This is a genomic window from Streptomyces sp. NPDC048192 (genome assembly GCF_043202415.1).
Taxonomy (GTDB): Bacteria; Actinomycetota; Actinomycetes; order Streptomycetales; family Streptomycetaceae; genus Streptomyces.
Genome location: NZ_JBIDAL010000005.1, coordinates 56,471 through 112,593 on the forward strand (window position 1 = coordinate 56,471; position 56,123 = coordinate 112,593).

Annotated in this window: 53 protein-coding genes, 1 tRNA gene, 1 pseudogene and 1 riboswitch (2 of these 56 running past the window's edge); of the genes and pseudogenes, 23 read left to right on the forward strand and 32 right to left on the reverse strand. The window is 72.5% G+C overall.

All coding sequences use genetic code 11. The features are described 5' to 3' along the window. Positions 1–1,045 carry the 3' portion of an RICIN domain-containing protein gene (locus tag ACGFZN_RS11050; protein WP_393858162.1) on the forward strand. It extends 521 nt beyond the left edge of the window, so the window shows 1,045 of its 1,566 coding nt (coding positions 522–1,566); the start codon falls outside the window, past its left edge; the stop codon is at positions 1,043–1,045. Positions 1,046–1,094: 49 nt separating this feature from the next. Here ACGFZN_RS11050 and hutI read toward each other — a convergent pair whose 3' ends face one another. The 4 genes from hutI to hutU are packed head-to-tail and all read right to left on the reverse strand — an operon-like array spanning position 1,095 to position 6,608. Further along, positions 1,095–2,306, reverse strand: a complete 1,212-nt coding sequence (gene hutI, locus ACGFZN_RS11055) for an imidazolonepropionase (protein WP_393858163.1) — start codon at positions 2,304–2,306, stop codon at positions 1,095–1,097. A gap of 20 nt (positions 2,307–2,326) precedes the next feature. Continuing rightward, positions 2,327–3,664: a formimidoylglutamate deiminase gene (locus ACGFZN_RS11060; protein WP_393858164.1), complete on the reverse strand. Its 1,338-nt coding sequence runs from the start codon at positions 3,662–3,664 to the stop codon at positions 2,327–2,329. Further along, on the reverse strand, positions 3,661–4,908 hold the full coding sequence (locus ACGFZN_RS11065; protein ID WP_393858565.1) for an allantoate amidohydrolase: 1,248 nt from the start codon (positions 4,906–4,908) through the stop codon (positions 3,661–3,663). Before ACGFZN_RS11065 ends, ACGFZN_RS11060 begins: the two co-directional genes overlap by 4 nt. Before the next feature lie 35 nt (positions 4,909–4,943). Continuing rightward, complete coding sequence (gene hutU, locus ACGFZN_RS11070; protein ID WP_393858165.1) at positions 4,944–6,608, reverse strand: urocanate hydratase; 1,665 nt, start codon at positions 6,606–6,608, stop codon at positions 4,944–4,946. Between the two features lie 159 nt (positions 6,609–6,767). Between hutU and ACGFZN_RS11075 the strand changes: the two genes are divergently transcribed. The 5 genes from ACGFZN_RS11075 to ACGFZN_RS11095 all read left to right on the forward strand — a co-directional run bounded on the left by ACGFZN_RS11075 (position 6,768) and on the right by ACGFZN_RS11095 (position 10,399). Beyond that, positions 6,768–8,141 (forward strand): diaminopimelate decarboxylase, encoded by a 1,374-nt coding sequence (locus ACGFZN_RS11075; RefSeq protein ID WP_393858166.1) that lies wholly within the window; start codon positions 6,768–6,770, stop codon positions 8,139–8,141. Between the two features lie 178 nt (positions 8,142–8,319). Then, a complete protein-coding gene (locus ACGFZN_RS11080; protein WP_330339569.1) occupies positions 8,320–8,703 on the forward strand; it encodes a hypothetical protein in 384 nt (127 codons plus the stop codon). Further along, complete coding sequence (locus ACGFZN_RS11085) at positions 8,700–9,491, forward strand: transcriptional regulator (RefSeq protein WP_393858167.1); 792 nt, start codon at positions 8,700–8,702, stop codon at positions 9,489–9,491. Before ACGFZN_RS11080 ends, ACGFZN_RS11085 begins: the two co-directional genes overlap by 4 nt. Positions 9,492–9,522: 31 nt before the next feature. Next, the gene (locus ACGFZN_RS11090) at positions 9,523–10,014 is read left to right on the forward strand and encodes a roadblock/LC7 domain-containing protein (protein WP_393858168.1); all 492 of its coding nucleotides are present in this window, start codon (positions 9,523–9,525) and stop codon (positions 10,012–10,014) included. Between the two features lie 10 nt (positions 10,015–10,024). Beyond that, complete coding sequence (locus tag ACGFZN_RS11095) at positions 10,025–10,399, forward strand: hypothetical protein (RefSeq protein ID WP_393858169.1); 375 nt, start codon at positions 10,025–10,027, stop codon at positions 10,397–10,399. Here ACGFZN_RS11095 and ACGFZN_RS11100 read toward each other — a convergent pair whose 3' ends face one another. The 3 genes from ACGFZN_RS11100 to ACGFZN_RS11110 all read right to left on the reverse strand — a co-directional run bounded on the left by ACGFZN_RS11100 (position 10,400) and on the right by ACGFZN_RS11110 (position 13,455). Continuing rightward, entirely contained in the window at positions 10,400–10,984 is a 585-nt protein-coding gene (locus tag ACGFZN_RS11100; protein WP_393858170.1) for a hypothetical protein, read from the reverse strand. A 96-nt stretch (positions 10,985–11,080) separates the two neighbouring features. Then, complete coding sequence (locus ACGFZN_RS11105) at positions 11,081–11,950, reverse strand: MurR/RpiR family transcriptional regulator (protein ID WP_393858171.1); 870 nt, start codon at positions 11,948–11,950, stop codon at positions 11,081–11,083. Beyond that, entirely contained in the window at positions 11,947–13,455 is a 1,509-nt protein-coding gene (locus ACGFZN_RS11110) for an aromatic amino acid ammonia-lyase (protein WP_393858172.1), read from the reverse strand. The genes ACGFZN_RS11105 and ACGFZN_RS11110 overlap by 4 nt, the downstream gene beginning before the upstream one ends. A 141-nt stretch (positions 13,456–13,596) precedes the next feature. On the opposite strand from ACGFZN_RS11110, the gene ACGFZN_RS11115 reads away from it, so the two are divergent. Genes ACGFZN_RS11115 through ACGFZN_RS11140 form a run of 6 tightly spaced genes read left to right on the forward strand, consistent with a single transcriptional unit; the run spans position 13,597 to position 18,774 of the window. Next, complete coding sequence (locus ACGFZN_RS11115; protein ID WP_393858173.1) at positions 13,597–14,631, forward strand: ABC transporter ATP-binding protein; 1,035 nt, start codon at positions 13,597–13,599, stop codon at positions 14,629–14,631. Further along, positions 14,628–15,269, forward strand: coding sequence for an ABC transporter permease (locus ACGFZN_RS11120; protein ID WP_393858174.1), 642 nt, complete (start codon positions 14,628–14,630; stop codon positions 15,267–15,269). Before ACGFZN_RS11115 ends, ACGFZN_RS11120 begins: the two co-directional genes overlap by 4 nt. A 1-nt stretch (position 15,270) precedes the next feature. Further along, complete coding sequence (locus ACGFZN_RS11125; protein WP_393858175.1) at positions 15,271–15,969, forward strand: ABC transporter permease; 699 nt, start codon at positions 15,271–15,273, stop codon at positions 15,967–15,969. Between the two features lie 15 nt (positions 15,970–15,984). After that, positions 15,985–16,917, forward strand: coding sequence for an ABC transporter substrate-binding protein (locus ACGFZN_RS11130; RefSeq protein WP_393858176.1), 933 nt, complete (start codon positions 15,985–15,987; stop codon positions 16,915–16,917). Further along, entirely contained in the window at positions 16,918–18,339 is a 1,422-nt protein-coding gene (locus tag ACGFZN_RS11135; protein WP_393858177.1) for a purine-cytosine permease family protein, read from the forward strand. It abuts the gene before it with no gap. A 9-nt stretch (positions 18,340–18,348) separates the two neighbouring features. Beyond that, complete coding sequence (locus tag ACGFZN_RS11140; RefSeq protein WP_393858178.1) at positions 18,349–18,774, forward strand: hypothetical protein; 426 nt, start codon at positions 18,349–18,351, stop codon at positions 18,772–18,774. A gap of 331 nt (positions 18,775–19,105) precedes the next feature. Here the strand turns inward: ACGFZN_RS11140 and ACGFZN_RS11145 are convergent, their stop codons facing one another. After that, on the reverse strand, positions 19,106–20,497 hold the full coding sequence (locus ACGFZN_RS11145; protein WP_393858179.1) for a cystathionine beta-synthase: 1,392 nt from the start codon (positions 20,495–20,497) through the stop codon (positions 19,106–19,108). Positions 20,498–20,659: 162 nt separating this feature from the next. Here ACGFZN_RS11145 and ACGFZN_RS11150 point away from each other — a divergent pair, with 162 nt between their 5' ends. The 3 genes from ACGFZN_RS11150 to ACGFZN_RS11160 all read left to right on the forward strand — a co-directional run bounded on the left by ACGFZN_RS11150 (position 20,660) and on the right by ACGFZN_RS11160 (position 24,169). Continuing rightward, positions 20,660–21,712 (forward strand): SGNH/GDSL hydrolase family protein, encoded by a 1,053-nt coding sequence (locus ACGFZN_RS11150; protein WP_393858180.1) that lies wholly within the window; start codon positions 20,660–20,662, stop codon positions 21,710–21,712. Between the two features lie 169 nt (positions 21,713–21,881). After that, a complete protein-coding gene (locus tag ACGFZN_RS11155; protein ID WP_393858181.1) occupies positions 21,882–23,102 on the forward strand; it encodes an acetyl-CoA C-acetyltransferase in 1,221 nt (406 codons plus the stop codon). Between the two features lie 284 nt (positions 23,103–23,386). Beyond that, positions 23,387–24,169, forward strand: coding sequence for a hypothetical protein (locus ACGFZN_RS11160; protein ID WP_393858182.1), 783 nt, complete (start codon positions 23,387–23,389; stop codon positions 24,167–24,169). A 24-nt stretch (positions 24,170–24,193) separates the two neighbouring features. On the opposite strand, the gene ACGFZN_RS11165 is transcribed toward ACGFZN_RS11160, so the two are convergent. Further along, a complete protein-coding gene (locus tag ACGFZN_RS11165; RefSeq protein ID WP_393858183.1) occupies positions 24,194–24,475 on the reverse strand; it encodes a hypothetical protein in 282 nt (93 codons plus the stop codon). A gap of 129 nt (positions 24,476–24,604) precedes the next feature. On the opposite strand from ACGFZN_RS11165, the gene ACGFZN_RS11170 reads away from it, so the two are divergent. Further along, positions 24,605–24,835, forward strand: a complete 231-nt coding sequence (locus ACGFZN_RS11170; RefSeq protein WP_020940491.1) for a DUF4287 domain-containing protein — start codon at positions 24,605–24,607, stop codon at positions 24,833–24,835. An 83-nt stretch (positions 24,836–24,918) separates the two neighbouring features. Here the strand turns inward: ACGFZN_RS11170 and ACGFZN_RS11175 are convergent, their stop codons facing one another. The 6 genes from ACGFZN_RS11175 to ACGFZN_RS11200 form a co-directional block, all read right to left on the reverse strand. Next, positions 24,919–25,779, reverse strand: a complete 861-nt coding sequence (locus tag ACGFZN_RS11175; protein WP_393858184.1) for a Bax inhibitor-1/YccA family protein — start codon at positions 25,777–25,779, stop codon at positions 24,919–24,921. Positions 25,780–25,948: 169 nt separating this feature from the next. After that, the gene (locus ACGFZN_RS11180) at positions 25,949–27,127 is read right to left on the reverse strand and encodes a 4-hydroxybenzoate 3-monooxygenase (RefSeq protein ID WP_393858185.1); all 1,179 of its coding nucleotides are present in this window, start codon (positions 27,125–27,127) and stop codon (positions 25,949–25,951) included. Positions 27,128–27,355: 228 nt separating this feature from the next. Further along, positions 27,356–28,039, reverse strand: a complete 684-nt coding sequence (locus ACGFZN_RS11185) for a hypothetical protein (protein WP_393858186.1) — start codon at positions 28,037–28,039, stop codon at positions 27,356–27,358. Between the two features lie 61 nt (positions 28,040–28,100). Further along, a complete protein-coding gene (locus ACGFZN_RS11190; RefSeq protein WP_393858187.1) occupies positions 28,101–30,026 on the reverse strand; it encodes a hypothetical protein in 1,926 nt (641 codons plus the stop codon). Between the two features lie 136 nt (positions 30,027–30,162). Next, positions 30,163–30,381 (reverse strand): hypothetical protein, encoded by a 219-nt coding sequence (locus tag ACGFZN_RS11195; protein ID WP_393858188.1) that lies wholly within the window; start codon positions 30,379–30,381, stop codon positions 30,163–30,165. 42 nt (positions 30,382–30,423) lie between these two features. After that, positions 30,424–30,639: a hypothetical protein gene (locus tag ACGFZN_RS11200; protein WP_330339548.1), complete on the reverse strand. Its 216-nt coding sequence runs from the start codon at positions 30,637–30,639 to the stop codon at positions 30,424–30,426. Between the two features lie 232 nt (positions 30,640–30,871). Between ACGFZN_RS11200 and ACGFZN_RS11205 the strand changes: the two genes are divergently transcribed. The 3 genes from ACGFZN_RS11205 to ACGFZN_RS11215 all read left to right on the forward strand — a co-directional run bounded on the left by ACGFZN_RS11205 (position 30,872) and on the right by ACGFZN_RS11215 (position 32,680). Further along, on the forward strand, positions 30,872–31,279 hold the full coding sequence (locus ACGFZN_RS11205; RefSeq protein ID WP_361983164.1) for a helix-turn-helix transcriptional regulator: 408 nt from the start codon (positions 30,872–30,874) through the stop codon (positions 31,277–31,279). 142 nt (positions 31,280–31,421) lie between these two features. After that, positions 31,422–31,673, forward strand: a complete 252-nt coding sequence (locus tag ACGFZN_RS11210; protein ID WP_360157895.1) for a hypothetical protein — start codon at positions 31,422–31,424, stop codon at positions 31,671–31,673. A 188-nt stretch (positions 31,674–31,861) separates the two neighbouring features. Next, positions 31,862–32,680 (forward strand): hypothetical protein, encoded by an 819-nt coding sequence (locus tag ACGFZN_RS11215; protein ID WP_393858189.1) that lies wholly within the window; start codon positions 31,862–31,864, stop codon positions 32,678–32,680. 102 nt (positions 32,681–32,782) lie between these two features. On the opposite strand, the gene ACGFZN_RS11220 is transcribed toward ACGFZN_RS11215, so the two are convergent. Further along, on the reverse strand, positions 32,783–33,478 hold the full coding sequence (locus tag ACGFZN_RS11220) for a hypothetical protein (RefSeq protein WP_393858190.1): 696 nt from the start codon (positions 33,476–33,478) through the stop codon (positions 32,783–32,785). Between the two features lie 190 nt (positions 33,479–33,668). After that, positions 33,669–33,752, reverse strand: a tRNA-Leu gene (locus ACGFZN_RS11225). 379 nt (positions 33,753–34,131) lie between these two features. Between ACGFZN_RS11225 and ACGFZN_RS11230 the strand changes: the two genes are divergently transcribed. Then, positions 34,132–34,932, forward strand: a complete 801-nt coding sequence (locus ACGFZN_RS11230) for an ABC transporter ATP-binding protein (protein ID WP_393858191.1) — start codon at positions 34,132–34,134, stop codon at positions 34,930–34,932. Further along, on the forward strand, positions 34,932–37,460 hold the full coding sequence (locus tag ACGFZN_RS11235; protein WP_393858192.1) for an ABC transporter permease: 2,529 nt from the start codon (positions 34,932–34,934) through the stop codon (positions 37,458–37,460). Before ACGFZN_RS11230 ends, ACGFZN_RS11235 begins: the two co-directional genes overlap by 1 nt. A gap of 52 nt (positions 37,461–37,512) precedes the next feature. On the opposite strand, the gene ACGFZN_RS11240 is transcribed toward ACGFZN_RS11235, so the two are convergent. The 15 genes and pseudogenes from ACGFZN_RS11240 to ACGFZN_RS11310 form a co-directional block, all read right to left on the reverse strand. Next, the gene (locus ACGFZN_RS11240) at positions 37,513–38,805 is read right to left on the reverse strand and encodes a class I SAM-dependent methyltransferase (protein ID WP_393858193.1); all 1,293 of its coding nucleotides are present in this window, start codon (positions 38,803–38,805) and stop codon (positions 37,513–37,515) included. A gap of 200 nt (positions 38,806–39,005) precedes the next feature. Beyond that, positions 39,006–40,385, reverse strand: coding sequence for an NAD(P)/FAD-dependent oxidoreductase (locus ACGFZN_RS11245; protein ID WP_393858194.1), 1,380 nt, complete (start codon positions 40,383–40,385; stop codon positions 39,006–39,008). Between the two features lie 444 nt (positions 40,386–40,829). Continuing rightward, complete coding sequence (locus tag ACGFZN_RS11250) at positions 40,830–41,732, reverse strand: exopolyphosphatase (RefSeq protein WP_393858566.1); 903 nt, start codon at positions 41,730–41,732, stop codon at positions 40,830–40,832. A gap of 255 nt (positions 41,733–41,987) precedes the next feature. Further along, positions 41,988–42,392, reverse strand: a pseudogene (locus ACGFZN_RS11255) (DUF501 domain-containing protein); the annotation flags it as partial. Positions 42,393–42,421: 29 nt separating this feature from the next. Next, positions 42,422–42,898 (reverse strand): septum formation initiator family protein, encoded by a 477-nt coding sequence (locus ACGFZN_RS11260; RefSeq protein WP_393858195.1) that lies wholly within the window; start codon positions 42,896–42,898, stop codon positions 42,422–42,424. 146 nt (positions 42,899–43,044) lie between these two features. Beyond that, positions 43,045–44,334 carry a phosphopyruvate hydratase gene (gene eno / locus ACGFZN_RS11265; RefSeq protein ID WP_393858196.1) on the reverse strand — a complete coding sequence of 430 codons (1,290 nt, stop codon included), beginning with the start codon at positions 44,332–44,334 and terminating at the stop codon, positions 43,045–43,047. Between the two features lie 355 nt (positions 44,335–44,689). Continuing rightward, a complete protein-coding gene (locus ACGFZN_RS11270) occupies positions 44,690–45,379 on the reverse strand; it encodes a transglycosylase family protein (protein ID WP_393858197.1) in 690 nt (229 codons plus the stop codon). Between the two features lie 4 nt (positions 45,380–45,383). Beyond that, a riboswitch (cyclic di-AMP (ydaO/yuaA leader) is annotated at positions 45,384–45,556 on the reverse strand. Between the two features lie 198 nt (positions 45,557–45,754). Beyond that, on the reverse strand, positions 45,755–46,807 hold the full coding sequence (locus tag ACGFZN_RS11275) for a transglycosylase family protein (RefSeq protein ID WP_393858198.1): 1,053 nt from the start codon (positions 46,805–46,807) through the stop codon (positions 45,755–45,757). 167 nt (positions 46,808–46,974) lie between these two features. Next, positions 46,975–48,267 carry a cytochrome P450 gene (locus ACGFZN_RS11280; RefSeq protein WP_393858199.1) on the reverse strand — a complete coding sequence of 431 codons (1,293 nt, stop codon included), beginning with the start codon at positions 48,265–48,267 and terminating at the stop codon, positions 46,975–46,977. Further along, positions 48,264–49,325 carry a nucleoside triphosphate pyrophosphohydrolase gene (locus ACGFZN_RS11285; RefSeq protein WP_393858200.1) on the reverse strand — a complete coding sequence of 354 codons (1,062 nt, stop codon included), beginning with the start codon at positions 49,323–49,325 and terminating at the stop codon, positions 48,264–48,266. The genes ACGFZN_RS11280 and ACGFZN_RS11285 overlap by 4 nt, the downstream gene beginning before the upstream one ends. 85 nt (positions 49,326–49,410) lie before the next feature. Next, positions 49,411–50,064 (reverse strand): SurA N-terminal domain-containing protein, encoded by a 654-nt coding sequence (locus tag ACGFZN_RS11290; RefSeq protein WP_393858201.1) that lies wholly within the window; start codon positions 50,062–50,064, stop codon positions 49,411–49,413. A gap of 146 nt (positions 50,065–50,210) precedes the next feature. Then, positions 50,211–51,038 (reverse strand): glycoside hydrolase domain-containing protein, encoded by an 828-nt coding sequence (locus tag ACGFZN_RS11295; RefSeq protein WP_393858202.1) that lies wholly within the window; start codon positions 51,036–51,038, stop codon positions 50,211–50,213. A gap of 72 nt (positions 51,039–51,110) precedes the next feature. Next, positions 51,111–52,604, reverse strand: a complete 1,494-nt coding sequence (locus ACGFZN_RS11300; protein WP_393858567.1) for a protein kinase — start codon at positions 52,602–52,604, stop codon at positions 51,111–51,113. Positions 52,605–52,642: 38 nt separating this feature from the next. Continuing rightward, entirely contained in the window at positions 52,643–53,287 is a 645-nt protein-coding gene (locus tag ACGFZN_RS11305) for a hypothetical protein (RefSeq protein ID WP_393858203.1), read from the reverse strand. Positions 53,288–53,452: 165 nt separating this feature from the next. Next, a complete protein-coding gene (locus ACGFZN_RS11310) occupies positions 53,453–55,564 on the reverse strand; it encodes an N-6 DNA methylase (protein ID WP_393858204.1) in 2,112 nt (703 codons plus the stop codon). 186 nt (positions 55,565–55,750) lie between these two features. On the opposite strand from ACGFZN_RS11310, the gene ACGFZN_RS11315 reads away from it, so the two are divergent. Both ACGFZN_RS11315 and ACGFZN_RS11320 read left to right on the forward strand, forming a co-directional pair. Beyond that, positions 55,751–55,894 carry a hypothetical protein gene (locus ACGFZN_RS11315; protein WP_393858205.1) on the forward strand — a complete coding sequence of 48 codons (144 nt, stop codon included), beginning with the start codon at positions 55,751–55,753 and terminating at the stop codon, positions 55,892–55,894. 177 nt (positions 55,895–56,071) lie between these two features. Continuing rightward, positions 56,072–56,123: the start of a hypothetical protein gene (locus ACGFZN_RS11320; protein ID WP_393858206.1), read on the forward strand. 668 nt of this gene lie beyond the right edge of the window; only the first 52 of its 720 coding nucleotides appear in the window; its start codon is at positions 56,072–56,074; the stop codon falls past the right edge of the window.

Below are 56,123 nucleotides of genomic sequence, written 5' to 3' on the forward strand. Positions count from 1 at the left end.
CCTGAGCCGCACCGATGTGTCCTTCGGCGTCCCGCAGGCCCTCAAGGCGCTGGCGCAGGCCTGCCTCCGCGCGCGCCTCGCCGCCTCCGACGACGCGCGCTGCGCCGACTTCCGCCGGCTGATCGAGGAGGCGGTACGGCCGGACGGCCCGCGGCGCAGCGCCGACCTGGACGCGCACATGGCCCGCTGTCCGCACTGCACGGCCGCGTCCGAGGATCTGCGGGCCCTGCGGGACGCGCCCCGCCAGACCCTGGCGGAGGGCCTGCTGCCGTGGCGCGGAACGGCGTACATCGACGCCGAGGAACCCCCGCCCGCCGCGCCCGAACCGCCGGCGGTACGGCAGGTCCGGCCGCCCGGACGCCGCGTCCTGCTGGCCTCGGCGGCCCTCGGGGTGGCCCTGGCCCCGCTGCTGGTGTTCGTGCTCGTCCCGGCGCGGTCCCACGACCAGCAGCCGGCGGCGGCGACGCCCACGCCGCCCTCGGTGACGGTGACGGCGACGATCTCCGTGACCCCCTCCCCGTCCCCCACGAAATCCCCGTCCCCCGCGCCCACTTCACCGTCCCCGTCCCCGTCGCCCAGCACGCGGTCGCCGCGGCCCACCCCGAAACCGACGCCGCCGCCGTCGCCCTCCTTCACCCCGCCCGGAGCCTCCTTCGCCGAGGTGGTGAACGTCGCCACGGGCCGCTGCCTGGACATCCGCTACGGCGATCTGGAGCAGGGCAACGACGTGGTCACGGCGCGCTGCGACGGCTCCTCGACCCAGCGCTGGCGCGTGGACAGCGGCCTGGGCGTGCTCCGGTCGGCGGCCGACGAGGACTTCTGCCTGGACAGCCGGGGCTCGACCGACCGGGGCGTGGGCATCTGGACCTGCGGTTCGGTCTACGGCGACAACGGCGACAACCTCCGCTTCACCGTCGACCCGGACGGCACCATCCGCCCGGCCATCGACACCGGGACGGCGGTGACCCCGGACGGCAGGTACGGCGTGTCCCTGCAGCCCCTGGACGACAGCGCCGACCAGCGGTGGCGGGCGGGGGCGCGGTGAGCCGGGTGTACAGCCGGCTCACGCGCCGCGCGGGTCGCCCGCGGTGCGCTCAGACCACCCGCACGCCCCTGCGCCACACCCCGCTCACCAGGGGCACGCCCGGGCGGTAGGCCAGGTGGACGTGGCTGGGGGCGTCCAGGAGGGTGAGGTCGGCGCAGGCGCCGGGGGTCAGGCGGCCGATGTCGGTGCGGCGCAGGGCCGCGGCGCCGCCCGCGGTGGCCGACCAGACCGCCTCGTCCGGGGTCATCCGCATGTCGCGGACGGCCAGGGCGATGCAGAACGGGACGGACGAGGTGAAGGACGAGCCGGGGTTGCAGTCGGTGGACAGGGCCACCGTGACGCCCGCGTCCAGCAGGCGGCGGGCGTCCGGCCACTCGGCGCGCGTGGAGAACTCCGCGCCGGGCAGCAGCGTGGCCACCGTACGGCTGTGGGCGAGGGCGTCGACGTCGGCGTCCGTGAGGTGGGTGCAGTGGTCGGCGCTGGCCGCGTCCAGTTCGACCGCGAGCTGGACGCCGGGGCCGTAGGAGAGCTGGTTGGCGTGGACGCGGGGGTGCAGTCCCCTCGCCTTGCCGGCGGTGAGGATCGCGCGGGCCTGGTCGCCGTCGAAGGCGCCCTTCTCGCAGAACACGTCGATCCAGCGGGCGTGCGGCGCGCAGGCGTCCAGCATCTCGCCGGTGACCAGGGCGACATAGGCGGCCGGGTCGTCCGCGTAGTCGGGGGAGACGATGTGCGCGCCGAGGTACGTCACCTCGTCGGTGTGCCGGGCGGCGATGCGCAGGGCGCGGGACTCGTCCTCGACGGTCAGGCCGTAGCCCGACTTCGTCTCGAAGGTGGTGGTGCCCTGGCGGAGGGCCTCCGCCAGGTAGCGGGTGAGGTTGGCCTCCAGCTCCGCGTCGCTCGCGGCGCGGGTGGCGGCGACCGTGGTGCGGATGCCGCCCGCCGTGTAGGAGCGGCCGGACATGCGGGCGTTGAACTCCTGCGTGCGGTCGCCGGCGAAGACCAGGTGCGAGTGGGAGTCCACGAACCCGGGCAGCACCGCCCGGCCGCCCGCGTCGACCCGGTTGTCAGTGGCGGGTGCTTTCCTGGATTCACCGGTCCACGCGATGCGGTCGCCGTCGATGACGACGGCCGCGTCCTGGATCAGACCGAGGGGGGAGTTTCCCCCACTCTCGAATTTGCTCGAGCGGGGGGACCCCCATCCGAGGGAGGGGTCGTTGGTGACGAGCGTGGCGATGTTGGTGATGACGGTGCTGCTGCTCATGGTGTCCTCGTGGGTGGTCGTCAGGAGCGGAGGGCTTCGACGGCCCGCGCGAGGGCCTCGGGCACGTCGGGCACGAGCGTGTGCGCCCCGTCGCGTACGACGTGCCGGCCGCCCACGACCGTGTGCCGTACGTCCGCTGCCGTCGCGGCGAATACGGCGGTCTCGGCGCCCAGTCGCGGCACCGGCCCCGCTGTTCTGACCGAGTCGAGCGCGATCGTGGTGAGGTCGGCGAGCGCGCCGGTCTCGATGGCGCCCGCGTCCTGCCAGCCGAGCGCGGCGTGACCGTCGGCGGTGGCCGCCCGCAGCAGGGCGGCGGCCGTCCAGTGGCCCCGGGTGCGGGTGCGCAGCCGCTCGTTCAGCTCCATCGCGCGCGCCTCTTCGAGCAGGTCGATGACGGCGTGGCTGTCGGAGCCGAGGGACAGCGGGGAGCCCGCGCGCTGCAGGGCCACGGCGGGGCCGATGCCGTCGGCCAGGTCCCGCTCGGTCGTCGGGCACATGCAGGTGCCGGTGCGCGAGCCGCCGAGCAGGGCGACGTCCTCGTCGGTGAGGTGGGTGTTGTGCACGCCGGTGGTGCGCGGGCCGAGGACGCCGTGGTCGGCGAGCAGCCGGGTGGGGGTGCGGCCGTGCGCGGCGAGACAGGCGTCGTTCTCGGCGGTCTGCTCCGACAGGTGCACGTGCAGCGGGGCCCGCCGCTCCTCGGCCCACCCGGCCACGGTCGCCAGCTGCCCGGCGGGCACGGCCCGTACGGAGTGGATCGCCGCTCCGATCCGTGCGTGATCCCGTTCCTTGAGAACTGCACAGCGTTCGGCCCAGGCCTCCGCGCTGCCGTCGGAGAAGCGCAGCTGGTGGGTGTTCGGGGCCTGGCCGAAGCCGGCGGAGAGGTAACAGGTGTCGAGGAGGGTGATCCGGATGCCGGCTTCGGCGGCGGCCGCGATCAGCGCCTCCCCCATCGCGTTGGGGTCGGCGTAGGGCGTGCCGCCGGGCGCGTGGTGCACGTAGTGGAACTCGCCGACGCAGGTGATGCCGGCGAGGGCCATCTCGGCGTACACCGCGCGCGCCAGGGCGTGGTAGCTGTCCGGGGTGAGCCGGTCGGCGACGGAGTACATCACCTCGCGCCAGGTCCAGAAGGTTCCGGAGCCGATCTGGACGGTGCCGCGCAGCGCCCGGTGGAAGGCGTGGCTGTGGGCGTTGGCGAGCCCGGGCAGGGTGAGCCCGCGCAGCACCTCGGCGCCGGGCGGCGGGGTGGGCGTCCCGGTGCGCACGGCGCCGATCCGCCCGCCCGCCGTCTCCACGACGACTCCGGGCTCGACACGGTCGCCGAGCCAGGCGTGCTCCAACCAGTAGGTCCGCTCGGTCACCTGCAGGCCAGCCCTTCCAGTACGTCGGCGAGCGCGCGCACCCCGGCCAGGCAGTCGTCCTCGGCGGCGAACTCGGCCGGGGAGTGCGAGACGCCGGTGGGGTTGCGCACGAACAGCATGGCGGTCGGAATGCTGCCGGAGAGGATTCCGGCGTCGTGTCCGGCTCCGGTGCCGAGGACGGGCACCGTCAGTCCGGTGTCCTTGCCGAGGATGCGGCCGAGTTCGTCGCGCAGGGCGTGGTCGAACTCGACGACCGGGGTGAAGGACTCCCGGACGACGTCCAGGTCGACGCCGTGGGCGTCGGCGTACTCCCGGGCGGCCTTCTCGATGCCCCCGACCACCGTGTCCAGGGTCTCCTGGTCGGCGGCGCGGGAGTCGAGCCAGCCGCGCACCAGCGAGGGGATCGCGTTGACCCCGTTGGGCTCCACCGCGATCTTCCCGAAGGTGGCCACGGCTCCGGCGAGTTCGGCCTCGCGGCGGGCGGCGAGCACGGTCTCGGCGTAGGACAGCATCGGATCGCGGCGGTCGACCAGCCGGGTGGTGCCGGCGTGGTTGGCCTCGCCCCGGAAGTCGAACCGCCAGCGTCCGTGCGGCCAGATGGCGCTTGCGACGCCCACCGGGTCGCCGGACAGGTCCAGGGCCCGCCCCTGCTCGACGTGCAGTTCGACGAACGCGCCGATCCGGGCGAGCCGTTCCGGGTCGGCCCCGATGCCCTCGGGGTCGTACCCGGCGGCCTCCATGGCCTGTGGCAGGGTGATCCCGTCGGCGTCGGTGAGCCGGTGCGCCTGCTCGACGGTCAGCTGCCCGGCGGTGAGCCGCGATCCGACGCAGGCGAGCCCGAAGCGGGCGCCTTCCTCGTCCCCGAAGTTGACGACCGCCAGCGGCCTGGTGAACCGCGCTCCCCTCCCGCGCAGTTCATCCAGGGCCGCGAAGGAGGACACGACCCCGAGGGGCCCGTCGAAGGCCCCTCCGTCGGGCACCGAGTCCAGGTGCGACCCGGTGACCACCGCGTCCCCGGCCTCCGGGTCCCCCGACCAGGCCCACTGATTCCCGTTCCGGTCGACCTCGTACGCCAGCCCCCGCGCCTCCGCCTGTTCCTTGAACCAGGCCCGGCAGTCGGCGTCGGCGCCGGTCCAGGCGAAACGCCGGTAGCCGCCGGAGTCGGGGTGGCGCCCGACGGGAAGCAGCTCGCGCCACATCTCGTGGAAGGAGGACGCGCTGTGAACGGTGGACTCGCCGGGCATCGAAGCGGTGCCGCCGTGCCCGGCCTGATGCTGCGTCACGCCCCGTCACCCTCGCGCATGGGAACCCGCACGCCCCGCTCCTGCGCGACCGACTCCGCGATGTCGTACCCCGCGTCCACATGCCGGATGACGCCCATGCCGGGGTCGTTGGTCAGCACGCGCCGGATCTTCTCCCCGCCCAGCTTCGTGCCGTCGGCCACGGTGACCTGCCCGGCGTGGATGGAGCGGCCCATGCCCACGCCGCCGCCGTGGTGGATGGACACCCACGAGGCGCCGGAGGCGACGTTGACCATGGCGTTCAGCAGCGGCCAGTCGGCGATCGCGTCGGATCCGTCGAGCATGGCCTCGGTCTCGCGGTACGGCGAGGCCACCGACCCGCAGTCGAGGTGGTCGCGGCCGATGGCGAGCGGCGCGGCCAGCTCGCCGGAGGCGACCATGTCGTTGAACCGCTCACCGGCCTTGTCGCGCTCGCCGTAGCCGAGCCAGCAGATGCGCGCGGGCAGCCCCTGGAAGTGGACGCGCTCGCCGGCCATCTTGATCCAGCGGGCCAGCGACTCGTTCTCCGGGAACAGCTCCAGGATCGCCTTGTCGGTCTTGGCGATGTCGGCGGGGTCGCCGGACAGCGCGGCCCAGCGGAAGGGGCCCTTGCCCTCGCAGAACAGCGGGCGGATGTAGGCGGGGACGAAGCCGGGGAAGGCGAACGCGCGGTCGTATCCGGCGAGCTGGGCCTCGCCGCGGATGGAGTTGCCGTAGTCGAAGACCTCGGCGCCGGCGTCCATGAAGCCGACCATGGCCTCGACGTGCCGGGCCATGGACTCGCGCGCCCGCGTGGTGAAGCCGGCCGGGTCCTTGGCGGCGGCGTCGGCCATGTCCTCGAAGGCGACGCCCACCGGCAGGTAGGACAGCGGGTCGTGGGCGGAGGTCTGGTCGGTGACGATGTCGACGGGGGCGTTCATCGCGAGAAGCTGCGGGACCAGTTCGGCCGCGTTGCCGAGGACGCCGATGGACAGCGGGCGGCGGGCGTCGCGGGCCTCGACGGCGAGCTGGAGCGCGTGGTCGAGGGAGTCGGCCTTGACGTCGAGGTACCGGTGCTCGATGCGGCGCTCGATGGCGCGCGGGTCGCAGTCGATGCAGATGGCGACGCCGTCGTTCATGGTCACGGCGAGCGGCTGGGCGCCGCCCATGCCGCCGAGGCCGGCGGTGAGGGTGATGGTCCCGGCGAGGGTGCCGCCGAACTTCTTCGCGGCGACGGCGGCGAAGGTCTCGTAGGTGCCCTGGAGAATGCCCTGGGTGCCGATGTAGATCCAGGAGCCGGCGGTCATCTGGCCGTACATGGTCAGGCCGAGGGCCTCCAGGCGGCGGAACTCCTCCCAGTTGGCCCAGTCGCCGACCAGGTTGGAGTTGGCGATGAGGACGCGCGGGGCCCACTCGTGGGTCTGCATGACGCCGACGGGGCGGCCGGACTGGACCAGCATGGTCTCGTCCTGCTTGAGGGTCCTCAGGGTGCGGACCATCGCGTCGAAGGAGCGCCAGTCGCGGGCGGCCTTGCCGGTGCCGCCGTAGACGACGAGCTTGTCGGGGTGTTCCGCGACCTCCGGGTCGAGGTTGTTCTGCAGCATGCGCAGGGCGGCTTCCTGCTGCCATCCCAGGGCGCTCAGTTCCGTGCCGCGCGGCGCTCGTACGGGGCGGGGTCCCGACATCGTCTGCCTCCTCTATGTTGCTCTGTCTATTCACATCCTGTCTTCCTGAATAGAACTAGTCAATACATCGGGGCGCCCCCGTCCGCGCGCCGCGGATGTTTGGCTGGATGTACGCGAGACGGAGACGACCGGGCACCAGGCGACACGAGGGGAGAGGCCGTGGAGCGGGACCTCGAGAGGGAAGCGCGGGAGCGCGCCGCGCGGCGGGACGAGGCGGTGCGGGCGGCCGTCGAGCAGGGGCTGCTGGGACCGGACGCGGCGGTGGCCGGGCTGCTGGACGTGACCGGGATCCGGGAGTCGGCGGCGGCGCTGCGGGCGGCGTTCGACGCGGTCGTGCCGCCGGGGACGCTGGTGCTGCACGCCTTCGCGGTGAAGGCGACCCCGCTGGTGCCGGTGCTGCGGCTGCTGCACGAGGCGGGCATCGGCGCCGAGGTGGCCAGTCCCGGCGAGCTGGCGCTGGCCCGCGCGGCGGGGGTGCCGGCCGGCCGGACCGTGCTGGACTCGCCCGCCAAGACCCCGGCCGAGCTGCGGGAGGCGCTGGCGCTGGGCATCGCGGTGAACGCCGACAACCCGCAGGAGCTGGACCGCCTGGACGCCCTGGTCCGCACGCGGGCCACTGCCTCCCCGCTCGGGATCCGGGTCAACCCGCAGGTCGGCGGCGGCTCGATCGGGTCCACCTCCACGGCGACGGAGACCTCGAAGTTCGGGGTGGCGCTGCGCGACGAGGGGGCGCGCGAGTGGGTCGTGCGGGCGTATCTGGACCGGCCCTGGCTGACCCGGCTGCACGCGCACACCGGCTCCCAGGGCATCCCGCTGTCCCTGCTGGCGCGCGGGGTGGCGGAGACGTACGCGCTCGCGGAGGAGATCAACGAGCGGGCGGGGCGGCGGCAGATCGACACGCTCGACATCGGCGGCGGGCTGCCGGTGAACTTCGCCGCCGAGGCGACGGAGCCCTCCTACGCGCGGTACGCCCGGCTGCTGGCGAAGGAGGTTCCGGGGCTGTTCGACGGGCGGTACGGGCTGGTGACCGAGTTCGGGCGGTCGCTGCTGGCCAAGCAGGGGACAGTGGTGGCCCGGGTGGAGTACGCCAAGAGCGCGGGCGGGCGGCGGATCGCGGTGACGCACGCGGGTGTGCAGGTCGCGACGCGGACCGTGTACGCGCCGGGGGCGTGGCCGCTCAGGATCGCCGCCTACGACGCCAAGGGACGGCCGAAGCCGGGGCCGGAGGTGGTGCAGGACGTGGCCGGGCCGGCCTGCTTCTCCGGCGACCTGCTGGCCGAGGGCCGCGCGCTGCCCCTGCTGGAGCAGGGCGACTACGCGGCGGCGCTGGACACGGGCGCGTACTACTTCGCGCACCACTACGCCTACAACTCGCTTGCCCGGCCGGGCATCTACGGCTTCGCGCCGGACGGCGCGGGAGGCGTCGCGTTCGCCGCCGTACGCGATCCGCAGACCGTCGCCGAGGTGGTGGCCGAGTCCGGCGGGGCGCACGCGGCCGCGCTCACCACCCTCGGGACGTCCGGAAGCCGTTGACGCGCCCCGGCATCCCTCGGACAAATGGATCAACTCAAGCGTCCCAGGGGGTAGTTGACCCACACTAGTACGCCGGACGCATGTTCCACCGGAAATTGCCAAAGGCCCCACATCCTCCGCGCACCGTGCGTAGTGTCGCTGTCACTCAGCCGGAGTCCCAGGCGGGAGGGGAGCCACGGTGCCCGGAATCGACGAGTGCCTGCTGGAAGCGATGCGCCTGCCCGGCGCCCGGGGGGCGGCGCTGGTGGACTGGACCAGCGGCCTTGCCCTCGGCACGGTCGGGGAGGCGCCCGGCGGCGATCACGAGACGACCGCCGCCGAGGCCGCCGAGCTGGCCCGGATGGCCGCCGAGCACGGCGCCTTCGCCGCCCACGGCGACGGGCATCCGCCCATCGAGGACGTGATCGTCAGCAACCGCGACAGCTATCACCTGCTGCGGTTCGTGGACACGTCCTTCGACAGCAGCGTCTTCCTGCATCTGTGGCTCGGCCGGGAGGAGGGCAATCTCGCGCTCGCCCGGATCCGGCTCGGCGAGATGGCGGACCGGCTGGTCCTGGGATGACCGTGGTGCAGACGCCTCCGCCGCCGCTTCCGGTGCGGGACACCGCGCAGCCCCGGGCGCTGTCGCCGATGCTGACCCGGCTCGCCGAGGAGCGGGCCACCGGCGTCCTGGTCCGCGAACACGGCACCCTGTACCTCGCCGAGGGCCGGGTGGTGCACGCCGACAGCCCGCTCGCACCCGGCCTCGACGTGCTCCTCACGGCTCACGGCACCCTCGCGGCCACCGCCTGGCAGCGGGCCGCCGCCGAGGCCTCCGGCCCGCTGCACGCCGCCGAACTGCTGCTGGAGTCCGGGCTGCTGCCCACCGGCGCGCTGGAGCTGTGCCATCTGGACGCGCTGTATGACGCCGGGTACTTCGCGCTGGCCCCGAGCAGCGCCCCGGGCCGGTTCCGCTACGACCGCGCGCCCCGGCTCGGCCCGTTGCCCTCGGTGCCGGTCGTAGCCCTGGAGCGCGAGACGCTGCGCCGCCGGCTGCTGCTGCACCGGCTGTGGCCCGACCCGGCCGCCGACACCGCCCCGCTGATCCGCGCCGACCCGGTGGCCGCCGCGCCGCCCACGCCCCGGCAGCGGGCGGTCCTGGACCGCGTGGACGGCGTCCGCACGGCCACCGCCATCGCCCGGAACCTGGGCCGGCAGGCCTTCCACACCCTGGTCGACGTGCGCCGGCTCGCGGCGGCCGGCCAGGTCGTCCCGCTGCCGACGGCACCCGCCCCGCCGCCCCCGTTCCCGGTCACCGACCCCGACATCGCGCTGCTGAAGAGGCTCAGGGATGCGCTGGAGGCGCTTTGAACGGCACCGCCCCGCCGAGAGGAGAGAGCTGATGGTGTCCGAGGAAGATCTCCAGGCCGTCCTGGACGAGCTGCACCGGCTGCGCAACCGGGTCCCGCAGCTCACCGGGGCGCTGGCGGCCGGCGTCGACGGACTCGTCGTCGCCCACGACACCCCGGGGGTCGACCCGGAGGGCCTCTCGGCACTCACCGCCGCCGCGCTCGGCGTCGCCGTCCGGATCACCGACGCCACCGGCAACGGCGGCTTCCGGGAACTGCTGGTGCGCGGCGAGCACGGCTACGTCGCGACCTACGCGGCCGGCCGCACCGCCGTGCTGACCCTGCTCGCCGAGGGCCGGGTCAACGTCGGCCGGCTGCACCTGGAGGGCCGCCGCTCCGGCGCCCGTATCGGGGAGCTGCTCGACGCCGCCGAGGCCGCCGCCCGCACCGCACGCCAGACCGCCCGCACCGCACCCGCACGCACCCGCACCACCCGCGCGCCTCGCACCACGGCCGCCGAGGCGCGCACCGCAACCGACAGTTGAGAGGACCACCATGGCCAACACCGAAACTGCGCTGAAGGAAGCCCTCACCTCCATCGAGGGCGCCACCGGCGTCGCACTCGTCGACTACACCAGCGGGATGGCGCTGGGCACGATGGGCGGCAGCAAGAGCTTCGACCTGAACGTGGCCGCCGCGGGCAACACCGACGTGATCCGCGCCAAGATGCGCACGATGGAGATGCTCGGCCTCAAGGGCGACATCGAGGACATCCTGATCACGCTGTCGGACCAGTACCACCTGATCCGCCTGCTCAAGAGCCGCGGCGGCAACGGCCTGTTCCTCTACCTGGTCCTGGACTCCTCGCGGGCCAACCTGGCGATGGCCCGGCACCAGCTGAAGCGGATCGAGGCGGAACTGGAGGTGTAGTCACACCAGTTGAGCGGTACGGCGGCGGGCCCCACCCGGGGCCGCGTCGCCGGCCGCGACGCCCGTGCCGCGCAGGCCCCTGACGGCCTTGCCCGCCGGGTTCCCGCCGCGCCTGTCGAGCCAGTCGACGCGCACCCACAGCAGCATCTCCGCGGCGCGCTCGCGCCGCCCGATCCAGGCGGCCTTCAGCCGCAGCCCGGTGCCGAGCCCGGCCAGCAGCATGCCGCCGGCCGCGGGCACCACGAAGGCGGAGCCGAGGGCCGCGGCGAAGGCGAGCAGCAGCCACCAGCGGTGGCCCCGGCGCCAGTTGCGCACGGTCACCGCCCGGTCCTGCAGCACGTCGTACTTGCCCGCGCGGGCCGCGCCGCGGGCCAGGGCGCCGTACCGGCTCCGCCGCGTCAGCGCCACCGCCGCCGCGCCCACGAGGAACAGGGCGGCACCGGCGAGCACCCCGATCCTGCGCCCGGTGACGCCGGACGGCACCGCGCCGATCCCTGCCGCGAACACTCCGAACCACCACAGCGGTGCGGCTCCCGCCCGTACGACGACGGCCACCCGGGCCAGCCCCTGTCCTCCGCGCGCCACGTCAGCCTCCCGTGTCACGTGTCCACCAAGCGCCTGTGTGCGACAGGCACGGTAGCGGCCGAAGGTGAGACGAATCTGAGAGCGGGCGCCGGAGCGTCACTCCACGAACAGGCCCCGCGCCGCCGCCTTGGCGTCGAACTCCTCCAGCCGGGCCTGGGCGTCGGGCAGGTCGTCGCAGACCGCCTCCAGCAGCACCCGCCCGAGCAGCATCGGCGCGCACGCGGTGTCGAAGGCGAGCCCGGTGCCGACGGCGGCGGGCAGCAGCAGATCGGAGTACTTGGCGACCGGCGCGAACGCGGAGTCGGCGACCGTGACGGTGGTCAGACCCAGGTCCTTGGCGTAGGCGAGGGTGTCGACGACCTCGCGCGGATGCCGGGGCAGGGCGAAGCACAGCAGCGCGGAGGCGCCGGCGCGGACGGCGCCGTCGATCCGGTCCTGGATCATGGTGCCGCCCTCGTTGAGCAGGCGGACGTCCGGGTGGACCTTGGCGGCGAAGTAGCAGAAGCCGTAGGCCTGGGAGGCGGCGGCGCGCAGGCCGAGCACCGGCAGCGGACGGGAGGCGGCCAGGATCCGGCCGGCCTTCTGCACCGGGCGCGGGTCGGCGAGGAGTTCGGCGAGGTGCCTGAGGTTCTCGATCTCGGCCTCGACGGCCTGCTGGTACTCGTTGAAGGCGCCCGCCTCGGCGGCCGGTTCGGCGGGCACGACCTCGCGCAGATGCCTGCGCAGCGCCGGGTAGCCGTCGAAGCCCAGCGCCACCGCGAACCGGGTCACGGACGGCTGGCTGACCCCGGCCAGCTCAGCCAGCTCCACGCTGGACAGGAACGGCACGTCGGCGGCCCGCCGCACCATGCTGTGCGCGATCCGGCGCTGGGTCGGGGTGAGCCGGTGTCCCTCGAAGAGGGCCTGCAGCCGGTTCGCGGGGCTGTCGGTCACGCCCGTCGCCTCGGTATCCCTGTCCACGCTCATGACGCGCTCCCCCTCCAGATCTCCGTGAACCGGTCGAGCAGTGCGGCCGCCTGTGTCACGTCGTCCGTGAGCGGCCGGTCGGCCGGGTCGGCGTCCAGGACCGACTCGGCGAGCGCGAACGCCCGGCCGGCCGGCAGCCCCGGGTCGGGCCGCAGGTCGCGCTGGCGCAGCGCGCGGACGGCGGCGACCAGTTCGCAGCCGACCACCAGACGATACGCACCGCACGCGCGCAGGGTCTGCCGCGCGGCGAGCGAGGCGAAGCTCGCCTGTTCCTCGACGCCCCGGGAGAGTACAGCGTGGCCCAGCGAGGCGGGCGCGGAGAAGGCGCGCAGTTCGCCGAGGGCGGCCCCGGCCGCGTACTCCAGGATCATCACACCGGAGGAGGCCGGCTGGTCGTCGGCGAGGAAGGGGCGCAGCCGGGTGTAGGCGGGCTCGTTGAGGGTGGACAGGCGGGAGGTGGACAGCCGGGCCACCTGGGTCAGGGCGAGCCGGAAGTGGTCGAGGGCGAGGGCGAGCTGGGCCTGGTAGAAGCCGCCGTGGTGGTAGGCGGCCAGGTCCTCGGGGGCGATCAGCGGGTTCTCGGCGGCCGCGTTGATCTCCACGGTGAGGACCTGCTCCAGGGCGTCGGCGGCGTCGTGCGCGGGGCCGTGGATCTGGGGCAGGCAGCGGAAGCCGTAGGTGTCCTGGATCCGGCCGAGGGGCGGGGTCGGCCGGTCGGCGGCGCCGATCAGCACCCGCATCCGCCGGGCCACCTCGGTGCTGCCCCGGTGCGGGCGGGCGGCGTGCACGGGCGCCGCGTACGCCTCGTGGGAGCCGTCGACCGCGAGCAGGGAGAGGGCGGCGACGACCTGGGTGGCGCCGATGAGCCCGCGCAGTTCGTGCAGGGCCAGCGCGGACTGGCCGAGGGTGAGGGCGTTGCTGCTGATCAGGGCGAGGGCGTCGTTGTTGTCGAGGGGCTGCGGTCCGGGCGCGCCCGCGCCGCGCCAGGGGTGTTCGCCGGCGAGCGCGAGGCCGACCTGGGCCAGGGCCGCGATGTCGCCGGTGCCGACGGAGCCGAACTCGTTGACCACCGGGTACGCGCCGCTCTTCAGGGCCTCGCACAGGGCGGTGACGACGCCGGGCCGCAGGCCCGCACCCCCCGCCAGCAGCTGGTTGGCGCGGACGGCGAGCATGGCGCGCACCTGGCGGGCCGGGAGCTGTTCGCCGATGGCACCGGCGTGGCTGCGCAGCAGGCGCAGGCCGTGGCCGGCGGCGGCCTCGGTGGGCACGTCCTCGTTCCGGTTGGCGCCCACGCCGGTGGAGCGACCGTAGACGCGTCCGGTGGCGGCGATCTGCCGGGCGGCGTTCCAGGAGTGCTCCACGCGCCGCATCGCGTCGGGCTCCGGCACCGGGAGCGCGCTGCCGTCGGCGAGCCGTACGACGTCGTCGACGCCGAGCCCGGTGCCGTCGAGGATCACCGCGGCCGACCGCACCGGCGACGGCGCGTCCACGATGCGAGACACCATCACGCTCAAACTCCCCTCAACTCGGACATCCCGTCTTGCCACCCGGTCATCCGTTACGACGGATTAACCCCAACCCGTTGACAAGCTATTCACACACCAAGAACTCTGCATGACGTTATACAGCCGGGCAAGGGACATCTCATGATCCAGTTCGATGCGGTCCACAAGCGTTTCCCCAACGGCACCACAGCAGTCCACGACCTCACCCTGGAGATGCCGGAGGGCGGTGTCACCGTCCTGGTCGGATCCTCCGGTTGCGGCAAGACGACCACCCTGCGGATGATCAACAGGATGGTCGAGCCGACCTCCGGCACGATCCGCGTCGGCGGCGCGGACGTCACCCGGCAGGACGCGGCCGAACTGCGCCGCTCCATCGGCTACGTCATCCAGCAGGCCGGCCTCTTCCCGCACCGCACGGTGCTCGACAACATCGCCACCGTCCCGCTCCTGCTCGGCTGGAACCGCAGGAAGGCACGGGCCCGCGCCGCGGAACTGCTGGAAACCGTGGGCCTGGCCCCCGAGGCCGGCAGGCGCTACCCGCACCAGCTGTCCGGCGGCCAGCAGCAGCGCGTCGGCGTCGCCCGCGCGCTCGCCGCCGACCCGCCGGTGCTGCTCATGGACGAGCCGTTCGGCGCGGTCGACCCTGTCGTCCGCACCCAGCTTCAGGACGAACTGCTCAGGCTCCAGAAGGAGTTGAGCAAGACCATCGTCTTCGTCACGCACGACATCGACGAGGCCGTGCGCCTCGGCGACCGGATCGCCGTGTTCCGCACCGGCGGCCACCTGGTCCAGTGCGCCGCACCCGCCGAACTCCTGGCCCGCCCCGCGGACGACTTCGTGGCCGGCTTCCTCGGCGCCGAGCGCGGTCTGAAGCTGCTCTCGCTGAAGACGCTCGGCGACGTCCCCCAGGGCCCGGCACCGCAAGGCGCCGCCTGGACCCTCGTCCTCGACGCGCGGAACAAGCCCCTCCACTGGGCCTCCGAGGACGCCGAGATCCCCGTACGCCCCCTGAAGGACACCGACTCCCTGCTCTCGGCGCTGAACGAGTCGGTCGCCTCCCCCACCGGGCTGGTCGCCCGCGTCGACGCCGACGGCGTCCTCACCGGCGTCTCCTCCCGCGACGACATCCACGAGCACGCCGGCCGCGCCCACGCCGAAGTGAGGGTGGCCGCATGACGATCGACTGGTCGTGGATATCGGCCCACACCGACGACCTCACCACCCTCACGCTCTCCCACCTCCAGGCCGCGCTCACGGCCGTCGCCCTCGGCCTGCTGATCTCGCTGCCGCTGGCCGTGGTCGCCCACCGGATCCCCCGCCTGCGCGGATTCCTGCTCGCCGCCTCGAACGTCCTGTTCACGATCCCGTCGATCGCGATCTTCGTCCTGCTGCTGCCGGTCAGCGGCCTGACCCGCACCACCACCGTCACCGGCCTGACGGTCTACACCCTGGTCGTCCTGCTGCGGAACACCGTCGAGGGCCTGGACTCGGTCCCCGTGAAGGTGAAGGAGGCGGCCAAGGCGATGGGCACGCGCCCCCTGCGCACGCTCCTCACCGTCGAGTTCCCCCTCGCCCTCCCGGTGATCATGGCGGGCGTCCGGATCGCCACCGTCATGTCGATCTCCCTGGTCTCCGTCGCGACCTACATCGGCGACGGCGGCCTCGGCCAGCTCTTCACCGACGGCTTCCAGCGCGACTTCCCCACCCCGGTGATCGCCGGAGTGGTCCTCACCCTGCTCCTCGCGGTCGTCGCGGACGCGGCCCTGGTCGCCGTCCAGTACGCCCTCACCCCCTGGACCAGGAGGCGAGCCTGAGATGTACGAACTGTTCAAGAACCTCGGCGCCTGGCTGACCAGCGGCTCGCAGTGGGCCGGCTCCGACGGCATCGCCCACCGCCTCGCCGAGCACCTCCAGTACTCCCTGCTGGCCACGCTCATCGCCGCCGCCATCGGACTGCCGCTCGGCCTGCTGATCGGCCACACCGGCAAGGGCGCCTTCCTCGCGATCAACCTCGCCTCCTTCGGCCGCGCCCTGCCGACCGTCGGCCTGGTCGTGCTGGTCTTCCTGGCCGGCGGCCTGTCGATGCTGCCGGTGTACGTCGCCCTGGTCGCCCTCGCCGTCCCGGCGATCGTCACCAACACCTACGCCGGCATGACCGCCGTCGACCCCGACGTGAAGGACGCCGCACGCGGCCAGGGCATGCGCGGCCACCAGGTCCTGTTCCGGGTCGAACTGCCGCTCGCGCTGCCGCTGATCATGACGGGACTGCGGCTGGCGCTGATCCAGGTGGTGGCCACGGCGACCATCGCCGCATACGTCTCCTTCGGCGGCCTGGGCCGCTACGTCTTCGACGGCCTCGCCCAGCGCGACCTGGTCCAGGTGCTCGGCGGTGCGGTGCTGGTCGCCGTGGTCGCCGTCGTCCTGGACGTGGCCCTCGCCGCCCTCCAGCGCTTCCTCTTCCTCCCCCACGCTCGACGACGCTCGCGCGGGGGCGCCCCCATCCGCACCGCCTAACCCCGGGAACCCCCGATGAACCGACGTACTGTCCTCGGCGGCCTGTTCGCGGTCGCCTCCGTCCCCGCCCTCTCCGCCTGCGCGAGCGGCATCACCTCCCTCAACGGCCCAGGCTCCGCCGCCGGCGGCGCCGGCTCCAGCAAGGGCGGAGTCACCATCGGCACCGCCAACTTCACCGAGAACCAGGTCCTCGGCTACCTCTACGCCGCCGCCCTCCAGGGCACCGGCGTGAAGACGACCGTCCGCCCCAACCTCGGCACCCGCGAGATCGTCATCCCGGCGCTCAGGGGCGGCGACATCGACCTGCTGCCCGAGTACCAGGGCGCCCTGCTCAACTACCTGGCCCCCAAGGTCACGGCCACCGAGTCGGGCGAGATGCAGAACGCCCTCACCCAGGCCCTCCCGGCCGGCCTCCAGGTGCTGCCGTACGGCATGGCGGAGGACTCCGACGCGTTCGTCGTCACCCGCGAGACGGCGAAGAAGTACGGCCTGGCCTCCCTCGCCGACCTGAGGAAGCAGAACGGGAAGCTGGTCATCGGCGCCGCGCCCGAGGTGAAGAAACGCCAGGTCGGCGCGGTCGGCCTGAAGGACGTCTACGGCGTGGAGTTCAAGGAGTTCAAGTCGCTCGACTCCGACGGGCCGCTGGTCAAGGGCGCCCTCAAGAAGGGCGACGTGGACGTGGCGAACCTGTTCACCACCGACACCGACATCAGGGCCAACGACTGGGTGGTGCTCACCGACCCCCAGCACCTCATCCCCAGCCAGCACATCGTGCCGCTCATCGCCGACCGCAAGGCCGACGACACCGTCCGCAAGGCCCTCGCCCGGCTCGGCAACCTGCTCACCACCGCCCAGCTCACCGAGCTGAACCGGCAGGTGGACAAGGACAAGAAGGACCCCGAGGACGTCGCGAACGCCTACGCCAGGCAGCACGGGCTGGTGAAGTAGATGAGCGGCCTGGTGGAACTGCGCTCCATCGACGTCGTCCCCGACGAGGAGCGGCACGGCACCGCGTTCAGCCAGTTCACCCTGTGGCTGGGCGCCAACCTGCAGATCACGGCGGTCGTCACCGGCGCCCTCGCGGTCGTCTTCGGCGGCGACGTCGTCTGGTCGCTCGCCGGTCTGCTGCTCGGCAACCTCCTCGGCGGCGCGGTGATGGCCCTGCACTCGGCGCAGGGCCCGAGGCTCGGCCTGCCGCAGATGATCCAGTCCCGGGCGCAGTTCGGGGTGCGCGGGGCGGTCGTACCGCTGCTGCTGGTGATCGTGATGTACGTCGGCTTCTTCGCGTCCGGCAGCGTGCTCGCCGGGCAGGCGGTGGGCGAGCTGACGCACACGAACGACACGACGGGGATCGTGGTCTTCGCGGCCGTCACGGCGGTCGTGGCGGCGGTCGGCTACCGGGTCGTCCACGCCCTCGGCCGGCTCGCCGGCGCGGTCTGCGCGGTCGCCTTCGTCTACCTGGGCGTCCGCCTCGCCGACCGCGCCGACCTGACCGCCCTGCTGCACGACGCCCACTTCTCGCCGCCGATGTTCCTGCTGGCGATGTCCCTGTCGGCGTCCTGGCAGCTGGCGTTCGGTCCGTACGTGGCGGACTACTCGCGCTACCTGCCGCGCACGACGTCCACGAGGGCGACCTTCTGGTGGACCCTGTCCGGCTCGGCGCTGGGCAGCCAGTGGTCGATGACCTTCGGTGTGCTGGTCGCGGCGACGGCGGGCGCGAAGTTCCTGGACAGCCAGGTCGGTTACGTCGTCGCCCTCGGCGGCACCGGACTCGTCGCCTCCTTCTTCTACTTCGTCATCGCGCTCGGCAAGCTCACCGTCAACGTCCTGAACACCTACGGCGGTTTCATGTCGATGGTCACGGGGGTCAGCGGCTTCCGGGGGCAGCGGCAGCTGTCGCGGGCCGGCCGGGTGGCGTACATCGCGCTGGTCATGGTGGCCGGCACGGCGGTGGCCCTGCTGGGCAAGGACAGCTTCCTGCCCTCCTTCAAGGACTTCCTGCTGTTCCTGCTGACCTTCTTCACGCCCTGGTCGGCAATCAACCTGGTCGACTACTACCTGATCTCCAAGGAGCGGTACGACATCCCGGCCCTGTCCGACCCGCGCGGCCGCTACGGCGCCTGGCGGTGGGACGCGCTCGCGGTGTACGCGGTGGGCCTGCTCGCCCAGCTGCCCTTCCTCGCCACCGGCTTCTACACCGGCCCGCTGGTGGAACCGCTGGGCGGTGCGGACGTCTCCTGGATCGTGGGCCTCGTCGTACCGGCGCTGCTGTACTGGCTGACCGGGCGGCGGAACGCGGCGTACCCGTCCGGGAACCCCGAGGGGGAAAGGGGGGTTGTCCCCAGTGCGCAGGACGTGAGCGCTCCCTAACGTGGGGGCATGACCGGAGTGGACGGGCGGAACACCGACCTGAGAAAAGAACTCGACGCCACCCTGCAGACCCGCCGGGAGCTGGGCGAGGAGTACGAGACCGCGCTGGTCGACTCCTTCGTGGAGAAGGTCGAGCAGCGGATCGACGACGCGGTGGACCGCCGGGTGCGCCGTCATCTGGCCGAGCAGCAGCTGGCGACCGCGCGCGGCGCCCGGCGCCCGAAGAACGGCGACACGTGGTCGGAGCGCTTCGGGCTCGCGATCATCTCGCTGGTCCTGGCGATCCCGCTGACCGCCGTGGCCGGCGGGGTCGCGGGGACGGCGGGGACGGTGGCCGCGTGGGTCGGCATCGTCGGCGTCAACTTCGCCCAGGCGGTACGGGTCAACCCGGACCTGCTCACCGGCCGCCGCGACCGCTCGGGCCGGGAGGACTGACCCCGCCGGGAAAGAGTTGCGCGGGGACCGCCGCACCCCCGTTTCCGGGGGGCGGGACGACGGCGGTCCCCGCGAGGGACGCGGGCCGGGTCAGGGCCGGGCATCTCGCGTCCGTGGCGTCCAGGGAGGTCCGGGAGCCGCTCCGGAGATTCCTTGGCGCCGTTCGGCGCCGGCCCGGGCGGGGAGCCGCTCCCACCCCTGCCGACGCCCACCAATCTGCCGTACCCGTGTTAAGCCGGTGCTGCGGGCACGTGACACCCTCGTACCACTTGCGCGAACCCCGCCCGCACCCCAAGTTCCCCGAGGTCACGGGCGGTTCACCGACCGTTCGCTACTTGTTGCCGCCCTTGGCGAGGAACGCCAGCAGGTCCTGCCGGCTGACCACGCCGGTGGGCTTGCCCTCGACCAGGACGATCGCCGCGTCGGCCGAGCCGAGCACGGACATCAGGTCGCCGACCGGCTCGCCGGAGCCGACCTGGGGCAGCGGCGCGGACATGTGCTTCTCCAGCGGGTCGTCGAGGGAGGCCCGCTTGCTGAACAGGGCGTCGAGCAGCTCGCGCTCCACCACGGAGCCGACGACCTCGGCGGCCATCACGTCCGGGTGCCCGGCGCCCGGCTTGACGACGGGCATCTGCGAGACGCCGTACTCGCGCAGCACCTCGATGGCCTGACCGACGGTCTCCTCCGGGTGCATGTGCACCAGGGAGGGGATGGTGCCGCCCGCCTTGTCGCTGAGCACGTCGCCGACGCGGGCGCTCGGGCCCTCGTCCTCCAGGAAGCCGTAGTCGGCCATCCACTCGTCGTTGAAGATCTTGCTGAGGTAGCCGCGGCCGCTGTCCGGCAGCAGCACCACCACGACGTCGTCCGGGCCCAGCCGCTCGGCCACCCGCAGCGCCGCCACGACCGCCATGCCGCAGGAGCCGCCGACCAGCAGCCCCTCCTCCTTGGCGAGCCGGCGGGTCATCTGGAAGGAGTCCTTGTCGGAGACGGCGACGATCTCGTCGGCGACGGTCCGGTCGTAGGCGGTCGGCCAGAAGTCCTCGCCGACGCCCTCGACCAGGTAGGGCCGCCCGGAGCCGCCGGAGTACACCGAGCCCTCCGGGTCGGCGCCGATGACCTGGACGCGGCCGTCACTCACGTCCTTCAGATAGCGGCCGGTGCCGGAGATGGTGCCGCCGGTGCCCACGCCCGCCACGAAGTGGGTGATCCTGCCCTCGGTCTGCTCCCACAGCTCGGGGCCGGTGGAGTGATAGTGCGACAGCGGGTTGTTGGGGTTGGAGTACTGGTCGGGCTTCCACGCGCCCGGGGTCTCGCGGACGAGCCGGTCGGAGACGTTGTAGTAGGAGTCCGGGTGCTCGGGCGCGACGGCGGTCGGGCACACGACGACCTCGGCGCCGTAGGCGCGCAGCACGTTGATCTTGTCGGTGGACACCTTGTCGGGGCACACGAAGATGCACTTGTACCCCTTCTGCTGCGCCACGATGGCCAGCCCCACCCCGGTGTTGCCGCTGGTCGGCTCGACGATCGTCCCGCCCGGCTTCAGCTCCCCGCTCTGCTCGGCGGCCTCGATCATGCGCAGGGCGATGCGGTCCTTCACGGAACCGCCCGGGTTGAAGTACTCCACCTTGGCCAGGACGGTCGCCTGGATGCCCTTGGTCACGCTGTTGAGCCTCACCAGCGGGGTGTTGCCGACGAGACTGATCATCGAGTCGTGGAATCGCACCGTTGTCTCCGGTTGCTTGCAAAAAGAAATGGTCGTGGTGGTGCAGCCAGCCTAAGGCCAGCTGTGCCGCCGGCGAGGTCGTTCACTCCCCGTTGAGATTGGCGCACTGTCGGTACGGGGCAAGGAGTGGGTGTACGGCTGTAGAGGAGGTGGCGGCGACGCATGACGCGCATGTCGAGGGCGAGAGTGGCCCGGCGCATCGCGGCCGGGGCGGCGTACGGCGGCGGCGGCGTCGGGCTGGTCGGCGCGGCGGCGGTCGGCCTGCTGCTGGCGGAGGTGCGGCTGGCCAGACGCCATGTGGGCAATGGCAGCGGCGGCCGGGTTCCGGTCGCCGACGGCGTGTACGGATGGGGGTCCCCCCGCTCGAGCGAAGCCGAGAGTGGGGGAGGATACGGCATCCCTGGTGAACCTCCGCTGCGTCTGACGATGCTCGGCGACTCCACGGCGGCGGGGCAGGGCGTGCACCGGGCGGGCCAGACGCCGGGCGCGCTGCTGGCGTCGGGCCTGGCGGCGGTGGCGGAACGCCCGGTGGAACTGCGCAACGTCGCCCTGCCCGGAGCCCAGTCGGACGACCTGGACCGCCAGGTGAGCCTGGTGCTGTCCGCCGGGACTCCCGTCCCCGACATCTGCGTGATCATGATCGGCGCGAACGACGTCACCCACCGGATGCACCCGACCCGCTCGGTGCGCCACCTGTCGGCGGCGGTACGGCGGCTGCGCACGGCCGGCGCGGAGGTGGTGGTCGGCACCTGCCCCGACCTCGGCACGATCGAGCCGGTGCAGCAGCCGCTGCGCTGGCTGGCCCGGCGGGCCTCGCGGCAGCTGGCTGCGGCCCAGACGATCGGGGTCGTGGAGCAGGGGGGACGGACCGTGTCCCTCGGCGACCTGCTGGGCCCGGAGTTCGAGGCCAATCCGCGGGAGCTGTTCGGCCCCGACAACTACCACCCCTCCGCGGAGGGTTACGCGACGGCGGCGATGGCGGTGCTGCCGACGGTGTGCGCGGCGCTGGGCCTGTGGCCGGAGGAGGAGCGGCCGGACGTGACGCGCCGCGAGGGCTTCCTGCCGGTGGCGCGGGCGGCCGCCGAGGCGGCGTCGGAGGCGGGCACCGAGGTCACGGCGGCCATGCCGACGGGGCCGCGCGGCCCGTGGGCGCTGCTGAAACGGCGCCGGCGGCGCCGCGTGCCGGAGGCCGAGCCCGCGCGGCCGGCCACGTGACGCCGGTCCGGCGCGACCAGGCGCGGGCAGGCGGCGCGACCAGGCAGCCAAGCAAGCGCTTAGTAAATTGCGGCCAGTGTCACACCGCCACACCGGTGACCTGACCCATACGTAGCGGTAACTTCCCAACCGGCACTGCCCGAAAAGCACACCGTCCACTGGAGCCGTGATGCCCGAAGCCGTCATCGTCTCGACCGCCCGCTCGCCCATCGGCCGCGCCTTCAAGGGCTCCCTCAAGGACCTGCGCCCCGACGACCTGACCGCCACGATCATCCAGGCGGCGCTCGCCAAGATCCCCGAGCTGGACCCGAGGGACATCGACGACCTGATGCTCGGCTGCGGCCTGCCCGGCGGCGAGCAGGGCAACAACCTCGGCCGGATCGTCGCCGTGCAGATGGGGATGGACCACCTGCCGGGCTGCACGATCACCCGCTACTGCTCCTCCTCCCTGCAGACCTCCCGCATGGCCCTGCACGCCATCAAGGCCGGCGAGGGCGACGTCTTCATCTCGGCCGGCGTCGAGACGGTGTCCCGGTTCGTGAAGGGCAACTCCGACAGCCTGCCGGACACCCACAACCCCTTCTTCGCCGAGGCCGAGGCCCGCACCGCCGCCGTCGCCGAGCAGGAGGGCACCACCTGGCACGACCCGCGCGAGGACGGCCTGGTGCCGGACGCGTACATCGCGATGGGGCAGACGGCGGAGAACCTGGCCCGCTGGAAGGGCATCACCCGCCAGGAGATGGACGAGTTCGGCGTCCGCTCGCAGAACCTCGCCGAGGAAGCCATCAAGAACGGCTTCTGGGAGCGCGAGATCACCCCGGTGACCCTGCCCGACGGCACCGTCGTCGCCAAGGACGACGGCCCGCGCGCCGGCGTCACCCTGGAGGGCGTCGCCGGGCTCAAGCCGGTCTTCCGCCCGGACGGCCTGGTCACCGCCGGCAACTGCTGCCCGCTCAACGACGGCGCCGCCGCCGTCGTCATCATGAGCGACACCAAGGCGCGCGAGCTGGGCCTGACCCCGCTCGCCCGGATCGTGTCCACCGGCGTCTCCGGTCTCTCCCCCGAGATCATGGGCCTCGGCCCGGTCGAGGCGAGCAAGCAGGCCCTGGCCCGCGCCGGCCTCACCATCGACGACATCGACCTGGTCGAGATCAACGAGGCCTTCGCCGCCCAGGTGATCCCCTCCTACCGCGAACTCGGCATCGACATCGACAAGCTGAACGTCAACGGCGGCGCCATCGCCGTCGGCCACCCCTTCGGCATGACCGGCGCCCGCATCACCGGCACCCTCATCAACTCCCTGCAGTGGCACGACAAGCAGTTCGGCCTGGAGACGATGTGCGTGGGCGGCGGCCAGGGCATGGCGATGGTCATCGAGCGCCTCAGCTGACGCACGTTCCGTAGCGAACCGGACACGTTACGTCGGGCAACGGCCCAGAACCCAGGAAACCCCGGGGTTCTGGGCCTTTCCGTGATCCAATCTCCCCCAGGATGTGACCTATCTGACTCACCCACCGCATCGGTGCAGGTCAGGGCAGGTCAGCGCGGCGCACGGCAGGCACGGGAGACCAAAGCCCTGTCCGGTTCGTGACGTTACGCACTGACAGCTGCATAGTCCGCCCTTCAAGCTGATGTAGGAAGTCGGGGGTCGACTTTGAACCTGGGAGTACGTCAGTGAGCGCCATGCCGATCGCCCTGCTGCTCACCACGGCCGCCACGGGCGCCGTGGGCGTCGCCGTCCTGCGCACAGTTCTGAGGCTGCGCCGCCAGCTGGCCGAGCTCCAGACCCAGCTCGCCGAGAACCAGGCGGCCGCCCTGGGCGCGCTGCTGCCGAACGCCCGCGGGCACGCCGACACCGACCGCATACGGGCCGCGGTGGCCGAGGCGCTCGCCGAGGAACGCGAGCGCGAGCTGGCCGAGGCCCGCGCCTTCTGGGCGGCGCAGGAGGCCCGTGACGCCTCCGACGCGCCGACCCTGCTCGGTCTGCCCGAGCACGACGTGTTCCTGCCCCGGCAGGCCGACTTCGCCGGCCTGGAGCCGGTGTCCGAGCCGACCGCCGAGGCCGACGACTTCGCCGGGGAGTCCCCGGAGCTGGCCGCGGCCCGCCGCCGCCACCCCTCGCACCCCGACTTCGTCCCGGTGCAGTCGCCGGTGGTGAACGACCACGAGCGCACCGTCGCCATGCTGGAGCAGCTGTCCGAGGAGCGCGTCGAACTCGCCGACGTCCGTCCGGGCCCGCTCGGCACCCTCGACGTCTACGTCTTCGCCGACGGCACCACCCTGTGCATGACCCCGGGCCACCGCGAGACCGCCGAACGCCTGGCCGCGGCGGTCGAAGCGGGCGAGGCCCCCTGCCTGCTGGGCGGCTCCGGCGTCTCCGGCGCCTACACGCTGACGTTCGCCTGCGGCGAGGACACGGTCTTCATCCTGGCGGACCGGGTCATCGCGTCGCTGTAAGGGTTCCGCACCGCGGGGCCGGCCTCAGACCCCGGCCCGCTCCCGCGCCTCCTCCACCATGCGCACCGCTTCGGCGACCTCGTCGTCGCTCCGCAGCACCAGCGCCAAGTCATGGGCGGCCACGAGGATTTGGTCCGCCACGGCGAACATCCCGGCGTCCGGCATCTGGCGGGGCTCCGTCCCCGGCTCCTCCACGGCCTGCGCCCACCGCGCCAACTGCCTGGCCAGCTCCAGCGCCTCGGCGGCGGCGCCGCGCTGCAGCCGGCTCTGCGGGGCCGCGCGCAATCGGTCGGCGAAGTGATCCACGGCTCGGTTCAAGGGCGTCGTATCAACCACGCGCCGAGCGTAACGCGCCGCACTGTTGCCAATACGCGAACGCTCAGGCACCGTGACGTGAAGGACCGGCTTACATCCCCTTTGCGTTCGGAGGCGCCGATGTCCCAGCTCTTCTCGGAGGAGACCCACCGCAATCTGCTCGCCCGCATCCCCCACTGCACCGGTCGCGAAGTCTCCGACTGGCTGCGCACCGTCGAAGAAGGCCCCGCCCTGTTCCGCTTCGAGGAGAAGGTCAGCTGGCTCCGGCACGAGTACGACCTCGCGTACGGCCACGCGAAGGCGATCGTCCACGAGTACGACCTGAGGAGGGCAGCGCGCAAGCTGCTCTAGACGCGCGAAGGGCCCCGGAGCGGAACTCCGGGGCCCTTTTCACAACCGGCGTTTCACGACCGGCGCGGCGACCTGCGTGTGCGCTAGTCGTTGTTGGTGAAGATCGCCACCAGGCGCAGCATCTCCAGGTAGATCCAGACCAGCGTCACGGTGAGGCCGAACGCGGCCAGCCAGGACTCGTTGCGCGGGGCGCCGTAGGCGATGCCGTCCTCGATCTGCTTGAAGTCGAGGGTCAGGAAGAACGCGCCGAGCACGATGGCGACGATGCCGACGAGCGCGCCCAGCGGGCCGAAGCTGCGCAGACCGCCGTCCTCGGCGACGCCGAAGGCGACCAGCAGCAGGTTCACCGCCATGACCACCAGGAAGCCCAGGGCGATGGCCATGCCGATGCGGGCGTAGCGGGCGGTGACGCGGATCCAGCCGGCCTTGTAGACCAGCAGGGTCGCGGCCGAGACCGCCATGGTGCCGAGCACCGCCTGGAAGGGGGCGCCGCTCCAGCGGCTGTTGTACATCTCGCTGATGACGCCGAGGAAGACACCCTCGAACGCGGCGTACCCGAGGATCAGGGCGGGCGACGGCGTGCGCTTGAAGTTCTGGACCATCGCCAGCACGAACGCGACGATCGCCGAGCCGACGGCCAGGCCGTAGCTGGTGGCCGTGACCGGCAGCAGCGCCCAGGCGAGGACGGCGCCGACGGCGACGGTGCCGAGCGTGATGGCCGAGCGGACGACGACGTCGTCCATCGTCATCCGGTCGGTGGTGACGGGGGCCTGCGGCGGGGCTCCGTGCTGGAGGTCCTGCTGCGCGTACGGGTTCTGGGCGTAGGGGTTCTGCGCGTACGGGTTGCCCTGCGCGTACCCGGCCTGCGGTGCGGTGTGGAAACCGGCGTAGCCGCCGGTGCGGCTGAACCCCCGTCGCGAGAAGACCGGGTTGCTGCTCCTCATTTCACTCCTCCATGGCTGCCGTGCGCAGCCTTGGCTCAAGAGTAATGGATTGGCAAAGGGCCGATCGTCGTACTTCAGGAGGATCTTTCCTTCACCGTGCTGCGCAACACGCTACGTGAGCCGGTGATTCCCGGCCACGGTTGATCGCATTCCCTGACGAACCTGCGACCTAACCGTCGAGAGGGAATCCCGTGTACGCCTCCGCCAGGTCGGTGCCGGCCGCGCGGGAGGCGGCGATCCGGTCCAGCCGGGCCAGCTGGAGGCGGGCGTCGAAGGGGGTGGCGTCCGGGGCCGGATGGAGCATCGTCGTCATGTCGTAGGAGAACCGCTCGGCCTGCCAGACGCGGCGCAGGCAGGTCGCGGAGTAGGCGTCGAGCAGCTCGGCCGAGCCGGTCTCCTTCTCGTGGGCGAGGGCACGGGCGAGGGTGACGACGTCGCCGACGGCGAGGTTCAGTCCCTTGGCGCCGGTCGGCGGCACGATGTGGGCGGCGTCACCGGCGAGGAAGAGCCGGCCGTGCCGCATCGGCTCGTGCACGAAGGAGCGCATCGGCGTGACCGACTTCTGGGTGATGGGGCCGCGTTCCAGCCGCCAGTCGTCGTCCGTCTCGAAACGGCGCTCCAGCTCGTCCCAGATCTCCTCGTCGCTCCAGTCGTCCGCCTTCGCGTCGGCGGGCACCTGGAGGTAGAGGCGGGAGACGGAGGGGGAGCGCATGGACAGCAGGGCGAAGCCGCGGTCGTGGCGGGCGTAGACGAGTTCGTCGTGCGAGGGGGCGACGTCGGCGAGGATGCCGAGCCAGGCGTAGGGGTACACCCGTTCGAACGTGCGGGACAGGGCGGCGGGGAAGGCCTTGCGGGACACGCCCCAGAAGCCGTCGCAGCCGACGGCGTAGTCGCACTCCAGCACGTCCTCGCGGCCCTGGTGGCGGAACCGGATGCGCGGCCGGCCGCCCTCGGCGCCCTCGACGGCCAGCGCCTCGGCCTCGAACAGCAGTGGTCCGCCCTCCTCGATGTGAAGGGCGATCAGGTCCTTGCAGACCTCGGTCTGGGCGTACACCATCACCGACCGGCCGCCGGTCAGGCCGGGGAAGTCGACGCGGTGCCGGCGCCGGTCGAAGCGCAGCTCGATGCCGTCGTGCCGCAGCCCCTCCCGGTCCATCCGCTCCCCGGCGCCGGCCGCGCGCAGCACGTCGACCGTGCCCTGCTCCAGGATTCCGGCGCGCTGCCGATGTTCCACATAGGCACGGTCGCGGCTCTCCAGGACGACCGAGTCGATGCCGGCGCGGTGCAGCAGCCGCGCGAGCAGCAGTCCGGCCGGCCCGGCTCCGATGATGCCGACGGTGGTGCGCATCGGTACGTCCCTTCGGGGTCGACTCTAGGCGGTGACGAGGCGTGCGTGGCGTTCATGGCGTTCGTCAGGTGAACTTTTTTTCACTGACGCTCCGCGCGCCGAGTCTGCGCCGGAGGGCATCCGATGTCAATGGGTCCGCTGTCCACGGGCGCACGCGAGGCGGCCGCCCGCCGGGTCCTCGAGGGGCATCTCGGAACCGGCGGACGGCCGTGCGCGGCGGCGGGGCGGTCAGTGCCCGGGCCAGCCGTCCAGGTGGCGGTGGAGGGTGACCGTGGGCTCGGCCTCGGCCTTCGGGGCGTGCGCCACCGCGTCCCGCAGGACCGCGCTCACCTCGCCCGCGAGGCCGTCGACGCGCTGCTTGAGCTCGGCCGCCGGCAGCGTGGAGCGGGTCAGCGCGTCCAGCCTGCGGTGGACGTCGGCGAGCTTCTGCCGGGCGCCGGCGTCCAGGGTGAGCGGAGCCGGGGTGGAGACGACGAACTGGTAGGCGCCGGCGAGGGTCTGGCAGCCGGTGCACTCCTTGTTGGCCGCGTCGCTGAGGTTCACGGCGTTCAGGTGCGTGCGCTCGCCGGCGATCGTGACGATCTGGAAGGACAGCGCGACCGACCGGCAGTGGTCGTCGGCCGAGCAGCCGGTGGAGACGGCGTTGGCCTGGTTGCGCACCCCGGCCGCGTTCACGGTGCCGAACTGGCGGATGGTGAAGGAGTCCTCGGCCCGCGTGTGGTGGGCCCGGTCGGCGTGGCTGAAGACGTGGTCGGACGCGAACGCCGCGTGCGCCGTGCCGGTCAGGGCCTGCGCCGGTACCGCGGTGGCCGCGCCGGCGACGCCGGCGGCTCCGGCGGCGAACAGGCCCATGCGCAGGGCGTGCCGGGCGAAGGGATGGTTGCTGGAGCGTGCCTTGCGGTGGCTGCTCATGGGGTCTCCGTACAGGGTTCGGGCGGCCCGCGCGGGCCGGAGAGGTGTGGCTGATGCGGTGTCAGGACGACGCCGGTGCGGGCGAGGCGTCGCTCGGTGCCGCCGTCGGACTCCCGGCCGTCGACGCGGGGACGCTCTCCGACGGGGTCGGGGAGGCCGAGGGGCCGGGGTCCTGGCTGGTGGGCGGGGTGGGATCCGCGGTGGCGCCGCCGGAGGACGACTCCGGCCCGTGGGATCCGGATCCGGTCGTCGTGCCCGGCGCCGCCGGCCGCGACGCCGAGGACGGGGGCAGCGAGACGGACGCGCTCGCCGCTGCGCCGGGCGAGGCCGCGTCCCCCGACGCGGAGGCCGAGGCTCCCGGCACCGCCGACGGCGAGACGGAGGCGCCGCCGGTGCCGGGCCCGCCGTGCCCGTCGTGGCCCGGGGTCGCGGCGTCCCTTGGCGAGGGCGCCTCGGTCGGCACCCCGGGCTGCAGGATCGGTGCGATCGGGGGCTTCTTCGGCAGCGGCTTCGGGGTCATCCCGGACACCCAGGCGTAGGAGAGCCCGGTCAGTCCGGCGAGGGCCAGCACGCACAGCGCGAGGCGCAGCCGGGGCCGCCCGGCGGTGGAGCGCTTCGCGGCCCGCAGCAGCCGGCCGCCGATCTTCACGGAGAGATAGACGACACCGGCCATCGGGCACAGCAGCATCACGCTGCCGATCACCCCGACGAGCCCGGCGACGATCTGCCCGTGCGCGAACGCCGCGCCGGTGCCGAGGAGTTGCTCGGTCAGCGAGCGCACCATGGTGGTGAGGATCCGGGGCAGGTTCCACAGCGCGTAGCCCATCTCGCCGGCGATCAGCGGCACCATGGTCAGCACCCAGCCGGCCACGATGGCGCGCGCGGACCGCTTGAGCCCGGCGACCTCGGTGCGCGCCGCCCGGCCCTTGGCGCCGGGCGCGAGCGAGAGCAGGATCGGCTTGATCTTGCCGTAGAGATCCGGCACTCCGGCGAGGTCGCCGAGGATGTAGTAGCCGTCCAGGCGGACGGCCGGCATCAGCTGTTCCAGGATCTCGAAGTGCCCGAGGTAGACGGCGGCCAGGAAGAACTGCGCCCCGGTCGCGAAGTAGGCCCCGGCCATGGCGAGCATGAAGACGACGTTGAAGTACACCCCGCCGAGGTCCGTGCGGAGCCGGCCTCCGCGCGAGATCCGGTAGACGTCGGTGACGTCGGTGTACATCGACGGCCAGATGAGGAACAGCCCGCAGCCGATGCAGCCGGGCCGGGCGCCGCCGTACCGGCAGGCGGAGGCGTGGCCGAACTCGTGGAAGACGAGCGAGGCCACGGTGAGCCCGAAGACGATGAGGATCAGCACCGGCTGGTCCAGGACCTCCAGCACCGGCTCGATCGCCCCGAAGAAGCCGAACAGCCAGACGTCCATCGCGAGCGCCGCGAGCAGCACGGCGGCGACCACGGCCGGGCGGTGCAGCCAGGCCAGGGCCCGCGCGATCCGCCCGGTGCGGCGCTCGTCGAAGATCACCCGGTGGCCCTTGAGGGCGAGCAGCAGGTCGGAGCGCGGGGCGTCGACCTCGTCGTCCTCCTGGCCCTCGGGCACCGTCACCCCGAGCGGCTGGAGCTTGTTCTCCAGCAGGTAGCGGACGTTCTCGGCGCTGACCTCGCGGCCGTAGCGGGCGCTGACCCGGTGGGCGATCGTCTCGGCGTCGCGGATCCCGTCCACGGACGACGCCACCAGGTACAGCAGCCGCGACAGCTGCACGACCTGCCCGTCCCCCCGACGGGCGATGTACTTCGGCTCGGTGAAGCCCGAGCCCTGGTACTCGCCGTGCAGCCGCAGTCCCGCGCTGAGCCGCGGCGCCGGCCGGACCGGCGCCGCGACGGTCGGCAGGCTGCCGGTCGTCACCTGCTCGTACGTCACCGGCCAGCCGCCGGGCCCGGGCACCGGACCGGTGTCGTACAGGGCGTCGGCGCCTTCGTCGAGCACCGTCATCCGTGGTCTCCCCCCACGCTGTTCCCCCCAAGCCCCACGCTGTTCCCCCAACCCCCGCGCATGTCCCCCCAAGGCCGCGGGGCGGACGCCCCGCACGCGTGCGATTCGCCCCGCGGCCGGTGTCGCGGTGGTGCCGTTACTGCTTGACGCTGATCGTCTGCTGGGCCGACGAACCGGCGTCCGACCACGAGGAGTGGTCGTTCAGCGCGGCGGACTCGTTGTGGGCGTCGATGTTCGCGACGTGCTTGGTGACGGTGACCGTCTTGCCGAAGCTGAACTTCAGTCGGCCCAGGGCCTCACGGCCCGGCAGCAGCTCCGCGGACTCGCCGTCCAGCTCGCGCATGTCCATGCTCATGGTGGTGGTTCCTTTCGTGGTGGGTCGGTCGGTGCGCGCGGGCTACTGGCTGACGCTGATGGTCTGGGAGGCGCCGGACTCGGCCACCGAGCACGAGGAGTGGTCGTTCAGGGCGGCGGACTCGTTGTGGGCGTTGATGTTCGCGACGTGCTTGGTGACGGTGACCGTCTTGCCGAAGCTGAACTTCAGCCGGCCCAGGGCCTCACGGCCCGGCAGCAGCTCCGCGGACTCGGCGTCGAGCTCATGGGCGTTCAACATGGTCGATTCCCCCTCGGGAAACAGGCGGTTCCGGTCGGAGAGAGTCAGGTTCCCCCCGGACTCTGTCCAACTTGGTCGGACGAACTGTCCAACGAGATTGGACACTAGGGCCTCGCGGCACCGTCGCGCAACCCGTTCGGTGAATCACCCTTTCGGCGGCCCCGCTACCCGACCGTAGAATCGGCGCGGACAGGGACGGTCAGGTCGAGCGGCGAGCAGGAAGTGGACTTCGGTGGCCAACGCACTGCAGCAGTTGATCCGTGAGCGTCTCGACCGCCAGGGCTGGTCGTACGGCGACGTGGCACGGCGCGGCGGCGTGCCCCGCTCCACCGTGCACCACCTGGCCACCGCCGACCGGGTCGTCCGCATGCCCCAGGCCACCACCCTGGAAGGCCTGGCCAAGGGCCTGGAGCTGCCGCTCGACACCGTGCGCCGGGCCGCGGCCGAGGCCTGCGGCATCCACGTCTACGGCGGCCCGTCCGACGAGGACCCGGCCGCCGCGGCCGCCCGCAGCACCGATCCCGAGGTGGAGCTGCTCATCGCCAGCGTGCAGCAGCTGTCGGCCGAGGACCGCCGGCATGTCACCGCCCTGGTCGAGTCCCTGCTCGGCCGCTCGGCGCGCCCCGCACCGGAGAAGTGACCGGAAGGTCCGCTTCCCGGCTGTGCCGGAAAAATCATGCAACTGCACCCGAAGGGTGCCACATCCCCCGCTAGTCTCTCGTCTGCCCGAGGAGCGAGAGCCGTACGACCACCCGGGCTCTTTGGGGGGGAACGTGTTGTTCGTGCATGGCGGGCCGGCCACCGCGGTGGTCCGGGGGCCCGCCGGTGAATCGGTCGTCCTGCTCTCCGGTGAGCTGCCCCAGGTGCTCACCGAGGACGCGGTGACCGAACTGCTGGATCTCGCCGCCGCGATCCTGGACGCGGACGAGCTGGCGCTGTTCCACACCTGCCTGCGCACGCTGCGCACGGACGGGCTGCGGGCGGGCCGGCGCATCGAGGTGGACGGCGCGGTGCTGACGGTCTACGAGGGGTGAGGCGCCGCACGATCGAGGCGAGACTCTTCGGGTGAAAAACCGGCGCAAGGCCGCCTGACGGGCGGTTCGCTGGTGGTCGGGGGTGTCTGCAAACCATACGTTCAGCTCCAGCGCTCACAGCGGCGGCGCTCTCGTGCACAGAGTTCGTTCGCACCTTCCGACAGACCGCAAAGCCGAGAGGAACAGTTATGCGTCTGACCCGCTGCGCTCTCGCTGCTGCGACGGTGGCGGCCTGCGCCTCGGCCGTCGCCGTGCCCTTCGTCGCCACGCACTTCACCTCCCCGGGCTCCGGCGTGGAACAGGTCCGCATGGTCAGCGCGCTGGGCGCCGAGCGGATCAGAGCCGAGTCGCCCGAGCCGTCCCCCGTGGATCCCTCCCCGCAGACACCCCCGGCGCCGCCCTGCCGCAGTTACGGCGGCCCCTACTGCGGCTGGGTCAGGGCGTACCACGGCGGTTGCGACTGGGTGTGGGGTCTGAGCTACGGAATCAAGGATCCCGACTTCCTCTGCCCCCACGACCCGCGCCCGAGCCCCTCGGCCGCAGCCAGTTCCTCGGCCTCGCCCAGCCCCTCGGGGGCGACGTCCTCCGGAAGCGGTGGTTCCGTCATCGGCGGTACGACCGCGGGCTCCACCGGCAGCGGCGGGACCACCAGCGGCGGCGGGACCACCGACGGCGGGACGACCGGCAGCGGCGGGACCACGACCGGCGGCGGTACGTCGGCCGGGATCGGCGGCTTAGCGGGCCGGAAGCACAAGAGCCCGGCCGAGCCCCACCACTCGGCCACCCCCCGCCCCGCAGCCGCTCCCGGCGACACGGCCCCGGCCCCCGGCGCCACCGCCACGGCCGCACCCGCGCCTTCGCCGGCCGGCGACCCCGGCGGCGTGTACGCACCGGGGGTCATCGATCCCCAGGTACTTCCCGGAGGAGAGGAAAGCCCCTTCACAGCGCGCCTTCTGCACGCCGTGGGCACCGCCCTGGAGCACTACCTCTTCCCCTTCTCCGAGTGAGGTCGGCCCCTCCCTCTCACCCGGCCGATGCCCCAAGGCCTCTGCCCCCTGACGCGCCTGACGTCAGGGGGCAGAAACCTCGCGGGATGTCGCGTCCGGCTGTCACTCGGCGGAGCGACGCCGGTGGAACCAGGCCGCGGCGAGCAGTCCCGCGACCACCAGCAGACCGCCGGCCGCGATCAGGATGCCCTTCACGCTCAGCAGGCTGCCGCTCCAGCCGGCCGCCTCGGTGTCACTCGGGGACACGGTGTGCCCGGGGCCCTTCTGGGGCGCCGGGGAGCTGGGCGAGCCGCTGCCGTCGACGACCGCGCCGTCCTTCGGAGGAGCGCCGCCCCCGCGGTCACCGTCGTCCCGGTCGTCGCGGCAGTGGGTGGCCGGGAAGGGGAAGAACCGCTTGTGCACGCCGAAAGCCCGCACCTCCAGGAGCGGATGCAGCCGGAAGAACTCACGGATCGCGAACTCGTACTGGCCGGAGGTCTGGGTGGGATACTCCGCGTTCATGTAGGTCGAGACGGTGAAGGTGTCCCACGGCGCCGCCGGTGACGAGGACGTCGCCGAGCTGCCCTGGATGACGAGAGCCTCCGGGCCGCGCGGGCCGTTGGTCAGAATCGCCCTCAGGCCCTTGTCGATGAGCACGACGCCGCGGCGGCTGTGGCAGTCCCGGTAGGGATTGTGGTGACGATGCGGCCCGTCCCCTTCGTACCGTACGGCCGGCTGCGCGGCCGCGCCGGCCGCCGGAGACACGAGAGCGATGGCCGCACCCGCCAGCGGCGCTGCAACCCAGGGGCGAAGATTCATCCGAGGACCTCCATGGGTGGCGGACGCAGGCGACCACCTGCCGCCGACACATCCGAATCTGTGACGAAACTAAGAGAAATCGGCTCGTCACAGCGTGAACGTCCTCGGGGAGCCGTACTACTTGTCACTCAACCGCAGCAGCCGTGTGCGGGAGAAGAAGATCGTGGGTCGCGTACGGTGCAGGAGCGAGTGCCCGGAGCCGGACTTGAACCGGCACGCCCGCGAAGGGGCAGCGAGGTTTAAGCTCGCCGTGTCTGCATTCCACCATCCGGGCAGGGCATGGGCTCCGCTTCGATGTCCGAGCCTATCGGGACGCATCCCCCGAACAGCGGAAGGGCGGACCGATGTTGTCTTATTTTATTGACGTCTGAGGGTGCATCAGCCCGCGGAACGGGCCATCCGCACTTGCCAACAGCGTGCCGTGAGGGGCGTTCTCGCGTACGTGGAATGACGGAATTTCACCGTCCGAACGAGGGTGTTCCACCCGTTCCAGTCAGGGTCCCCCGTCCTCCCCAGGTATGACACGGTGCCCTCCCGTCCGACCCGAGTCGCCCTCCGGAACCGGAACAGCGACTGACTCCAGGCGTCCGTGGCGCCGGGACGATGGAACGGTCCCCATGGAACACACGTCGTCCCGACAGGAGCACCGTCCCGTGACCACCACACCCACCGCAGACCGGACCACCGCAGTGGCCGCGCGCGCCACGGAGCTGTCGAAGATCTACGGGCAGGGTGAGACCCGGGTGGTCGCCCTGGACCGGGTCTCCGTCGGCTTCCGGCAGGCCGAGTTCACCGCGATCATGGGCCCGTCGGGCTCCGGCAAGTCCACGCTGATGCACTGTGTGGCGGGCCTCGACACGTTCTCCTCCGGGTCCGTGCGGATCGGCGACACCGAGCTGGGCTCGCTGAAGGACCGGCAGCTCACCAAGCTCCGCCGCGACAAGATCGGCTTCATCTTCCAGGCGTTCAACCTGCTGCCGACGCTGACCGCCCTGGAGAACATCACCCTGCCCATGGACATCGCCGGGCGGAAGCCGGACAAGGCCTGGCTCGACCGGGTCATCGCGATGGTCGGCCTGAAGGACCGGCTCGGCCACCGGCCGTCGCAGCTCTCCGGCGGCCAGCAGCAGCGCGTGGCCGTGGCCCGCGCCCTCGCCTCCCGGCCCGAGATCATCTTCGGTGACGAGCCGACCGGAAACCTCGACTCCCGCTCCGGCGCCGAGGTCCTGGGCTTCCTGCGCAACTCCGTGCGGGAACTGGGCCAGACCGTCGTCATGGTGACCCATGACCCGGTGGCCGCCGCCTACGCGGACCGCGTGATCTTCCTCGCGGACGGCCGGATCGTCGACGAGATGTACGGCCCCACCGCCGAATCCGTTCTCGACACCATGCGCCATCTTTCTGGGGGGAACCCCCAGACCCCCGAGTTCGACGCGAAGGGCCGTACCTCCTGATGTTCCGCACCGCCCTGCGCAACGTGCTCGCGCACAAGGCCCGGCTGCTGATGACCGTCCTCGCCGTGATGCTCGGCGTGGCCTTCGTCTCCGGGACGCTCGTCTTCACCAACACCATCTCCGACGCCTACCAGAGGAGTTCCGCCAAGGGCTTCGACCAGGTCGACGTCGCCGTACAGCCCGAGTACCAGGAGTCCAGGGGCGACAGCGTCGGCAAGCTGTCCGACCTGACGCAGGCCACGCTGGACAAGGCCGCGAAGGTCCCCGGCGCCGCCTCCGCGACCGGCGTCGTCAGCGGCTTCACCGCCGTCGCCGACCGGCACGGCAAACTCGTCGGCGGCGACTGGCAGTCCAACGGCGGCAACTACTGGGGCACCAGGGACGCCCGCTATCCGCTGATCGGCGGCCACGCCCCGCACGGCAGCGGCGAGGTGCTGCTCGACTCCAGGACCGCGAAGCGGGCCGGCTACCGGGTCGGCGACACCGTCCGCCTGTCCGTGAACGGCCCGGTCCTCACCCCGAGGCTCGCCGGCGTCTTCACCACCGACGACGGCAACGTCTCCGCCGGCGGCAGCCTCGCCCTGTTCGACACGCCCACCGCGCAGGCCCTGTTCGGCAAGAAGGGCCGCTACGACGAGATCGACGTCAAGGCCGCGCCCGGCACCAGCCAGACCGCGCTGAAGGCCGCGCTCGACAAGGCGCTGCCCGCGCACCTGGTGAAGACCACCACCGGCAAGCAGCTCGCCGACGACCAGGCGAAGCAGATCGCCGACTCGATGAGCAGCCTCAGGCAGGCGCTGCTGGTGTTCGCGGGCATCGCGCTGTTCGTCGGCACGTTCATCATCGCCAACACCTTCACCATGCTGGTCGCCCAGCGCACCCGGGAACTGGCCCTCCTGCGCGCGGTCGGCGCCTCCCGACGCCAGGTCACCCGCTCGGTGCTCATCGAGGCGTTCGCGGTCGGCACGGTCGCCGGTGTCGCCGGGCTCGCCGCCGGCATCGGCATCGGCGCGGGGCTGCGCTCGCTGCTGGGCTCCTTCGGCGCGAGCGTGCCCGACGGACCGCTGGTGATCAGTCCCGGCACGGTGGCGGCCGCGCTCGCGGTCGGCGTCCTCGTCACCATGCTGGCCGCCTGGTTGCCCGGCCGGCGCGCCGCGAAGATCCCGCCGGTGGCGGCGATGAGCAGCGTCCACGCCAAGGCCACCACCAAGTCGCTGGTGCTGCGCAACACGCTCGGCGCGCTGTTCGCGGGGGCCGGCGTCGCGGTGGTCCTCGCGGCCACGACGATGGACGCCGACTCCGCCCAGGGCCCGATGGGTCTCGGCGCGGTCCTGCTGATCATCGGCGTGTTCATCCTGACCCCGCTGCTGTCCCGTCCGCTGATCGCGGCCGCCGCCCCGGTGCTGCGCGCCTTCGGCGTGTCGGGCAAGCTGGCCCGGCAGAACTCGGTGCGCAACCCGCGCCGTACGGCGGCCACCGCCTCCGCGCTGATGATCGGCCTGACCCTGATCACCGGGATGACGGTGATGGCGGGCAGCCTGCAGACCGCGATCGACAAGATGGCCTCCTCGGCGATCCGCGCGGACTACGTGGTCTCGATGGCCAACCGCTCCCCGCTCTCCCCGGACGTGGCGCGGAAGCTCGCCACCGCCAAGGGCGTCACCGCCAGCAGCCCGCTGCGCAACGCCGAGTCCCGCATCGACGGCAGGACCGAGTTCCTGACCGGGGTCGACGGCTCGTCCATCGGGAAGCTGACCGACCTGAAGGTCGACGACGGCACCTTCAAGGTGAGCGGCACGCAGGTCGTCGTGGACAAGGACCGGGCCAAGGAGTACGGCTGGACGCCCGGCTCGCACTTCACCGCGCACTTCGAGGACGGCAGGGCGCGCACCCTGACCGTCGCCGGTGTCTACGAGGGCAACGACCTGATCAACGGGATCATGCTCGACGACACGGTCCTCACCCCGCATCTGAAGGACCCGGCCGACATGCAGGTCATGGTCAGGACGGCGGGCGGCGCCTCCGGCGCGACCAAGGACCGGCTGGCCGAGATCCTCGGCAGGAACCCGGCGATCAAGATCCAGGACAAGCAGGACATCTCCAACAGCATCGCGCAGATGTTCACGACGATGCTGAACATGCTCTACGGCCTGCTCGGCATGGCGGTGATCGTGGCGGTCCTCGGTGTCGTCAACACCCTGGCCATGTCGGTGTTCGAACGCGCCCAGGAGATCGGTATGCTCCGCGCGATCGGCCTGGACCGCAAGGCGGTCAAGCGGATGGTCCGCCTGGAGTCCCTGGTGATCTCCCTGTTCGGCGGGGTGCTCGGCATCGGGCTCGGCGTGTTCTTCGGCTGGGCCGCCGGTCAGCTGCTGGGCACGAAGATGCCGACGTACGAACTCGTCCTGCCCTGGGGGCGGATGGCCGTCTTCCTGCTGCTGGCGGGCACGGTCGGCATCCTCGCCGCGCTGTGGCCGGCCCGGCGCGCGGCCCGGCTGAACATGCTGGCGGCGATCAAGGCCGAGTAGCGGTACGGCACCGCAGGAGGGGCCCCGCCGGCGCGGGGCCCCTCACGGTCGCTCAGGTGTTCCAGGTCCGGGTGCGCAGCGGCAGCCCCGAGGCGCCGGACTCCGGGGTGCGGACGGCCAGGACCTGGTTGACGCCGATCCGGTTGTGCTCGAAGGCGAGCGCGGAGGCGGCCATGTACAGCCGCCAGACGCGGGCCCGGCCGGGGCTGGTGAGCCGGACCGCGCGCTCCCAGTCCCCCTCCAGGTTGGCCACCCAGCGGCGCAGGGTGCGGGCGTAGTGCTCGCGCAGGGACTCCACGTCCCGCACCTCGAACCCGGCGCGCTCCAGCTGGGTCACGGTGGTGCCGATCGGGGCGAGTTCGCCGTCGGGGAAGACGTAGGCGTCGATGAACCGGTCGACCTCGTACGCCGATTCGTCGCGCTGCGGGCGGCGGCCGATCTGGTGGTTGAGCAGCCGTCCGCCGGGCCGCAGCAGGCCGTACAGCTGCGTGGCGTACTCCAGATAGCGTTCGGCGCCGACGTGTTCGGCCATGCCGATGGAGGAGATGGCGTCGAACGGCCCGTCGGTGACGTCCCGGTAGTCCTGGACGCGGATCTCCACCCGGTCGGTCAGCCCCTCGTCGGCGACGCGCTTGCGGGCGTACGCCGCCTGCTCCTGCGACAGCGTGACCCCGACGACGCTCACCCCGTGCTCACGGGCGGCGTGGATCGCCATGGAGCCCCAGCCGCAGCCGACGTCCAGCAGCCGCTGCCCCTCCCTCAGGCCCAGCTTGGCGCAGACGAGTTCGAGCTTGTCCCGCTGGGCGGTCTCCAGGGTGCCGCCGTCCTCCCAGTACGCGCAGGAGTACACCATGGACGGCCCGAGGACGATCTCGTAGAAGTCGTTGCCGACGTCGTAGTGGTGGCTGATGGCCCGCCGGTCGGTGCGCCGGGTGTGCAGGTGCCGGCGCGGTCTGCGGACCTCCTCGCCCGGCGGCGCGGGCGGAATCGGCGGCCCGGCCAGCTTCAGCAGTTCGCGTGCGGCGGCCCGTACGGCGGGGTCGCGCAGGGACTCCACGAGGCCCCGGGCGTCCTCGCCGCGCTCCCAGACCAGCCCCGCCATCGCGTCCAGCGTGGCGTACAGGTCGCCCTCGATGTCCAGGTCCCCGGAGACCCAGGCGCGGACAAGGCCCAGCTCGCCCGGTTTGAACAGCATGCGGCGCAGGGCCCGGCGGTTGCGCACGACCAGCGCCGGCGCGTCCGGCGGCCCGGCCTGCGAGCCGTCCCAGGCCCGGATCCGCACCGGGAGCGCGGCTCCCAGCACCTGTTCGGCAAGACTCCTGAGCCGCGACGCGGCGTCGGCCATGGCGCACACCTCCAAGACGACGATCCCGGATGCCGGTAACCACGTAAACACCGTCCGCTGTCCCGCGCAGTCCCGCAAAGGAGTTACAACTGAGCAAAATAGTTGCAGTGGCCATACAGATGGGGCCGGAACACGCCGAAGGGGCCGCCCGCACCACGGATGGCAGGCAGCCCCTTCGGGGGTGTTTCAGGTGACCGGGGTCAGGAGGCCTTGGCCTTCTCCTCGGTCTTCGCGGCGGCGACCGGCGCCGGCTTGGCGGCCTCGTAGAACTCCTCGCGCGGGTTCTCCATGGCGCCGAGGGAGACGACCTCGCGCTTGAGGAACATGCCGAGCGTCCAGTCGGCGAAGACGCGGATCTTGCGGTTCCAGGTCGGCATCGCCAGACCGTGGTAGCCACGGTGCATGTACCAGGCGAGGCGGCCCTTGAGCTTGATCTTCATCTTGCCCATGACGATCATCGCCACGCCCTTGTGCAGGCCGAGACCGGCGACCGCGCCCTTGTTGGCGTGCTCGTACTCCTTCTGCGGGAAGCCCCGCATGCCGGAGACCACGTTGTCGCCGAGCACCCTGGCCTGGCGCAGCGCGTGCTGGGCGTTCGGCGGGCACCAGGCGTTCTCGTTGCCCGCCTTGCGGCCGACGAGGTCCGGGACCTGGGCGTTGTCGCCGGCGGCCCAGATGTAGTCCGTGCCCTTGACCTGGAGCGTGGGCTCACAGTCGACGTGGCCGCGCGGGCCCAGCGGCAGACCGAAGCGGGCGAGGGCCGGGTTCGGCTTGACGCCGGCGGTCCACACGATCGTGTCGGCGTCGACCTCGAGGCCGTTCTTCAGCACCACGTGGCCGTCGACGCAGGAGTCCATGGAGGTGGAGAGGTAGATCTCCACGCCCCGGCTCTCCAGGTGCTCCTTGCCGTACTGGCCGAGCTTGGGACCCACCTCGGGGAGGATCTTGTCGGCGGCGTCGACGAGGATGAAGCGCATGTCCTCGCGGGACACGTTCTTGTAGTACTTGGCCGCGTCCCGGGCCATGTCCTCGACCTCGCCGATGGTCTCCGCGCCCGCGAAGCCACCGCCGATGAAGACGAAGGTGAGCGCCTTGCGGCGGATCTCCTCGTCGTTGGTGGAGTCGGCCTTGTCCAGCTGCTCCAGCACGTGGTTGCGCAGGCCGATGGACTCCTCGATGCCCTTCATGCCGATGCCCTGCTCGGCGAGGCCGGGGATCGGGAAGGTGCGGGAGACGGCGCCGAGCGCGATGACGAGGTAGTCGAAGGGCAGCTCGTACGCCTCGCCCACCAGCGGGGCGATCGTGGCGACCTTGCGGTCCTGGTCGATGGTGGTGACCCGACCGGTGAGGACCTCCGCCTTCGGCAGCACGCGCCGCAGCGGGACGACGACGTGGCGAGGGGAGATGTTGCCGGCGGCGGCTTCGGGGAGGAAGGGCTGGTAGGTCATGTACGACCGGGGGTCGACGACCGTGACGGTCGCCTCGCCGTAGCGCATCTTCTTGAGAATGCGCCGAGCTGCGTACAGGCCTACGTACCCACCGCCTACTACGAGGATCCTGGGACGCTCCGTGGTGCTCATGCCATCGAGTATCCACCCGCTCCGAGGGGGGTGCTCGTGCGCCCCTTCACAAGGTATGACAGGCCCTGTGCTACACTCCGCGGCCCGCGTGACGCGGATCATGGGCGGCCCAGGGAACCGCAGCCCCCATTGCACCGTTGTCAATGCCGCGTGAGCTGCCTCTCCGGGTCGGCGGGGCGGTGGTGAGGCTCCCGAGACGCGCCCGGAACAACTCTTTCCGCAGCGCCCCCGCGCCCTTCATCTGAACATGTTCAAACGGCCTTTGACCCCCCGGAAGGGCCCATCGGCCCCCGTTCGCGGCGTGACCGGGCCGAATTCCTTGTGAAGAACTTCACGAACTTTCCCGGGTGATCGCACCGGAGGGGCCCCGCGGGGCCCCTCCATGCCGCTCAAACGTTATCCGGCCTGCTCAGTAGACCGCTACCCGTCAGTAACAAAAGAGAGCTACGCCACCGACCACGCGATGCCGTCGAGGATGTCGTGCTCGCTCACCACGACCTCCTCGGCACCGGTCCGCTCCATGATCGCGAGCAGCACCAGCGCGCCCGCGCCGATGACGTCGACCCGGCCCGGATGCATGGAGGGGACCGCCGCGCGCTCGGCGTGGGTGGAGCGCAGCAGCCACTCGGTGATCTCGCGGACGCGGTCGCGGGAGATCCGGGAGTGGTGGATGCGCGCGGAGTCGTACTCGGGCAGGTCCTGGGCGATGGCGGAGACGGTGGTGACGGACCCGGCGAGCCCCACCAGGGTGCGCGCCTCGCGCAGCGGGACCGTCTCCTCGGCGAGGTCCAGGGCGGCCTCGATGTCGGCCCGCATCGCGGCGATCAGCTCCGCGGCCGGCGGGTCGGAGACCTTGCCGTCCTGCACCAGGTGACGTTCCGTCATCCGCACGCAGCCGACGTCCACCGAGCGCGCCGCGCGCACCCGGTCGTCGCCGACGACGAACTCGGTCGAGCCGCCGCCGATGTCCACCACCAGGTACGGCCTGGCCAGGTCGTCCCGCCCGGTCAGCTCCTTGGTCGCGCCGGTGAAGGAGAACTCGGCCTCCTGCTCGCCGCTGATCACCTCCGGCTCGACCCCGAGGATGTCCAGCACCCCGCGCACGAAGTCGTCGCGGTTCTCGGCGTCGCGGGAGGCGGAGGTGGCGACGAACCGAACATTGGCGGCGCCGAGTTCGCGGATCACCCCGGCGTACTCCCGGCACGCGGCGAAGGTCCGCTCCAGGGCCTCGGGCGCCAGCCGGCCGGTGCGGTCCACGTCCTGGCCGAGCCGCACGATCGTCATCCGCCGGTCCAGCTCCAGCAGTTCGCCGGTGGCCGGGTTGACGTCGGCGACCAGCAGCCGGATGGAGTTCGTGCCGCAGTCGACGGCGGCGACCCGGGAGAAGCCCTCCGGGACCGGGGGCTTTTCGGCGAAGAAGCCGCTGCGGACCTCGGCGGGGTCGAAGACCGCTCCCGCCTCACCGGGGTGCTCGTCCGCCGGGTCGGGGGCCTGGAGCGGCTGCACGCACGGCCCCTTCAGCCACCACTCCGGGAGCATCGCGAGCGCCTCGTCGCCGAGCGGGTTCACCCCCGGTCCCGCGGCCAGCGAGTGGGCGACCAGGACGTGCAGGCACTTCACGCGGTCGGGCATGCCGCCGGCGCTGGGGAAGCCCTCCAGTACCTCGATGGCGTCCCGGCGCGCGATGTAGTCCTCGTGCGCCGCCCGGTAGGCCGCGGCCAGCTCGGGGTCGCGCTGCAGTCGTTCCGTCATCTCCTTCATGACGCCGTTCGCCTCCAGCGTCCCGATCGCCGAGGCGGCGCGCGGGCACGTCAGGTAGTACGTCGTCGGGAAGGGCGTGCCGTCGGGCAGCCGCGGCGCGGTCTCCACGACGTCCGGCTGGCCGCACGGGCAGCGGTGCGCGATGGCCCGCAGGCCCCGCGGCGGGCGGCCGAGCTGCTGCTTGAAGGCCTCGACGTCCGCGTCGGTGGGCTCGGTGCGCGGGGTGGGCGGCGGGGGGGTTTCCATGACTGGTTCTAGAAAGGCTTTCTGTGGGTTCACTGGTCGGAGGCGTCGGACTTGTCGACTCCGTCCCAGACGTTCGCATACCAGGGGCGCCTGGCTCCCCTCAGGTCGGCGCGGGACTGCTTGACCAGGCGCGGGTCGACCACCGTGTACCCGGTCTCGCCCGGCATCACATAGTGCAGCCGGAGCCGGATCTGCTGCTCGGCGTAGGCGTCGTCCTGCCAGCGCGCCTTGAGGTCGCGCAGCTGCTCCACCCGCTTGCGGGCCTGCTGCTGCTGGCGCTGGAGGTCGGAGATCTGCGCACGCTGGGACACGTACTGCCGCATCGGGTAGGCGAGCGCGACGACCAGCGAGCACAGCACCAGCGCGAGCAGCGCGGCGCGGCCGGTGAGCCGGGAGCGGCGGGCCTGCCGCCTGCTCTGCGAGCGGTAGACCCGGGCCGCCGTCTGCTCACCGAGCAGCCGCAGCCTGGTCGCGGTGGAGAAACGGTCCCGGTCCCTGGCGGCCATCTGGCTCCTCCGCTCCCCTTCGTCGGTGTGGCCTCACACGTGCGTACGTCCCCGGACACGGTACGGGACCGAGTCCGGGGACGTACGGACGACTGGCTAAGCCTTACCCCAGGTTGGGTCAGCTCGTGGCTCAGCCCTTGCTGTGCTTACTGGTTCGCAGAGCGAAACCGCGGGAACGCGCTGCGGCCGGCGTACACCGCGGCGTCGTCGAGGATCTCCTCGATGCGCAGCAGCTGGTTGTACTTGGCGACGCGCTCGGAGCGGGCCGGGGCGCCGGTCTTGATCTGGCCGCAGTTGGTGGCGACGGCGAGGTCGGCGATGGTGACGTCCTCGGTCTCGCCGGAGCGGTGGGACATCATGCACTTGTAGCCGTTGCGCTGGGCCAGCTCGACGGCGTCCAGGGTCTCGGTCAGCGAGCCGATCTGGTTCACCTTGACCAGCAGGGCGTTGGCGGCGCCCTCCTCGATGCCGCGGGCGAGGCGCTCGGGGTTGGTGACGAACAGGTCGTCGCCGACGAGCTGGACCTTGTCGCCGAGCTGGGCGGTGATGGTCTTCCAGCCCTCCCAGTCGTCCTCGAACAGCGGGTCCTCGATGGAGACCAGCGGGTAGGCCTCGACCAGCTCCGCGTAGTACTCGGTCATCTCGGCGGCCGAGCGGTTCTTGCCCTCGAAGACGTAGGAGCCGTCCTTGTAGAACTCGGACGCGGCCACGTCCAGGGCGAGCGCGATCTGCTCGCCGGGGGTGTAGCCGGCCTCCTTGACGGCCTCCAGGATGAGGTCCAGGGCCTCGCGGTTGGAGCCGAGGTTCGGGGCGAAGCCGCCCTCGTCGCCGAGACCGGTGGCCAGGCCCTTGTTCTTCAGGACCTTCTTCAGCGTGTGGTAGACCTCGGCGCCCCAGCGCAGGGCCTCGGAGAAGGACTCCGCGCCGATCGGGGCGATCATGAACTCCTGGATGTCCACGTTGGAGTCCGCGTGCGAGCCGCCGTTGAGGATGTTCATCATCGGCACCGGCAGCAGGTGCGCGTTGGGGCCGCCCAGGTAGCGGAAGAGGGGGAGGTCGGACGCCTCGGAGGCGGCGTGGGCGACGGCGAGGGAGACGCCGAGGATGGCGTTGGCGCCGAGGGAGCCCTTGTTGTCGGTGGCGTCCAGGTCGAACATGGCCTGGTCGATCAGGCGCTGCTCGGTGGCGTCGTAGCCGACCAGCTCCGGGCCGATCTGCTCGATGACGGCGAGGACGGCCTTCTCGACGCCCTTGCCCTGGTAGCGGTTGGGGTCACCGTCGCGCAGCTCGATGGCCTCGAAGGCGCCCGTCGAGGCGCCGGACGGGACGGCGGCACGACCCGTGCTGCCGTCGTCGAGGCCGACCTCGACCTCGACCGTGGGGTTGCCTCGGGAGTCCAGGATTTCCCGGGCTACGACGACGTCGATGGACGGCACGAGCATCTCCTTCTTGGGATGTGACGCTGGAAGTGCGGGGCGTGTGCCTTGCGGCCGCGCCGTGCGACTAGAGCCTAACCGTCCCCGGGGCGCCGGCCACCGACCGACCGTCCCGTGGACGGGAGGGACACGCAGACGGTACCCATTGTTCACCGCCGGAACAAAGGGGGGTGCGGGGGAACGGCAGAAGACGGCCGGGCAAAGAAAAGCCCCGCCCCGGCGCGTACGGGGGAACGCGCGCCGGGGCGGGGAGCCCGTGGGGACGGGGGGTGGCCCTCACGAGGCCTCCAGTGTGGGGGCGGCGGCTGTGAGGACGCTGTGGGCCGGCCCGGAGCCGGGCGTCAGCCCCCGGCCGTCACTTGAGGTGCAGCTGCTGACCCGGGTAGATGAGGTCGGCGTTCTTGACGATGTCCTTGTTCAGCTGGAACAGCTTCTGCCAGCCGCCCTGCACGCCGTGCTTGACGGCGATGGAGCTGAGGGTGTCGCCCTTGACCACCTTGTACTCGCCGTCGCCCTTCTTGACCTTCGCACCGGTCGGGGTGGTGACGGTCTTGCTCGCCGACGGGGCCGTGCGCGTGGTGGAGCGGGTGGCGGCCTGCTGGTCGGTGGAGCGGGTGGCGGTGCCGCTCGACGACGACTTCGTGGAGGCGGCGGGAGCGGAGCCGTTGTACGGCGTGCTGCTCAGGCCGGTGCCGCAGACCGGCCAGGCGCCCTTGCCCTGGCCCGCGAGGACCTTCTCGGCGACGGCTATCTGCTGGGCCTTGCCGGCCAGGTCGGCACGCGGGGCGTAGGCGGTGCCGCCGTAGGCGGCCCAGGTGGAGTTGGTGAACTGCAGGCCGCCGTAGAAGCCGTTGCCCGTGTTGATGGACCAGTTGCCGCCGGACTCGCACTGGGCGACGGCGTCCCACTGGGAGGCGGTGGCGGCGGAGGCGTTGCCCGCGGCCATCAGCGGGGCGGCGACGGCGGCGCCGGTGACACCGGCGAGCGCGACGGCACGGACGGCCTTGGACGGGCGGCGGTGCTTGCCCTTGACGGAAAACAGCATGGATCGATCCCCTCACCGACGCCTGCGAGGTGAGCTGTCGGGTTCGGGCCGGTTGAGTTGCCCGGCCGCACTCCCGCTTGCGCGAGGTGCGGCTTCACCCCTAGCCGGCCGAGCAGCAACTGCTGGGCGCGGCACTTACCTTGGGTCCCCCGCTCCTGCCTACGGCGCTTGACGCGACGACTGTTCCCGGGCAACCGCTGGCAGGATTCGGCGTTGCGACTGCCGGGGCTCGTGGTGACGAGCGGTCCTGACCGTAGACAGGCCGTCGGCCGAATTTCAAAGACGATCAGGGCTTCTGAGACTCATCCCACACTTTCTCCAAACCGGACATTGTGTGATCAAGTGGGGCGTCAACTGGCCCTGACCGGCGCCGTCTTATCCGTCGACTTTCAGGGTCTGACCGGCGGCGATGTGGTCCGGGTCGGCGCCGATGACCTTCTTGTTGCTCTCGTAGAGCGCGTGCCAGCCGCCGTCGACGCCGAGCGAGTCGGCGATGGAGGCGAGGGAGTCGCCCTCGCGGACGGTGTACGTGTCCGGTCCGCGGCCGGCGTGACGGCCGGACTCCGCGGACTCCTGACCGTTTGTCACGCTTTCGTCCGCGCTTGCGCCGCGGTGACGTCCGCCACTGCTGAGCGCTCCAGTGTCGACCAGGCTCCAAGAACCGGCGCTCTGCTGGTAATTGTCCGACTTGTCGGCACCCGGCGTCGCCGCGGAGGAACCGGCGCTCCCCTGTGAACGTCCGGCGTCCCGCGTGCCGGACTCATGAGATTTGTCCGACTTGGGGGTGCTGGTTCCGGTGGGGCCGGCCGTGTCCGGGGTGCCGGTGGCGTCGCCGCCGGCGCCCGGAGCGGGCGTGCCGCTCGCGTCCGGGGCGGGGCTGGAGGTGCCGGAGCCGGAGGAGTCCGAGCCGGACGTCTGGTCGGAACCGGAGCCCTGGGAGGACGAATCCGGCAGACCGGACGAGCCGGAGCCGTCGGCCGAGCCGGAGGCGCCGTCCGCACCGCCGCTGCCGCCGGAGCCGCCGACGCCGGTGTCGACGTCGAGCGAGCCGGAGTGGGAGGTCAGCCCGGCGGTCAGCGCGCACATGGCCCACGGCGCGGTGCCCCTGTCGGCGAGGATCTTCTCGGCGACGGCGATCTGCTGGTTGCGGCTGGCCTGGTCGGCGCTCTCCGCGAACTGCGTGCCGCCGTACTTGTCCCAGTCCTCCTGCGAGATCTGCAGGCCGCCGTAGTAGCCGTTCCCGGTGTCCGCGCTCCAGGATCCGCCGCTCTCGCACTCGGCGACCCGGTCCCAGGTGGTGCCGTCGGCGGCGTGGGCGCTCGCGGCGCCGAGGAGCGGGATGGCGATGGCCGAGCCGGTCACTCCGGCCGCGACGAGGAGGGCCGGAGCCTGACGGGGGCGACGGTGACGACCGTTCCCGGAGAGCATGCGGAAGCCTTTCGTGCGACTGCAGAACCGGCGCGGCGGACGGTGCCCTCGCCACGCTGATGGGTGAACGTATCGTCAGACGATCACTTGTCACAAGTTCATGCCGCGCAGATCACGTGAAGATCACATAGTTGAACGCCCGTCACTTTTTTCTCCACGGAGCGTCGTCAGGCGGTGGGCGTGAACTCCACGGGCAGCGTGCGCAGTCCCCGCATGATGAGCCCGCCGCGCCAGCGCAGATCGGCGGGATCGGCGGCGAGCCGCAGGTCGGGCAGCCGGGTGAGCAGGGTGGCGAGTGCGGTCTGGCCCTCCAGCCGGGCGAGCGGCGCGCCGAGGCAGTAGTGGATGCCGTGGCCGTAGCCGAGGTGCTGGTTGTCGCGGCGGGCGAGGTCCAGCACGTCCGGGCCGGCGAACCGCTCCGGGTCCCGGTCCGCCGCCGCGAGCACCACCAGCACCGGGTCGCCCGGCGCGATGTCCTGTCCGCCGATGGTGAGCGGCTCGGTGGCGAACCGCCAGGTGGCCAGCTCCACCGGGCCGTCGTAGCGCAGCAGTTCCTCGACGCCGGTCTCCAGCAGGTCCCTCTCCCCGTGGGCCAGGGACGCCTGGAGCCGCTCGCGCTGCCCGGGGTGGGTGAGCAGGGCGTAGGTGCCGTTGCCGATCAGGTTCACGGTGGTCTCGAAACCGGCGAACAGCAGGATGAAGGCCATCGCCGCGGCCTCGTTCTCGGTGAGGTGCTCGCCGTGGTCGGAGGCGCGGATCAGGCCGGAGATGAGGTCCTCGCCGGGCACGGGCTCGGCGGGCAGCGCCTCGCGCTTCCTGTGGATGAGTTCGGCGAGGTAGCCGCGCATCTTCTTCACGGACCGCGCGACCCCGCCCCGGGGCCCGCCGCCGTGGCGGATCATCATCCCCGCCCAGTCCCGGAAGTCGTCCTGGTCCTCGCGCGGGACGCCGAGCAGGTCGCAGATGGCGTAGATGGGCAGCGGGAAGGCGAACTCGTGGATGAGGTCGGCGGAGCCCTGCCCGGCGAACCGGTCGATGAGACGGTCGGTCAGCTCCTGCACCCGCGGCGCGAACTCGGCGACCCGGCGGGGGGTGAACGCCTTGCTGACCAGCCGGCGCAGCCGGGTGTGGTCCGGCGGGTCGATGTTCAGCAGATGCGTCATCAACTCCGCCTTGCGCTCGCCCGGGATACCGGTCTTGCCCTTGGCGTGCGCCGGCTCGTCGTGATGCGCGGGGTTCTTGCTCAGCCGCTGGTCGGCGAGGGCCTGCCGGGCGTCGCCGTACCGGGTGACCAGCCAGGCCTCCACCCCGCTGGGCAGTCGCGTCCGCCGCACCGGCGCGTGCTCGCGCAGCCAGGCGTAGGCGGGATAGGGGTCGGTGGCGAACTCCCAGCTGAACAGCGCGGGCACGGGGCCCGGGAGGTCGCCGGGGTCGGGGGTCGGGTGGTGCTGGCCGGTCACGGGTCGACCGTATCCCCCGCCTCGTGGGTCTCCGCGTCGCGGTGGCCGTCGGTGGCCCGGCGTATCGCCTCGGGAGCGACGCCCTCCGCCTGACGGATCGCGTCCCGGTACGCGCGTGCCGCCGCGCGCAGGGCCGCTTCCGGGTCCACGCCCTCCGCCTCGGCGCGGGCCGCCAGGGCCAGCAGCTGGTAGCCGATGCCCTCGCCCTGCGGCAGCGGCACGTCCAGGCCCGCCGTGCGCGCGCGGGAGACGAGCTTGGCGGCGAGGGCCAGGCCGGGCTGGCCGAGCGGGACGCCCTCGGTCACCGAGGAGCGCCGCTTCTCCTCGGCCTTGGTGCGCAGCCAGTGCTCCTTGACGTCCTCCGGCGTCTCGGCCTTCTCGTCCCCGAAGACATGGGGGTGCCGGTGGACGAGCTTGGCGACGATGCCGCCGGCCACGTCGTCGACGGAGAACGGCGCGTCCGGGTGCTCCTCGGCGATCCGGGAGTGGAAGACGACCTGGAGGAGCACGTCGCCGAGCTCCTCGCGCAGTTCCTCGCGGTCGCCGGCCTCGATCGCCTCGACCAGCTCGTACGCCTCCTCGATGCCGTACTTGGCGAGGTCCTCGTGGGTCTGCCGGGAGGACCAGGGGCACTCGGCGCGGATGCGGTCCATGACCTGCACGAGGTCCAGCAGGCGGGCGCCGGGCAGGTCGTAGGAGGCGGGCAGCAGCTCCAGTTCCGGCATGGCGGTCCGGCCGGAGCCGGCCAGCCGGGCCAGGCCGTCGGTGAGCGCGGGCTCCCCCTCGCCGGTGGCCACGACCACCACCGTGCGCCCGCCGGCGCAGGCGTCGACCAGCTCCTGCGCCGTGGGGGACGCCTCCCGGACCGTGATCCCGGCCTCGCGCAGATACGGCAGCTGCGGATGCGCGCCGTCCGCGCACAGCACGGCGTCGGCGGCGCGCAGGGCCTGCCAGGCCGGCCAGGACAGCAGGCCGGGGGCGACGCGGTGGCTGGTGGTGAGCAGGACGACGCGGCCGGGGCCGGCGGCGGGGGCGTGGTCGGGGCTGGATGCGTTCACGATCCGAACGTAACCCACTCCGACCAGGAGCGGTTCCGGTTGTCCACAGGGCGGGGACGATCGTGTGATCGTATGACCTACCGCGTCACGAGGTCAGCGTCTGCCCGCCGGACGCCGTCGTGACCTCCCGCACCCAGGGTGTGCGCGCGTCCACGCGGCTGCTCTTCTGCACGTCCCAGGCGCCGTAGCGCGGGTTGAGGTCGATGTGCAGCTCCTGGGACGCCTTGGACAGGGCCTTCCAGAAGGCGGGCTGGCTGGTGTCGGTGCCGAGGTGCTGGGCCAGCTTCTGCGCCTCCAGCTGGAGCCGGAGGTTGTCGTCGAGGCGGGCGGGCGCGATGCCGTACTTCTGCAGCCAGGCCGTCTGCAGGCCCTTGGCGCCGCCGGCCTGCTGCTCCAGGCCCGTGCGCATCTGCTGGACCTCCTCGCGGGTGACCGTGATGCCCGCGTCCTCGGCGGCGCGGTGCAGCACCCGGTCGAGGACCATGTTGTGCAGGGTGTCCCGGGTCAGGCTGCTGGTGGAGGCGAGCACCTGCTCGTACTGGGTCTCGTCCGGCACCGCGGCCCGCTGCGCCGCGCGGACCTCGTCGACCCGGCTCTGCAGCTGCGCGACGGTGATCCGCTGCCCGCCGACGACGGCCGCGGCGCCGGGGTGCGCGTCGTTTCCGCAGGCGGTCAGCAGGGGTGCCGCGGCGGCGAGCGCGGCGGTGAGGACGAGCGCGGTGCGACGGCGGCGGTGCAAGGAGACCTCCTGGGGGAGATTGTGCGGCGGTGCACAAAGTCTTGCGGTGATCGATGGTAGGCAGCGGCTCGGCTCAGGCCAAGCCATTCGACCAACGATTCACCGCCGCTTACGGCACCGCCGCGCCCGCCGCGCCTTCCGCGCGCTCAGCCCGTGATGGCCACCGGACCGTCCCAGGCGTCACGGTCCACCGTGATCGTGTAGCCGTTCCGCGTCTCCTTGCTGTTCACGAGGTACTGGTGGCCGCGGCTGTGGCCGGTGAACCGGGTGGAGCCCCACGGCCAGTCCGAGGTGGTGGTGTACTGCTTGTCCCACAGCGCGTACCAGAGGTTGCCCGGCAGGTCCGTCTTGTCGGCGGCGGTGGCGATCGCCTTGGCGCTGGAGCTGGTGAAGCCGTAGAAGCCGCTGCGGTAGGTCTTGGCGCGCAGCTCCTTGTCGAAGGCCCGGACATACGTCAGCACGGCGTTGTTGCACGACGTGTTCGTGATGTCGTACGGCTCCATGTCGAGGAAGACGGGGCTGCCGGCCTTCATCCCGAGCGCCGACGCCTTGGCCACCGCGTCGTCCGCGTCCGTCCTGCCGAGGGAGGCGGCCGTGGTGGCGGTGAGCTTCTCCGGGTTGGAGCCGGACTGGCAGGGCGGCTGGGCGCCGACGTAGATCGGGATGAGCTTCCAGCCGACGGCGCCGACCGACTTCACCCAGGACGCGGTGAGGTTGGGCTGGGAGCAGCCGCGGTTCCTGCCGCCCACGTAGACGGCGGCGGCCCCGTAGAAGCCGGTGTGCCAGGCCTTCATCGCCGGCAGCGAGGGCGCGGCGCAGGTGTCGAAGGCGTGGCCGGTGAAGGTCCGCTGCGCCGGCCACGTGGTGGCGGCCATGGAGGTCTGCGCCGCGATCCCGGCGCCGGCGACGACGGCCGCACCGGCCACCGCCCACGTGAGGTATCTCCGCTTCCTCGACTGCCGATGGCCGGCCATGAGTCCCACCCCTGTCGTACGTCCGCGCCGCGTCGCCCGGTTGAGCGATGCGCAACGTATCAACCGGCTCCGCTAGCCCCGCACCTGCCCCAGCCACTGCAGGGTGCGCCGGATCTCCAGGGCCATCGGATACCCGGGCCCGTGCAGCCGCTCGACGTCCATCAGCAGGCGGGCGAGGGTGTCGTGGGCGGAGGGGCGGTCGCCGAGGGCGAGCAGCAGATGGCCGATGCGCCGGCGCACCTCGTGGGCGAGCTGCGGGTCTCCGGAGACGTACTGGTTCTCGTAGTACGGCAGCAGCGCCCGGTACTCGGCGAGCGCCGCCGCCGGCTGGCCCAGCTGCTCCAGGCACTGGGCTGCCTCGTAGCGGTAGCGCAGGGACTGCGGGTCGGCCTGGCCCGCCTCGGCGGCGCGTTCGTCGGCGAGCCGGCGCAGTTCGGGCAGCGCGCGCCGGTACTGGCCGTCGTCCATGAGCGTGGCCGCGTACTGCTTGCGCAGGGTGCGCACGACCGGGGAGTGCTCGCCGTGCTGCTCGGCGGCGGCCGGCAGGATCGCGCCGAGGATGTCCACGGCCTGGGTGATGCGCCCCTCCCCCAGCAGCCGCTTGACCTCCTCGACGGCGGCGGCGACATCGGGCTTCTCGGCCACCGGCGGCGCCGGCGCGACGAGGGCGGGCTGGGGCGCGGGGGTCCGCGCGCGGTCCGGCCAGGGGGCGTGCGGGCGCAGGAAGGGGCGCGTGGGGTCCAAGGGGGCCCCGGTGGGCGTCCCGCGCGCGGGCAGCAGCGCCGCCAGGTCCTCGTACCCCTCCTGCGCGGACGCCGGCCGGTGCTGCGGGTCCTTGGCGAGCAGGCGCAGGACCAGCGCCTCGAGCGCCTCGGGGACCTCGGGGCGGATGCGGCGCACCGGCAGCGGCGGCTCGTACAGGTGCCGGTGCAGCACGCCGAGCGCCGTGGAACCCGCGAACGGCACGTCTCCGCTGAGCAGTTCGTGCATCAGCACGCCCAGCGCGTACAGGTCCGTGTACGGCCCGACCGCGCCGCCCATCGCCTGCTCCGGCGCCATGTAGGCGGGCGAGCCGATCGGGGAGCCGGTGTGGGTGAGCCGGGTGGTGTCGGTGTCCATGACCGAGGCCACGCCCAGGTCGAGCACCGTGACCGTGCCGTCCTGCTTCACCATCACGTTGCGCGGCTTGAGGTCGCGGTGCACGATCGGCACGGCGTGCACGGCGCTCAGCACGGCGCACAGCTGCGCGGCCACCGCGACCGCCCACGGCCACGGGTACGGGTCGTGCTCGGCGAGATGGTCGGACAGGTCGGCGCCGTCGACGTACTGCATGACGAGGAACAGCTCCTCGCCCTCGCTGCCCGCGTCGTGCACGGTCACCAGGCCGGGGTGGTCCACCTGCGCGGTCACCCGGCACTCGCGCATGAACCGGCGGCGCAGCTCGTCCGCCTCCTGGCCGGCCACCTTGTCGGGGCGCAGCAGCTTCACCGCCACACGCCGGTCCAGCCGCCGGTCGTACGCCGTCCACACCTGGCCCATGCCGCCCTGCCCGATGAGGGTGGACAGTTCGTACCGGCCGGCGACGACACGTCCTGCCGCCACGCTCACCTTCCGCTCTCGGAGCCGTCGTTGCGGCCGTCGTGCTTGCGCAGGTAGTCGCTCAGCTCGTCGAGTTCGGCGCGCACCTGCTCGATGTGGCTGGGCGCCGGGCGCTGCGGCGGCTGGGGCACGGGCGCGTGCGTCATCGGCGGGGGGGTGTGCGGGGTGAGGGGGGCCTGCGGGAACGGGGTGTCGTGGCCCGTCCGGCCGACCGGCGCGGTCGGGACGGTCGCCGCCGTGTACGGGTTGGCCGGGCCCGGATAGCCGTAGCCGCCCTGCGCCGTCCGCTGGGCCGCGTACGCCTGGCGGCGGCGGGCGTAGTGGCGTATCTCCGCGACGAGGTAGTACACGATCGTGCCCGCCAGGGTGCCCAGCAGCAGGAACATGCCGAAGTAGCCCACCGGGGTGTGGATGTCGTCGCCCGGTTCGATGCCTATCAGCATCAGGCTGAGCAGGTCGGCGACCAGGGCGGCGGCGAACAGGCACCAGTCCAGCGCCCGCCGCGTGACGGCCGCCAGGCGCAGCGGCATCACCCAGGCCAGCATGCCGATGCTGAAGAACCCGGTCGCCACGAACAGCACACGCAGCAGAACCAGCCACCCCGTATGCGGCGGCTGCTTCAACGGCTGTCCGTAGCCGAGGCCTTGCATGGCTGCTCCTGATGCCTGAAGTGGGCGTACACGTCCGACCGGCGTGCTCCGTCGGGCGGAGAACGCCGGTCGTGCGATTGTCGCTTCGAGCATATGGCCCGGGACCGACAAGGACACGGGCAAGCCCTGCGGATGTACCGAACCGTTGTCCTGCCCGCCCCGCGGTCAGTCCGGCGCCACCGTGCCGTCGGTCAGGCCGTCGTACATCCCGCGCACGAGCTGCTCCCCGAGCCGGCTCGCGCGGCGCAGCGCCCGCTCGAACTCGTCGAGCGCGCGGAAGCGCGCGCCGTAGCGCCGCTGTTCGTCCAGCGGGAGCCGGGGCAGCTGCAGGCGGCGCACGTCCAGCCGGGTCGCGGTGGAGGCGTAGCTGCTGGCCTGCCGGTTGTTCGCGGTACCGCGCAGGAACCCGGCCAGGAACCACGGGTCGAGCGCCGCCCGGTCCGGGCGCAGCAGCACGAGATTGCGCCCCAGGGCGGCGCCCGCCGTGCCGTCGTCGATCACGCGCGCCACCGAACCGCCGCCCAGCACCGGTACGACGACGTCGCCCGGCTCGGTCAGCACGGGCTCCTCCTCGCTCTCCGGGAGCGTCCCGGAGGGCGCGGCGCCGGCGAGGACGTCGTGGTCGGTGAGCACGGGCACGCGCGCGTGCCCGCCGTTTCCGCCGGTGCGCATCAACAGCGCGCTCCCGCGCGCGAGTTCGCCGATGGTGGTGAGCGGCCAGCGCGCGCCGAGCGCGGGCGCGGCGGGCGGCGGAGTGAGGTCGGTGGTCAGGCGCAGGGTCTCCCCGAGGCGCTCGCGCACCGCCGTGAGCTGCTCCGCGCCGTCGGCCACGGCCGGCGGCAGATGGCGGGCGGGGGCGAGGTCCACGTCGTCGCCGAGGAGTTCGATGACCGGCACGGAACGGGCGAGTCCGGGCCGCTCCGCGAGCCGCCCCGCCCGTTCGAAGTCGCGCCAGGCGTCCAGGACGGCCTCGCGCACGGCCGGCCAGTCCGGACCGCCGCGCCCCTCACCGGCGAACCTCCCGGTGTCCACGAGCAGCAGCTCCGGCGACGCCGGCGTCCGCTCCGGCCGGCGCAGCACCCACACGTGCAGCGGGATGTTGTACGGCGGCGCCGCCCCGACCGGCAGCGCCACCACGGCCCGCAGCGCGCCCCGGCGCAGCAGGTCGGCGCGGATCCGGCGCCCGGAACGGCGGGAGGCGGCGGCCGGCGGCATCAGCAGGACGGCGGCGCCACCGTCGGCCAGCCGGGCCAGCGCGTGCTGCACCCAGGCCAGTTCGGACTCGGTGCGGGCCGGGAAACCGTACTCCCAGCGGGGGTCGTAGGCGAGTTCGTCGTGGCCCCAGTTGCGCTCGTTGAACGGCGGATGGCACAGCACCGCGTCGGCGCGCAAGCCCGGGAAGGCGTCGGCGCGCAGGGTGTCGCCGGCCGCGCCGCGCACACCGGCGCGGGAGTGCAGCGCGAGCCGCAGCGCGGTGAGCGCGGCCAGCTCGGGGGCGCTGTCCTGGGCGTACAGCTCCTGGTCCGGGCGGGGCTCCACGGCCCGCAGCAGCGCGCCGGTGCCGCAGGCCGGGTCCAGGACGCTGCGGGCGGGACCGGCGAGGTCGGCCATGAGCCCGGCGAGTTCGGCCGGGGTGAGCGTGTACTGGCGGGGGTTGGCGTCCAGATGCCGGCCCAGCAGGAACTCGAACACCTGCCGCGCCCCGGTCTCCGCGGCCAGCTCGGCGGCACCGCGCAGCAGGGGGACGGAGGGGAGGAGCTGGGGGCCGGTGGGGACGCGGAGGGCGGGGGCGGGGGCGGCCGGGGCGGTGGAGGGGGTGCCTGCGGGAGTGCCGTGGGCGGTGTGAACGCGGCGAGGCTCGGATGCGGTGTGAACACCGGCTTCGGCGTTCACAGGCGTCAGCACCTGTTCCAGCACGCCCGGCAGGATCGCGGCGAGGCGCGCGTCCGAGCCGGCGCTCGCGTCGAGCCAGACCGTGGGCCGCTGGTGGATCAGCAGCAGGGCGCAGCCCGCGTGCACCAGGGCGGTCAGCGGGCCCTCGGGGTGACCGACGAGCTGTTGCCAGACGCGTTCGCGCAGCGGGACCTCGGCGAGTTTGCCCTGCTTGCGCAGCCAGGCCTCGACCTCGGCGAGCGCGAAGGAGGGGCTGGTCTCGGTGCCGCCGACCGGCTTGGGGAAGTCGGCGTGCCTGCGACGCCAGTTGCTGACGGCGGCCCGGCCCACTCCGGCGAGCCGGGCGATTCCCGCTGCGGTCACCTCTGTTGCGTTGTCCTGCACCGGCTTGGTCCCCTCGTCCCGTGTGTGCGCCGAGCATACCGACGTACACAAGACCCACGCATTCACGGCGTGCATCCATCCAGCACTGTGAACCGTGTTGACTCGGTTCACAAGGTCTGGTCTTATTGACCCAGCGAACAGGCGGCCACCGGAGGGGGAGGCCGCCGCTTTGGGGAGGGATTCGCCATGGGCTTGCATGCCAAGGTGGCTCCGGCGACCGTCGTGGGGGCCGCCATCCTGGGCGCCGTGTCCGCGCCCGCCGAGGTCGCCGGCGCGGGCGGCGCCCGCTTCACGGCCATCGGTCGCGGCGCCGGGAGGACGACGGCCTGAGCCGGACCACCCGCCGCACGGTCGTTCCGCCCCAAGCTCAACGCCGGCCGCTCAGCGCCGGCCGCTCACCCTCACACACCGCTCACTGGGCACTGCGCGCACTCTGCTGCCCACCGCGAACTGCGCGCACTGCGCACCGCTCACCGCTCATCAAAACCCTGTACTCGAAGGACTGTCATGCGTCTCGCCCCCCGTGTCGCCACGCTGCTCGCCGTCGCGGCACTTCCGC

Excerpts from the sequence above, each read along its gene's own strand:
- hutI (WP_393858163.1), bottom strand. The coding sequence starts at position 2,306 with ATGAGCAGCAGCACCGTCATCACCAACATCGCCACGCTCGTCACCAAC.
- ACGFZN_RS11065 (WP_393858565.1), bottom strand. The coding sequence starts at position 4,908 with ATGCCCGGCGAGTCCACCGTTCACAGCGCGTCCTCCTTCCACGAGATG.
- hutU (WP_393858165.1), bottom strand. The coding sequence starts at position 6,608 with ATGTCGGGACCCCGCCCCGTACGAGCGCCGCGCGGCACGGAACTGAGC.
- ACGFZN_RS11085 (WP_393858167.1), top strand. The coding sequence starts at position 8,700 with ATGACCGTGGTGCAGACGCCTCCGCCGCCGCTTCCGGTGCGGGACACC.
- ACGFZN_RS11090 (WP_393858168.1), top strand. The coding sequence starts at position 9,523 with ATGGTGTCCGAGGAAGATCTCCAGGCCGTCCTGGACGAGCTGCACCGG.
- ACGFZN_RS11095 (WP_393858169.1), top strand. The coding sequence starts at position 10,025 with ATGGCCAACACCGAAACTGCGCTGAAGGAAGCCCTCACCTCCATCGAG.
- ACGFZN_RS11105 (WP_393858171.1), bottom strand. The coding sequence starts at position 11,950 with ATGAGCGTGGACAGGGATACCGAGGCGACGGGCGTGACCGACAGCCCC.
- ACGFZN_RS11110 (WP_393858172.1), bottom strand. The coding sequence starts at position 13,455 with ATGGTGTCTCGCATCGTGGACGCGCCGTCGCCGGTGCGGTCGGCCGCG.
- ACGFZN_RS11115 (WP_393858173.1), top strand. The coding sequence starts at position 13,597 with ATGATCCAGTTCGATGCGGTCCACAAGCGTTTCCCCAACGGCACCACA.
- ACGFZN_RS11120 (WP_393858174.1), top strand. The coding sequence starts at position 14,628 with ATGACGATCGACTGGTCGTGGATATCGGCCCACACCGACGACCTCACC.
- ACGFZN_RS11125 (WP_393858175.1), top strand. The coding sequence starts at position 15,271 with ATGTACGAACTGTTCAAGAACCTCGGCGCCTGGCTGACCAGCGGCTCG.
- ACGFZN_RS11130 (WP_393858176.1), top strand. The coding sequence starts at position 15,985 with ATGAACCGACGTACTGTCCTCGGCGGCCTGTTCGCGGTCGCCTCCGTC.
- ACGFZN_RS11135 (WP_393858177.1), top strand. The coding sequence starts at position 16,918 with ATGAGCGGCCTGGTGGAACTGCGCTCCATCGACGTCGTCCCCGACGAG.
- ACGFZN_RS11140 (WP_393858178.1), top strand. The coding sequence starts at position 18,349 with ATGACCGGAGTGGACGGGCGGAACACCGACCTGAGAAAAGAACTCGAC.
- ACGFZN_RS11150 (WP_393858180.1), top strand. The coding sequence starts at position 20,660 with ATGACGCGCATGTCGAGGGCGAGAGTGGCCCGGCGCATCGCGGCCGGG.
- ACGFZN_RS11155 (WP_393858181.1), top strand. The coding sequence starts at position 21,882 with ATGCCCGAAGCCGTCATCGTCTCGACCGCCCGCTCGCCCATCGGCCGC.
- ACGFZN_RS11170 (WP_020940491.1), top strand. The coding sequence starts at position 24,605 with ATGTCCCAGCTCTTCTCGGAGGAGACCCACCGCAATCTGCTCGCCCGC.
- ACGFZN_RS11175 (WP_393858184.1), bottom strand. The coding sequence starts at position 25,779 with ATGAGGAGCAGCAACCCGGTCTTCTCGCGACGGGGGTTCAGCCGCACC.
- ACGFZN_RS11180 (WP_393858185.1), bottom strand. The coding sequence starts at position 27,127 with ATGCGCACCACCGTCGGCATCATCGGAGCCGGGCCGGCCGGACTGCTG.
- ACGFZN_RS11185 (WP_393858186.1), bottom strand. The coding sequence starts at position 28,039 with ATGAGCAGCCACCGCAAGGCACGCTCCAGCAACCATCCCTTCGCCCGG.
- ACGFZN_RS11190 (WP_393858187.1), bottom strand. The coding sequence starts at position 30,026 with ATGACGGTGCTCGACGAAGGCGCCGACGCCCTGTACGACACCGGTCCG.
- ACGFZN_RS11195 (WP_393858188.1), bottom strand. The coding sequence starts at position 30,381 with ATGAGCATGGACATGCGCGAGCTGGACGGCGAGTCCGCGGAGCTGCTG.
- ACGFZN_RS11200 (WP_330339548.1), bottom strand. The coding sequence starts at position 30,639 with ATGTTGAACGCCCATGAGCTCGACGCCGAGTCCGCGGAGCTGCTGCCG.
- ACGFZN_RS11215 (WP_393858189.1), top strand. The coding sequence starts at position 31,862 with ATGCGTCTGACCCGCTGCGCTCTCGCTGCTGCGACGGTGGCGGCCTGC.
- ACGFZN_RS11220 (WP_393858190.1), bottom strand. The coding sequence starts at position 33,478 with ATGAATCTTCGCCCCTGGGTTGCAGCGCCGCTGGCGGGTGCGGCCATC.
- ACGFZN_RS11235 (WP_393858192.1), top strand. The coding sequence starts at position 34,932 with ATGTTCCGCACCGCCCTGCGCAACGTGCTCGCGCACAAGGCCCGGCTG.
- ACGFZN_RS11240 (WP_393858193.1), bottom strand. The coding sequence starts at position 38,805 with ATGGCCGACGCCGCGTCGCGGCTCAGGAGTCTTGCCGAACAGGTGCTG.
- ACGFZN_RS11245 (WP_393858194.1), bottom strand. The coding sequence starts at position 40,385 with ATGAGCACCACGGAGCGTCCCAGGATCCTCGTAGTAGGCGGTGGGTAC.
- ACGFZN_RS11260 (WP_393858195.1), bottom strand. The coding sequence starts at position 42,898 with ATGGCCGCCAGGGACCGGGACCGTTTCTCCACCGCGACCAGGCTGCGG.
- ACGFZN_RS11270 (WP_393858197.1), bottom strand. The coding sequence starts at position 45,379 with ATGCTGTTTTCCGTCAAGGGCAAGCACCGCCGCCCGTCCAAGGCCGTC.
- ACGFZN_RS11275 (WP_393858198.1), bottom strand. The coding sequence starts at position 46,807 with ATGCTCTCCGGGAACGGTCGTCACCGTCGCCCCCGTCAGGCTCCGGCC.
- ACGFZN_RS11295 (WP_393858202.1), bottom strand. The coding sequence starts at position 51,038 with ATGGCCGGCCATCGGCAGTCGAGGAAGCGGAGATACCTCACGTGGGCG.
- ACGFZN_RS11305 (WP_393858203.1), bottom strand. The coding sequence starts at position 53,287 with ATGCAAGGCCTCGGCTACGGACAGCCGTTGAAGCAGCCGCCGCATACG.
- ACGFZN_RS11315 (WP_393858205.1), top strand. The coding sequence starts at position 55,751 with ATGGGCTTGCATGCCAAGGTGGCTCCGGCGACCGTCGTGGGGGCCGCC.